The sequence below is a fragment of the Saccharicrinis fermentans DSM 9555 = JCM 21142 genome (assembly GCF_000517085.1).
Classification (GTDB): Bacteria; Bacteroidota; Bacteroidia; order Bacteroidales; family Marinilabiliaceae; genus Saccharicrinis; species Saccharicrinis fermentans.
In genome coordinates this window covers 4,549,577-4,607,247 of sequence record NZ_KI912107.1, presented here as the reverse complement: position 1 = coordinate 4,607,247, position 57,671 = coordinate 4,549,577, and the positions used below count along the sequence as shown (strand labels likewise).

48 protein-coding genes and 1 tRNA gene (2 of these 49 running past the window's edge) are annotated in these 57,671 nt (G+C 37.5%); 21 read left to right on the top strand and 28 right to left on the bottom strand.

Annotation, left to right across the window (positions count from 1 at the left end):
• The 5 genes from CYTFE_RS0118805 to CYTFE_RS28990 form a co-directional block, all read left to right on the top strand.
• A protein-coding gene (locus CYTFE_RS0118805) for an alkaline phosphatase family protein (protein WP_027473087.1) crosses the window boundary here: on the top strand, positions 1-564 show its final stretch. 1,044 nt of this gene lie to the left of the window's left edge; 564 of the gene's 1,608 nt are visible here — the last part of the coding sequence; the start codon falls outside the window, past its left edge; the stop codon is at positions 562-564.
• A 290-nt stretch (positions 565-854) separates the two neighbouring features.
• Positions 855-1,340, top strand: coding sequence for an RNA polymerase sigma factor (locus CYTFE_RS0118800; protein WP_027473086.1), 486 nt, complete (start codon positions 855-857; stop codon positions 1,338-1,340).
• A gap of 29 nt (positions 1,341-1,369) precedes the next feature.
• Positions 1,370-2,416, top strand: a complete 1,047-nt coding sequence (locus tag CYTFE_RS0118795) for a hypothetical protein (protein WP_027473085.1) — start codon at positions 1,370-1,372, stop codon at positions 2,414-2,416.
• Positions 2,417-2,499: 83 nt separating this feature from the next.
• A complete protein-coding gene (locus tag CYTFE_RS0118790; protein ID WP_052343300.1) occupies positions 2,500-3,372 on the top strand; it encodes a porin family protein in 873 nt (290 codons plus the stop codon).
• 10 nt (positions 3,373-3,382) lie between these two features.
• On the top strand, positions 3,383-4,930 hold the full coding sequence (locus CYTFE_RS28990; protein ID WP_052343299.1) for a WG repeat-containing protein: 1,548 nt from the start codon (positions 3,383-3,385) through the stop codon (positions 4,928-4,930).
• Positions 4,931-4,961: 31 nt separating this feature from the next.
• Here the strand turns inward: CYTFE_RS28990 and CYTFE_RS0118775 are convergent, their stop codons facing one another.
• On the bottom strand, positions 4,962-6,251 hold the full coding sequence (locus tag CYTFE_RS0118775) for an MFS transporter (protein ID WP_027473083.1): 1,290 nt from the start codon (positions 6,249-6,251) through the stop codon (positions 4,962-4,964).
• A gap of 406 nt (positions 6,252-6,657) precedes the next feature.
• On the opposite strand from CYTFE_RS0118775, the gene CYTFE_RS0118770 reads away from it, so the two are divergent.
• Together CYTFE_RS0118770 and polA are read left to right on the top strand one after the other, a co-directional pair.
• A complete protein-coding gene (locus CYTFE_RS0118770; protein ID WP_027473082.1) occupies positions 6,658-7,632 on the top strand; it encodes a polyprenyl synthetase family protein in 975 nt (324 codons plus the stop codon).
• 61 nt (positions 7,633-7,693) lie between these two features.
• Positions 7,694-10,465: a DNA polymerase I gene (polA, locus tag CYTFE_RS0118765; RefSeq protein WP_027473081.1), complete on the top strand. Its 2,772-nt coding sequence runs from the start codon at positions 7,694-7,696 to the stop codon at positions 10,463-10,465.
• 222 nt (positions 10,466-10,687) lie between these two features.
• On the opposite strand, the gene CYTFE_RS31270 is transcribed toward polA, so the two are convergent.
• The gene (locus CYTFE_RS31270) at positions 10,688-10,870 is read right to left on the bottom strand and encodes a transposase (protein ID WP_027473080.1); all 183 of its coding nucleotides are present in this window, start codon (positions 10,868-10,870) and stop codon (positions 10,688-10,690) included.
• Between the two features lie 71 nt (positions 10,871-10,941).
• Positions 10,942-12,960 (bottom strand): sensor histidine kinase, encoded by a 2,019-nt coding sequence (locus tag CYTFE_RS28985; protein ID WP_052343298.1) that lies wholly within the window; start codon positions 12,958-12,960, stop codon positions 10,942-10,944.
• Positions 12,961-13,235: 275 nt separating this feature from the next.
• Between CYTFE_RS28985 and CYTFE_RS0118750 the strand changes: the two genes are divergently transcribed.
• Positions 13,236-13,307 (top strand) — tRNA-Arg (locus CYTFE_RS0118750).
• A gap of 113 nt (positions 13,308-13,420) precedes the next feature.
• On the opposite strand, the gene CYTFE_RS28980 is transcribed toward CYTFE_RS0118750, so the two are convergent.
• From CYTFE_RS28980 to CYTFE_RS0118730, 4 genes are all read right to left on the bottom strand, one after another.
• On the bottom strand, positions 13,421-14,233 hold the full coding sequence (locus tag CYTFE_RS28980; protein ID WP_027473079.1) for a BT1926 family outer membrane beta-barrel protein: 813 nt from the start codon (positions 14,231-14,233) through the stop codon (positions 13,421-13,423).
• 82 nt (positions 14,234-14,315) lie between these two features.
• Positions 14,316-16,031, bottom strand: a complete 1,716-nt coding sequence (locus CYTFE_RS0118740) for a coiled-coil domain-containing protein (protein WP_027473078.1) — start codon at positions 16,029-16,031, stop codon at positions 14,316-14,318.
• A 1,465-nt stretch (positions 16,032-17,496) separates the two neighbouring features.
• Complete coding sequence (locus CYTFE_RS0118735; RefSeq protein ID WP_027473077.1) at positions 17,497-19,047, bottom strand: Rne/Rng family ribonuclease; 1,551 nt, start codon at positions 19,045-19,047, stop codon at positions 17,497-17,499.
• Between the two features lie 273 nt (positions 19,048-19,320).
• Positions 19,321-19,605, bottom strand: a complete 285-nt coding sequence (locus tag CYTFE_RS0118730) for an HU family DNA-binding protein (RefSeq protein WP_027473076.1) — start codon at positions 19,603-19,605, stop codon at positions 19,321-19,323.
• A 105-nt stretch (positions 19,606-19,710) separates the two neighbouring features.
• On the opposite strand from CYTFE_RS0118730, the gene mutY reads away from it, so the two are divergent.
• The 6 genes from mutY to CYTFE_RS0118695 all read left to right on the top strand — a co-directional run bounded on the left by mutY (position 19,711) and on the right by CYTFE_RS0118695 (position 24,928).
• Positions 19,711-20,793, top strand: coding sequence for an A/G-specific adenine glycosylase (gene mutY / locus CYTFE_RS27205; protein WP_200871404.1), 1,083 nt, complete (start codon positions 19,711-19,713; stop codon positions 20,791-20,793).
• A gap of 37 nt (positions 20,794-20,830) precedes the next feature.
• Positions 20,831-21,340, top strand: a complete 510-nt coding sequence (locus CYTFE_RS0118720) for a single-stranded DNA-binding protein (protein ID WP_235208294.1) — start codon at positions 20,831-20,833, stop codon at positions 21,338-21,340.
• Between the two features lie 22 nt (positions 21,341-21,362).
• On the top strand, positions 21,363-22,718 hold the full coding sequence (gldE, locus tag CYTFE_RS0118715) for a gliding motility-associated protein GldE (RefSeq protein WP_044213894.1): 1,356 nt from the start codon (positions 21,363-21,365) through the stop codon (positions 22,716-22,718).
• A 220-nt stretch (positions 22,719-22,938) separates the two neighbouring features.
• Positions 22,939-23,529, top strand: coding sequence for a gliding motility lipoprotein GldD (gene gldD / locus CYTFE_RS0118705; protein ID WP_027473073.1), 591 nt, complete (start codon positions 22,939-22,941; stop codon positions 23,527-23,529).
• Positions 23,530-23,532: 3 nt separating this feature from the next.
• Entirely contained in the window at positions 23,533-24,159 is a 627-nt protein-coding gene (locus CYTFE_RS27200) for a 4'-phosphopantetheinyl transferase family protein (protein ID WP_052343296.1), read from the top strand.
• 37 nt (positions 24,160-24,196) lie between these two features.
• Positions 24,197-24,928: a phosphoglycerol geranylgeranyltransferase gene (locus tag CYTFE_RS0118695; protein WP_027473072.1), complete on the top strand. Its 732-nt coding sequence runs from the start codon at positions 24,197-24,199 to the stop codon at positions 24,926-24,928.
• Positions 24,929-25,635: 707 nt separating this feature from the next.
• On the opposite strand, the gene CYTFE_RS0118690 is transcribed toward CYTFE_RS0118695, so the two are convergent.
• From CYTFE_RS0118690 to CYTFE_RS0118665, 7 genes are all read right to left on the bottom strand, one after another.
• Positions 25,636-26,010, bottom strand: coding sequence for a transposase (locus CYTFE_RS0118690; protein WP_027473071.1), 375 nt, complete (start codon positions 26,008-26,010; stop codon positions 25,636-25,638).
• A 120-nt stretch (positions 26,011-26,130) separates the two neighbouring features.
• Positions 26,131-26,367: an ISAon1 family transposase N-terminal region protein gene (locus CYTFE_RS30890; protein ID WP_456153872.1), complete on the bottom strand. Its 237-nt coding sequence runs from the start codon at positions 26,365-26,367 to the stop codon at positions 26,131-26,133.
• Positions 26,368-26,512: 145 nt separating this feature from the next.
• Complete coding sequence (tsaA, locus tag CYTFE_RS27195) at positions 26,513-27,001, bottom strand: tRNA (N6-threonylcarbamoyladenosine(37)-N6)-methyltransferase TrmO (protein ID WP_052343295.1); 489 nt, start codon at positions 26,999-27,001, stop codon at positions 26,513-26,515.
• A gap of 94 nt (positions 27,002-27,095) precedes the next feature.
• Complete coding sequence (gene pyrH / locus CYTFE_RS0118680) at positions 27,096-27,800, bottom strand: UMP kinase (RefSeq protein WP_044214372.1); 705 nt, start codon at positions 27,798-27,800, stop codon at positions 27,096-27,098.
• 56 nt (positions 27,801-27,856) lie between these two features.
• Positions 27,857-29,011 carry a diaminopimelate decarboxylase gene (gene lysA, locus CYTFE_RS0118675; protein WP_044214373.1) on the bottom strand — a complete coding sequence of 385 codons (1,155 nt, stop codon included), beginning with the start codon at positions 29,009-29,011 and terminating at the stop codon, positions 27,857-27,859.
• Positions 29,012-29,024: 13 nt separating this feature from the next.
• The gene (locus CYTFE_RS0118670; protein WP_027473068.1) at positions 29,025-30,335 is read right to left on the bottom strand and encodes an aspartate kinase; all 1,311 of its coding nucleotides are present in this window, start codon (positions 30,333-30,335) and stop codon (positions 29,025-29,027) included.
• A 297-nt stretch (positions 30,336-30,632) separates the two neighbouring features.
• Positions 30,633-31,619 (bottom strand): type I phosphomannose isomerase catalytic subunit, encoded by a 987-nt coding sequence (locus tag CYTFE_RS0118665; RefSeq protein ID WP_027473067.1) that lies wholly within the window; start codon positions 31,617-31,619, stop codon positions 30,633-30,635.
• A gap of 388 nt (positions 31,620-32,007) precedes the next feature.
• Here CYTFE_RS0118665 and CYTFE_RS0118660 point away from each other — a divergent pair, with 388 nt between their 5' ends.
• On the top strand, positions 32,008-33,396 hold the full coding sequence (locus CYTFE_RS0118660) for an IS701 family transposase (protein ID WP_027473066.1): 1,389 nt from the start codon (positions 32,008-32,010) through the stop codon (positions 33,394-33,396).
• 513 nt (positions 33,397-33,909) lie between these two features.
• Here the strand turns inward: CYTFE_RS0118660 and CYTFE_RS0118655 are convergent.
• From CYTFE_RS0118655 to CYTFE_RS0118635, 5 genes are all read right to left on the bottom strand, one after another.
• Positions 33,910-34,338 (bottom strand): hypothetical protein, encoded by a 429-nt coding sequence (locus tag CYTFE_RS0118655; protein ID WP_027473065.1) that lies wholly within the window; start codon positions 34,336-34,338, stop codon positions 33,910-33,912.
• A 53-nt stretch (positions 34,339-34,391) separates the two neighbouring features.
• Positions 34,392-34,793 (bottom strand): GFA family protein, encoded by a 402-nt coding sequence (locus CYTFE_RS0118650; RefSeq protein ID WP_027473064.1) that lies wholly within the window; start codon positions 34,791-34,793, stop codon positions 34,392-34,394.
• Positions 34,794-35,269: 476 nt separating this feature from the next.
• The gene (locus tag CYTFE_RS0118645; protein ID WP_161636260.1) at positions 35,270-38,086 is read right to left on the bottom strand and encodes a M16 family metallopeptidase; all 2,817 of its coding nucleotides are present in this window, start codon (positions 38,084-38,086) and stop codon (positions 35,270-35,272) included.
• A 119-nt stretch (positions 38,087-38,205) separates the two neighbouring features.
• A complete protein-coding gene (locus tag CYTFE_RS0118640) occupies positions 38,206-40,212 on the bottom strand; it encodes a protein-disulfide reductase DsbD family protein (protein ID WP_027473062.1) in 2,007 nt (668 codons plus the stop codon).
• A gap of 511 nt (positions 40,213-40,723) precedes the next feature.
• A complete protein-coding gene (locus CYTFE_RS0118635; RefSeq protein WP_027473061.1) occupies positions 40,724-40,915 on the bottom strand; it encodes a cold-shock protein in 192 nt (63 codons plus the stop codon).
• A gap of 486 nt (positions 40,916-41,401) precedes the next feature.
• On the opposite strand from CYTFE_RS0118635, the gene CYTFE_RS27190 reads away from it, so the two are divergent.
• Positions 41,402-41,644: a Nif11-like leader peptide family natural product precursor gene (locus tag CYTFE_RS27190; protein WP_044213090.1), complete on the top strand. Its 243-nt coding sequence runs from the start codon at positions 41,402-41,404 to the stop codon at positions 41,642-41,644.
• 56 nt (positions 41,645-41,700) lie between these two features.
• The gene (locus CYTFE_RS0118625; RefSeq protein ID WP_027473060.1) at positions 41,701-42,015 is read left to right on the top strand and encodes a hypothetical protein; all 315 of its coding nucleotides are present in this window, start codon (positions 41,701-41,703) and stop codon (positions 42,013-42,015) included.
• A gap of 33 nt (positions 42,016-42,048) precedes the next feature.
• Here the strand turns inward: CYTFE_RS0118625 and CYTFE_RS0118620 are convergent, their stop codons facing one another.
• Positions 42,049-43,389, bottom strand: a complete 1,341-nt coding sequence (locus tag CYTFE_RS0118620; RefSeq protein WP_027473059.1) for a deoxyguanosinetriphosphate triphosphohydrolase — start codon at positions 43,387-43,389, stop codon at positions 42,049-42,051.
• Position 43,390: 1 nt separating this feature from the next.
• Positions 43,391-44,107 (bottom strand): M48 family metallopeptidase, encoded by a 717-nt coding sequence (locus tag CYTFE_RS0118615; protein ID WP_044213088.1) that lies wholly within the window; start codon positions 44,105-44,107, stop codon positions 43,391-43,393.
• 282 nt (positions 44,108-44,389) lie between these two features.
• On the opposite strand from CYTFE_RS0118615, the gene CYTFE_RS0118610 reads away from it, so the two are divergent.
• A complete protein-coding gene (locus tag CYTFE_RS0118610; RefSeq protein ID WP_027473057.1) occupies positions 44,390-46,846 on the top strand; it encodes an FAD-dependent oxidoreductase in 2,457 nt (818 codons plus the stop codon).
• A gap of 162 nt (positions 46,847-47,008) precedes the next feature.
• Here the strand turns inward: CYTFE_RS0118610 and CYTFE_RS0118605 are convergent, their stop codons facing one another.
• On the bottom strand, positions 47,009-47,824 hold the full coding sequence (locus CYTFE_RS0118605; protein ID WP_235208170.1) for an alpha/beta fold hydrolase: 816 nt from the start codon (positions 47,822-47,824) through the stop codon (positions 47,009-47,011).
• Positions 47,825-47,904: 80 nt separating this feature from the next.
• The gene (locus CYTFE_RS0118600) at positions 47,905-48,624 is read right to left on the bottom strand and encodes a pyridoxine 5'-phosphate synthase (RefSeq protein WP_027473055.1); all 720 of its coding nucleotides are present in this window, start codon (positions 48,622-48,624) and stop codon (positions 47,905-47,907) included.
• A 177-nt stretch (positions 48,625-48,801) separates the two neighbouring features.
• On the opposite strand from CYTFE_RS0118600, the gene CYTFE_RS0118595 reads away from it, so the two are divergent.
• The 3 genes from CYTFE_RS0118595 to CYTFE_RS0118585 all read left to right on the top strand — a co-directional run bounded on the left by CYTFE_RS0118595 (position 48,802) and on the right by CYTFE_RS0118585 (position 51,771).
• The gene (locus tag CYTFE_RS0118595; protein ID WP_027473054.1) at positions 48,802-49,467 is read left to right on the top strand and encodes a CBS domain-containing protein; all 666 of its coding nucleotides are present in this window, start codon (positions 48,802-48,804) and stop codon (positions 49,465-49,467) included.
• A 214-nt stretch (positions 49,468-49,681) separates the two neighbouring features.
• Entirely contained in the window at positions 49,682-50,410 is a 729-nt protein-coding gene (gene recO / locus CYTFE_RS0118590; protein ID WP_081736032.1) for a DNA repair protein RecO, read from the top strand.
• Positions 50,411-50,637: 227 nt separating this feature from the next.
• The gene (locus tag CYTFE_RS0118585; RefSeq protein WP_027473052.1) at positions 50,638-51,771 is read left to right on the top strand and encodes an aminotransferase class I/II-fold pyridoxal phosphate-dependent enzyme; all 1,134 of its coding nucleotides are present in this window, start codon (positions 50,638-50,640) and stop codon (positions 51,769-51,771) included.
• A gap of 412 nt (positions 51,772-52,183) precedes the next feature.
• On the opposite strand, the gene CYTFE_RS0118580 is transcribed toward CYTFE_RS0118585, so the two are convergent.
• The 5 genes from CYTFE_RS0118580 to CYTFE_RS0118560 all read right to left on the bottom strand — a co-directional run.
• Positions 52,184-53,563 (bottom strand): TlpA family protein disulfide reductase, encoded by a 1,380-nt coding sequence (locus tag CYTFE_RS0118580; RefSeq protein ID WP_027473051.1) that lies wholly within the window; start codon positions 53,561-53,563, stop codon positions 52,184-52,186.
• 110 nt (positions 53,564-53,673) lie between these two features.
• Entirely contained in the window at positions 53,674-54,576 is a 903-nt protein-coding gene (locus CYTFE_RS0118575; protein WP_027473050.1) for a S1 family peptidase, read from the bottom strand.
• A gap of 97 nt (positions 54,577-54,673) precedes the next feature.
• A complete protein-coding gene (locus CYTFE_RS0118570; RefSeq protein WP_027473049.1) occupies positions 54,674-56,278 on the bottom strand; it encodes a hypothetical protein in 1,605 nt (534 codons plus the stop codon).
• Between the two features lie 11 nt (positions 56,279-56,289).
• Positions 56,290-57,054, bottom strand: coding sequence for a DUF4843 domain-containing protein (locus tag CYTFE_RS0118565; RefSeq protein WP_044262909.1), 765 nt, complete (start codon positions 57,052-57,054; stop codon positions 56,290-56,292).
• Positions 57,055-57,245: 191 nt separating this feature from the next.
• A protein-coding gene (locus CYTFE_RS0118560) for a RagB/SusD family nutrient uptake outer membrane protein (protein ID WP_081736031.1) crosses the window boundary here: on the bottom strand, positions 57,246-57,671 show its 3' portion. Its footprint extends 1,005 nt past the window's final position; only the last 426 of its 1,431 coding nucleotides appear in the window; the start codon falls outside the window, past its right edge — the gene reads right to left on this strand; its stop codon occupies positions 57,246-57,248.

Here is a 57,671-nt window from a genome sequence, read left to right as displayed (position 1 = left end):
CTGAAAATAAATAAGCTAAACACTGGTGTTTTTAACGGAAAAAAAACTGCGGCCTTACTTAATCTATACCTGATGGCTATTTACGGCCAAGGAAAATGGGTCAAAGGATATCATGACAAACAATTTTATTTTAACCATCCCTTACTAGAGAAGGAATCCATAGACCTAAATGAGATTCAAAAAAAGTCGGCTAAATTTCTTCTGGAAGTATCTGGCATCAGCAAAACAATTACCGCTCAGCACTTAAGAGTCAATGAATATACCACTGGCATCTATCATCAGCTTCAACAAAACTACTTTTACGGAAGATCAGGAGATCTGTTTATATCGCTAAAACCGGGGTGGATAGAAGAAATAAATGGAGGACAAACCATTAAATATGAACACAACTGCTATGCTCCATTAATCTTTTTTGGCTGGAACACAAAAACAGAACAAATTTTCGAAAGTGTAAATATGATAGACGTGGCTCCTACTATTTCAACACTTCTTCAAATAACAGAACCCAATGGTTGCATAGGAGAACCCCTCAAAGAGGTAGTTCAGCAGAGCCTTCTTCCATAAACTGATCAGCCAAGCCATGAGAATTATTTCACACACAGAAGTATGAATCATTTTGGTGAGCCCATATGACCATCGAGCCCTCAAAAATTTATTCCAAAATCTAATCCAAAGATTAAATGCATCATTCTGACGAAACGCATCCACATAAAACTTTACTTTTTTTTATTACACCTGTAACTTTACTGTAACTTAGCCGTCACACCCACATACCGGAAGTGATTTTCTGGAAGTAAAAAATACAATCAAAAAAGAAAATCCATAACCGCATCCATGCTGGCTGCTTATTTTATATGACAGTAAAAGAATATAACCAGAGTGTAGAAGAGTATTCTGACAATATATACCGCTTTGTTCTAAAAAACCTTAAGGACACAGAGAAGGCGAAAGATATTGTTCAGGACACATTTGAAAAGGTATGGAAAAACCACAAGGATATCTCACCTACCAAAGTGAAAAGCTACCTTTTTTCCACGGCCTATCACACACTCATTGATTCTATTCGACGAGAAAAATACAAAGCCGAATGGGACAAGGCAGATGACAATAAGTACTTCACTACCCAGTCCTATTCTGATCTAAACGAAGTTTTACACCAAGCCTTAGATATGCTCCCGCCCGACCAAAAAAATGTAATACTATTACGCGATTATGAGGGCTATTCATACAAAGAAATTGCCGACATAACACAACTCAGCGAAGCCCAAGTGAAAGTATATATTTATAGAGGCAGGCAGTTTTTAAAAAATTACATCGGTAAAATAGAAGTATTAGTATAATACTTTGATCTTTACAAACATCAGAAGTTATGATAACATCAGCAAATTACGAAATATGGATGATTGATTATTTGGATGGGAACCTATCTGATTCTGATCAGGTTTTGCTATTTCAATTTTTAGAAAACAACCCCCATTTAAAAGAAGAACTAGTAGGCATAGATAAAATGGTTCTAAAAGCCGACGAAGTCACTTTTGATGGCGCATCCGACTTATTAAAGGCTCCAGAGGCGTATCAAGAAATGACCTACCCTGATTACATAGCCACCAAAGAACTTGAATCCGAACTAAGTAATGACGAGAAAGAATGGAAAACAACATTCCTCCAAAAAGATAAAAACCACGCTAAACTATTTTCGCTGTATGGTAAAACCATACTAAAACCAGACCACTCCATCCGGTTTCTTTTTAAAGGAAATATAAAACGCGTTGTATTGCTTCCTTCGTTCAAGCTAAACACATTTCGTAAGATGAGTGCAGCTGCAGTTATAGCTATTTTACTTTCGGTAGGAGCTTTACCATTTATCCAAAAATCAACAAATAACCTACACACCATCGTTGTAAACGACACCCCATCATTAATTTCAATGCCTAAAAACACAAAAAAAACAAGCTCTCCCCCAAAAGCTATTCATAACCCCACCAGCAAAACAGAGCTACACCATAGGCAAAAGGACACAAGCTCTGACCTGACAAATGTGGTAAAGCAACAGCCCCTAACAAAGGAAGAATATGAATTTATCCCTAAAAAAGAGATTCAGCCCTTAAAAACAAAAAGAGTAAATGCCTATGAACTTGGTTTAAATGCCATGATGCCCTTGATGATAGCCAATAATATATCCGAACGCCAAAAAGAATATTTGAACATGCAGTCGCAAGTGGAAGAAGAAAGCATACGCCTATCTAGGAGTGCCAAAGCAATAGCCGGTGGTGTCAAGGTCATCAATTTTTTATCCGGCAACGAAACATCTATGAAAAAAGTTATCAATCAGGATGGAGTTATGATCGCTTACGAAGTGCAATCAGATAATATCTCCATACGACAAAAAATAAAAAATAAACCTGTAACAAATTAGATACTGGGTCGTCATACTTTCGAAACATCCGGAAGTTTCAAAAAATAAACACTCAGTAGTTTCTTACTATAAAAATACGAATTATGTCAAAATTACATACAATACTCATTATTTTTGCGTTCCTCATTCCTATTGGAATTTTGGCACAAACAAAAGAAAAAAAGAAATCGACTAACATCATAGTTATTGATGATATAAATAACAATGCCATGATTGGTTTTCCTAATGCTAAACTGGAACTCAATGAACATAACGACACCATAGCTAAAATTACCATTGGCCGAAGAAGATGGGAATTTATAGAAAACCACGACGATACTAAAGTAAGAATGGTAAAAGTACTACGCAATAAATTTAAAGGTCATTGGGCTGGGGTTCAGCTGGGATTCAATAATTATCACGAAAGTGACCAGGTAGATTTTATGAATTTGAATTCAGGAAAATCTATGACTGTGGGTATTAATTTTTTACAATACAACATTGATTTAAGAAAAGACAAAACTAATTTTGGACTTGTAACAGGACTTGGTTGGGCGGTGTACAATTATCGTTTCGACAATGATTACTTAATTGTGCAACAAGATGGACTAACCATAGGCCAACCCACCGAAGACAGACATGTAAAAAAGAGTAAGATTGTGACTTCTTATCTGAACATACCCTTATTATTGGAGCTGCAAACACCAGAAAACTCAAATGTGCATGCATTTGTTTCGGCAGGTCTTTACGGAGGATTTCGGCTAGGATCACACACAAAAACAGTTTATTTTGGTGACGACAAAAAGAAATCAAGACAAGACATTAATATTAATCCATTTCAATATGGAGCTATGTTTCAAGTAGGTTTCAATATAATAAAGTTATACGGCACCTATAACTTTTCCTCTCTATTCGAATCCAACAAAGGGCCCGAAGTAACACCTTATACGGTTGGCTTAACACTGATAAATTTTTAATTTAGTAAGAATGAAATATCTTGTAATCATACTACTTATTACTACTTCTTCCATCATCGTCCATGCGCAGGATAAGCCTTTTTTGAAAGCGTACGACAAATATTGGGAAATAAGCGATGGCTTTTATCGGGTCATGGAAAACAGTAAGATAGGACTGGTAAATCAATACGGTGATTTAATCATCCCCTGTGAAAATGATCAGGTTTGGAATTTACAAGATAATGGAAATATAAAGGTACTAAAAGGAGGCAAGTTGGGTATCTATAACACCAACGGTGATTTAATTGTCCCAACTATCTATGAAATGATATGGGGTTTTGAAGATGGCAAAGCTCGTGTGCTTCGAAATGGAAAGATTGGTTATGTCAACCAAAACGGCAACGAATTTATTCCGTGCATATACGATCAAATCAGAGCTTTTGAAGATGGCAAAGCCATGGTACTTAAAAATGGAAAAACAGGATATGTCAACTCATCCGGACTGGAATTCATACCCGCTGTTTACCAAAAAATATGGGAATTTAAAGATGGTAAAGCCAAAGTACTGCGAAACGGGAAAATGGGTTACATCAATTCACAAGGGCTTGAAATTATACCCTGTGAATATCAACGGATAAGTGACTTTAAAAATGGCATAGCGCAAGTTGTTCAAAACGGAAAAATCTCTTATATCGACACCAATGGCAATGCTACTACCATACAAGAGGTGGATGAAGACCAAAGAGATACCGTTTTTTATAATAACAAGCAATTTAAAGAGGATGGTAAAATCATCACATCAAAAATAAAAATAGTAGATGGAGATACCACCACCTTTCATTTTTTTGGTTCAGAAGTAGATATCGTAGAACAAGAAGGCACAAAAGAATTCAGCTTTAATAAAGACGAAAGTAATTGGAACGATCAAAAAAAACGGAAATCACACAAATTCAAGGGCCATTTTTGGGGTATTGATTTGGGTTTAAATAACTTTGTAAATAACCAAAAGGAGTTTTCTCTACCGGATGGTTATCAGTACCTATCTCTTCACACTGGCAAATCCATAGAACTAAACATCAATGCCTTACAACAAAACATAGGTTTAAGTCAAGGTGTGGGATTTGTGACAGGTGTGGGATTGAACTATAATAACTACCGTTTTGACAACCCCAATATCCCAATTATAGACGAGGATGGAAATCTCAGCTCTGCCGCCATCACCGACCCTCTGGAGAAAAACAAATTAACAACCCTATACTTAAACGTACCCGTTATGTTTGAACTTCAATTTAGCAAAAGAAGGCACAGCGCCTTTTACATTTCAACGGGCGTAATAGGTGGATACCGATTAAAATCATATACCAAAATAGTAACCAAGGTAGATGGAGAAAAAGACAAAGAAAAAAACAAAGATAGCTTTGCTTTAAATGATTTTAGATACGGTGCACATGTGCGCATCGGATTTAAAGCCATTAACTTGTACGGCACCTATTACCTAAGCCAGATGTTTGAAAACGGCAAAGGTCCTGAGCTCTACCCTATCTCCTTTGGTATCTCTATATACCCCGGATCGTGGTGATGCCTACGAAAAACCAGCACTTACCTCAATGCTATTGAGGGTTATCTGCTTTAACAGAAAAAACAGCAATAATAGCCAATCCTATTAACCCGGACAAGGCTACCACAGAATATGAACCAAAAAACTTAAGTGAGCTACTAAATAAAAATGGCCCCAATGCACTGGAAAAAACAATCATCTGCATACTCACTCCCGAAATAGCACCCAAATTTTTTCTGCCGTAAAAACGAGGCCACACCACCGATGAAAGTACAGCAAACATACCACCCATAATTCCCGAACCGGCCACTAGCATATAATAACCCCACGAATGGGACAAAAATGCCAATCCCAACGAATCAATAATACCCCCCAGAATCATCACATACAAAAGTTTTTTAAGTTTAATGAAATCACTCATGGCGTTAAAAACAAAAGAAGTGATGACCGATATGATGGACATGGGTACAAAGATGGATATGGCATCTGCCTTGGTTAAGCCAACACTATCAAAAACCGATACAATATTAAATGTTAATCCAGTTACAAAATAACCATTAAAAGCCAACATCAGTCCATACATCCAGAAAGCCCTGGTGCTCAACGCTTCACCTCTTGTAAACTGTCTCCTTTCACTGTCACTCTTTTCTTTGTTATTTTTTTTCAACAAATTACCATCCGGTTTCAATCCCATCACTTCAGGCGAATCTCTGTACAACAAATAAATAACAATAGACACCAAAACCAATACCAAAGCCATTATTTGCCAAGCCTTCTGCCATCCATTACCTTCTATCAAATAATTGATCATCAGCGGAGAAATAGAAAAACCTAAAGACACGGCGATGGAACTAAAAGCATTCACCGTTCCTCTAAATTTGTCAAACCAAAGCATGATCATATTACGAGAGGCAAGCGTAAGCACCCCCTGGCCAGCAAAACGAATAAAAAAGAAACAGATGATCATCACCACAAAGGGAACCACCCAAGATTGGATGCCCAATATATTTAAAATAAATGCTGAAATAACCTGCGACTGGGAACTGATGGCCAAGGCCAGAGCCAGTCCTAAAGCCGCAAAAGTGGCCACTTTACGCGCGCCATAAATATCAAACCATCGACCAGCTATACCTAAAAGTAAAGAACTTGCAATAGTTCCAAATGCATACGCCAAACTAAATTCATTTCTATCTAAGCCCAAAGCATCTTTCACCGGGTCGGTAAAAGTACTAATGCCCATGGTTTGCCCCGGAACACTGGCCCAAACACCAAGCGTTCCAATGACAACAATAACAAATCCATAAAAGAAAAGGGGCTGTTTGGACGTTTCAGTTTTTTGCATAACACATGATCATTTAAAAACTCCAAAAATACAGAATGCGACCATGCCAAAAGGTTAAACAACATTAAATATGCTGGAAATCCATAAATAACCCCTTCCGGTGCCCACGAATACATAAAAAAAGATGCATAATTTGCAATATACTACATCACTCTTTTAATCATCCTCAATTACGTTTACACATGTTCAATATCTGTATGATTGGATATTTCACTATGGGTGGTACACAAATCTTTTATGATTAACTGATGAACATTGTTATAACCTGTTAAACGAGCAAAAGGTACAAAAAAGATCACGCATTCGAATAAATTCAATATAAAGTTGAGACATATAAACGTGTCTCCTTAAATTAATTCATTAAATTTGGACGTTTTAATCAATTAAGTTAGCGCAATACCAACATATGGCATCATCAAGTAGCATTAAACGCCCCATAAAGACTGAGATGGAGCGATTTGAGCCTTTTTTTAACAAACAGCTTAAATCCAAAATCCCTTTATTGAGCATCATCACCAATTATATACTTCGCAGAAAAGGTAAACAAATGCGTCCCATGTTGGTATTTCTTTCGGCCAAACTAACCGGTACCATTTCAGAATCTACCTACGTAGCGGCTACATTGATAGAACTGTTACACACAGCTACTCTTATTCACGATGATGTGGTAGACGAAACCTATCAACGCCGTGGCTTTTTTTCAATTAATGCTCTTTGGAAATCGAAAATAGCAGTACTGGTAGGCGATTACTTTCTATCAAAGGGTCTAATGCTGGCATTGGACACCAATCAGATTGGCACCTTAAAAGTGGTATCTACCGCTGTAAAAGAAATGGCAGAAGGAGAGTTGCTTCAAATTGAAAAAAGCCGTAAATTAGATATCACAGAAGAAGTATATTACCAAATCATCACCAAAAAAACAGCCACGCTCATAGCTGCTTGCACAACAGCCGGAGCCTATTCTGTAGACGCAGCTGATGACAAAAGGGAAATGATGAATCAATTTGGTACCTATCTGGGAATCGCCTTTCAGATAAAAGACGACCTTTTTGATTATGAAAAAAATGACCTGATCGGAAAACCTACAGGAAACGATATCCGAGAAAAAAAGATGACACTTCCTTTGATTTATGTACTCAACAACTGTGAAGTCAAAGAACGTAAAAGAATACTATCTATCATTCGCCGCTATCATAAAAACGATAAGAAAGTGGCCGAGGTCATCGAGTTTGTACGCCAAAACGGAGGGATAGAATATACCCATCGCAAAATGATTGAATATAAAAATAAGGCATTGGAAATATTAGAAAAATTTGAAGACTCTGAAGCCAAACAATCCTTAAAAGAACTGGTCGTTTTTACCACCGAAAGAAAAAAATAATAAAACCATATATTTAACCCCAATCATCGTACTTATATCTTAATTCCTTACACTTAATAAGATGGAAGAAAATAAAAAGTTATTCCTGCTGGATGCATACGCATTGATATATAGAGCCTATTATGCATTTATACGTGCACCACGTATCAACTCCAAAAAGCTCAACACCTCTGCTATCTATGGTTTTACCAATTCTTTGCTGGAGGTCATACAAAAAGAAAAACCCTCCCATCTAGCTGTTGCCTTTGATCCTGCAGGTCCAACTTTTCGTCACGAAATGTATAAACCCTACAAAGCACAACGTGAAGCAACTCCTGAAGACATTAAATTGGCCGTTCCATATATCAAAAGACTGTTGGAGGCCCTGAATATTCCAATATTGGAGGTATATGGTTATGAGGCCGACGATGTGATTGGCACCATCTCACACAAGGCAGACAAAGCTGGCTTTGAAGTGTTTATGATGACACCCGACAAAGACTATGCTCAACTGGTAACAGCTAATGTGAAGATGTTCAAGCCCCGCAGTAAAGGAGGTGGTATGGATATATTGGGTATACCTGAAGTACAAGAAAAATTTGCCATTGAAGAACCTATTCAAGTAATAGATATATTAGCTTTGATGGGTGATGCCTCCGACAATATTCCGGGCTGTCCTGGTATTGGTGAAAAAGGTGCCAAAGATATCATTGCCAAATACAAAAGTATCACTGGAATCTATGATCACATAGATGAATTCAAAGGAAAAAGAAAAGAAAACCTGATCAATTTTAAAGAACAGGTGGAGCTTTCTTATACACTAGCAACCATCAAACTAGATGTACCCATTGAACTGAATGAAAAAAACTTAGAAATATCAGAACCGAATCCGGAAAAACTGATGCCTCTACTGGAGGAATTGGAATTTAAAAGTATGATGCCTCGTTTTGGTTTAGCTTCGGCACCCGCTGCTATGCCAGCCCAAGGCGACCTATTTGGTCAGCCCCAAGTGGCAGAAACAACTGCCTTTTCCTCCTCACTAAAGACCATTGAAGACCTACCCCATCAATATTACCTTGTTGACAATGATCAAGCCTACGCCTCATTGGCCGCTGAACTAAGTATTCAAAAAGAATTCTGCTTTGATACCGAAACCACTAGCTTAAATACGGGTATTGCAGAATTGGTTGGCATTTCCTTTTCCTGGAAGAAGGGAGAAGCCTATTATGTTCCGTTTCCTGAAGAACAACAACAAGCAATATCTTTGGCGCAACGTTTTAAAAAAGTACTGGAAGATGAAAACATCGTTAAAATAGGCCAGAATCTGAAATATGACATCCTCGTTTTAAGAAACTACGGCATTCATGTAAAGGGAAAAATATTCGATACCATGGTCGCACACCACTTGGCATTTCCCGGACAGAAAAATAATATGGACTTTATGGCTGAGACCTATTTGGGATACACGCCAGTTAAGATAGAATCACTAATAGGCAAAAAAGGAAAAGGTCAGTTAAATTTTCGCCATGTAGAACTAAACAAAGCCAAAGAATATGCTGCCGAAGATGCAGATATCACCCTACAGCTAAAAGAATACCTGGAACCCAAAATAAAAGAAGCCGGTCTGGATGAACTTTTTTACCAAACTGAAATGCCTTTGGTTTTGGTACTCGCCCAAATGGAAGCCACAGGAGTTCAGCTAGATGTAGATGAATTAAATCAATTTGCTACAAAACTAAACGTACGAATAACAACGCTCGAAAAAGATATTATAGAAATGGCCGGGATGGAATTTAATGTAGGCAGTCCCAAACAAGTAGGCGAGGTGTTATTTGAACATATGAAAATTGATGCCAAAGCCAAGAAAACGAAATCAGGACAATTCAGCACCAGTGAAGAAACCCTGACCAAACTAAAAGGCAAACACAATATTATTGATAAGATTCTTGAGTTTAGAGGCTTAAAAAAACTACTAAATACCTACGTTGAGGCCTTGCCTCAATTGGTAAATCCGAAAACAGGTAAAATACATACCACCTATAATCAGGCAGTGGTGGTAACAGGAAGACTTAATTCAACAAACCCAAACTTGCAAAACATACCCATTCGCGACGAAGATGGAAGAGAAATACGCAAGGCATTTATACCCAGCAACAATGACCATGTTTTTCTGTCTGCCGACTACTCCCAGGTAGAACTTCGTTTGATGGCCCATTTAAGCCAGGACAAGCAATTGGTAGAAGCCTTTAATAATGGTGAAGATATTCATGCAGCTACCGCCGCTAAAATATTCAAAGTATCCTTAGATGAGGTTACCTCGGATATGAGACGAAAAGCCAAAACAGCTAACTTTGGTATTATTTACGGAATATCAGCCTTTGGATTAGCGGAGCGTTTAACCATTTCACGCAGCGAAGCCAAACAACTAATTGATGGATATTTTGAGAACTTCCCTGATGTAAAAGCCTACATGGACAAAAGTATAGAAATAGCCCGTGAAAATGGATACGTAGAGACTGTCTTTGGTAGAAAAAGGAACTTACCTGATATCAATTCGCGAAATGGTGTGGTACGTGGAATGGCCGAACGCAATGCCATCAATGCGCCTATACAAGGAACAGCTGCCGATATCATCAAGATGGCTATGGTGAACATACAAGCCGAGTTGGATATACGAAAGCTCCAATCACAGATGATTTTACAGGTACACGATGAATTGAACTTCGATGTTTTAAAAAGTGAACTGGAAGAAGTCAAGGAAATTGTGAAAACAAAAATGGAGAATGCTTGTAAGCTATCGGTGCCACTATCAGTAGATATGGGCGTGGGAGCCAACTGGCACGAAGCACACTAGGGCGACCATACAATAGGTTTTCCGCGTATCAAGTAAATATGCTGTGTCTAATACATAAGTAACTTATCGGGCATAAATTTTTGTTGACCTGCAAGGGGAGAACTTTACATCATCAACTCCCCTCAACAGTTTGCTAAATCCTTTACTTTTGTATTGCACCTGGATGATGTATTAGAACTACATGATGGGAATGGTTATGGATAAATTGTCACCCTCCATGTTTTAATTGAAGATACCCCCAAGCTCACACAGGTATTGCTTTCCTTCCTTTTTGGCCTGTTTGTAGTCTTTGTTGTCCTGATCAATAGCTTCCCATCGGTGTTGAATTCGTTTCTCCGGCACTACATCACAGGCTAATTTCTGAACATGAAAACGGTCGATTACCCTGCTAGCCTTTGAAAACATTTTTCATAAGATCCAACTGTTTAAACCTACACATTTTTAGGATTTAATTCTGTTCGTGTTAACACCACTGTTTAATGCGATACATCAGGTTGCACTTCACTAAGTGGCAGACGTACAATAAAAGTACTTCCTTTTCCCTGTTCTGACGCAAGCAGGATGGATCCACCAAGCATTTCAACAAAGGATTTAGTGATGGCCAAACCAAGTCCCGACCCTTCGTACTTTTTAGAAGTGGTAGTATCGGCTTGAACAAAGCGATCAAAAATTGTTGTTTGTCTCTCCTTATGAATACCAATACCGGTATCAATTACGGCCAATTCTACTTCCCTTTCATATTTTCTGCAGCGCAAAATAATACTTCCCTTTTCAGTGAACTTAATGGCATTGCGAAGTAGATTGGTCAAGATAGAGTTTATTTTATCAATATCAGTAAACATTTCCAACACACAATTTTCAGATTGCTTCACTATCAAATCAAGTCCTTTACTGGTTGCTTGCGGTAAAAAAAACTGATACAGATCACTAACCAAGGCATTCAGGTTCACTTTTCTTAAAGTCACCTTCATGGAACCCGTCTCTATCTTAGAGATGTCAATAATATCATTGATGGTATTCAGCATCCGTTCTCCACTTTTACAAATAACCTCCACAAATTTACGTTGATCATCCCCTTCCAATTCAGGATCCTTTAATAATTCGGCAAATCCTAATATACCATTCACAGGGGTCCTGATCTCATGGCTCATATTGGCCAGAAAAGCCGATTTTAAGCGATCATTTTCCTCTGCCATATCTTTGGCCTTTATCAATTGCTCTTCGGCTCTTTTTTTGACTGTAATATCCAAAAAACTCTCTAGAACATACCTCTTGCCATCTATTTCAAGAATCTGAGCATTCTTTAATACTGGTGTTTCACAACCATCCTTACATTTAATGGTCGTATCCATTCCGGTAAATTGAACTTGTCCATTTTCCCATACTGGGCAGTCCTTTGATTGCGATCCCTTAGGACAGATCACATCACAATATTGACCTACCAGTTCTTCCATGGCAAAGCCAGTAACATCACTGGTACGTTTATTAATACGGTATATTTTATAATCGTCTCCTATTAAAACAAATCCGCTGGGCATACTCTGTATTAAAGTATTCACCAATCGTTCAGAATCAGACAACTTTTTAGTCTTTTCAATATATGCAGATATATCACGCAGAATAACCTGCTGAGCTGCTCTTCCTTCAAACTCAATCGCTGTCACATTCACCTCAATAGGAACATTTACGCCATCCTTGGAGATTCCTACAGTCTCATAGACAGCATCCATCTTTTCTCCGAGTAATCTTTTGCGGTGAATTTCAATGATTCTTTCCCGCTCTTGACCAGGAGAAAACAGAAAGTAATCCTTCCCTACAACCTCCTCTTCAGCATATCCAAAAACTTTACTCAAAGCAGGGTTCATATACTTAATAATACCATCCTGAATGATAAAAAGAGAATCACTTAAAGAATCAACCAGCGACTTGTATTTCAACTCGCTCTTTTTTATCAAATAACGCTCCTCTTTTGATGTTTTCTGATCCTTTATATTAGCCAAAGCCAGACTAACGGAGCTGGCCATATTTCTGTATGTCTCCTTTTCTAATAAAACAGGTATGTCCTCATTGGAAATAGCCGAAAATAATAAGCCATAAGTTGTATGGTTGATCTGAAGTGGAGCAATAAAACAAGTCCAGTTTTTTTTACCGGGAACACACAACGGACAATCCATCATTGAATTCTCAAAGCTAATAAGCTTTCTTTTTTCAATGGCTACTTGAAAATACATAGGAAGCTTCCCCTTTACAACATCTGCTTTCAATAAATCAAGCCCATTAACACATCCGGCACTATACATATGTGTCATCCTATGGCCTTCATCCAACAAAATCATCCAAGAACAAAGATACCCCTTCGAACGAACCATAAGTTCGCAGACTTTACCAGCCAACTCACTAGGGTTCTTCTCTTCAGCCAGCAGTTGATTCATCTTACGCACCGTATCGAGCGTTACACGTAGGTAATGAACATTGGAATTATCACTTTTCCTCATAAACTCTGCTAGTAAATTGAATGATCATTTACATATAAAGATACAAATTCAAGCAAGCAATACTAATTATTCTTATAAACAATCGTAATTTAGTTCGAATCAAAAATAAAAATGAGACATCATCGGCATCTATTATTCGAACCAGCCAGCTCCACCACAAAAAAGAATAGATAGAAATCGCTCTTACGAGCCATTCAATATTTTATTAGTGAGATATACCAATAGGGTTGTTAAAATTGCGTTAATATTATATATTTGCATCGCCTAAAAAAGAAGGCCCCATAGTTCAAGGGATAGAACAAGTGTTTCCTAAACACTAGATACTGGTTCGAGTCCAGTTGGGGCTACAGCGACGCCGCAATCATTTTAATAAAATGACTGCGGCGTTTTTTTTACTGTATTAAACCAAAAAAGGCAGCCTATATAGGCTGCCTTAAGATTATATATTATCCTTTTTTATCTAAAATTTGAACCCAAGTTTAATAACTGGTTGAGATAAAAAGGAGAAGTTATGTGCATCGGCTTCCTGTGCATCTAGCCCAGGTTGCGGAAAAATAGTTTTCACTGCATACATATAAGATGCAACTTTCACTTCCATTCCGATAAATAAACCTGGAGCGATATAGTAATCTACACCACCATTTATACCCCCTCCGAAGGCATATGCTTCGCCTCTGCGGGTATCATAGGTGTCAATCACTTCATCATTAGAGTCCACTCCTCTAAAACCGTCAAAGATTTCCATTTGACTATAAACCCCATTTACTTCACCACCTAGATAAGGAAAAAGACGATTCACTTTAGTAGAGAAATAATAATCTGCACCAAGATCACCATACATTTCCATCGTTGTTTTCCCCTCCAACATAGAGTAAGAAGGAATAGAATAAGGCGAACTACTTCCGTCTACACTAACTCCGGGAACATAGTCTCTTGAAGGAACACCCGCCAAGGCACCACCTCCTCCAAATCTTAATGCTATATTGGGCGAAAGGAAATACTTCACTTCCACCCCAATGATAGAGATTGTTGCAGAAGGATCGTCTGTGCTTAAAGTAGGATAATCAATAACTGAGGTAGAACTTCCGTTAGCAATACGATTAACGTAATACCCATTTATTTCTCCATAATCCTTCAACCTACCAAACTTAAGCGATACTATTTTATCACCTGATTGCGGAGTATACTCTCCGTTTTGTCCCTCCATATTGGTTGAAAACCAACAAAGCACAAACACACAAAAAAGAGAATAAATTATATTTTTATTTTTCATCTGTAGCTAAATTTAAAGTGAAGAGAAGAATTTTTACATAAGCAGGAGCATCTATAAAGCTCCTGCATACTTCTTCTCGGTATTATTTAGCTAATTCAGCATCGATTAACGCCTTAACACTATCAGCTTCTTGCTGCTTAACTGCAAGTTTTTCTTCTTTTTGAGACAACTCTAGTTCTTTAACAGCAATTAATCCAGTCCATTGTGTAGAATTGATATCAAGAACTGCAAGTGCTTCCTCAATAGAAATGATCGCTTCTTTAGCATCGCTAATAGCCTCTTCAATCATTTCCTTGTTACCATCTTGAATAGTTGTAATATAATCTTCAAGATTGTCAATATCAGCCTGAGCTTCGGCTTTAGTGGCTTCAATGACAGCTTTGGCTTCAACCGCAGCATCATAAGCATCTGAGGCATTATCAAAAGCAAGTTCTTTAGCTATATACACATCTTTAGCAGCAAAATAAGCATTTCTTAAAGCTTCCACACCGGCTTCAGTAGTAGTTCCACCAATTTCTTCTTCGTAACCAGTCACTACTAGTTTAAGGAAGTCGATGATTAATTGTGCATCTTCTTTATCATCTGCATCAGAAGTAGAGCTTACAATATCTTCGTAAAAATCAATTTCTCTAAATAAATAAGATGTACTTCCACCTTCTGCTTTCAATCGAGCATTGGCAGCTACCATGTGTGACTCTTCCAATTCATAATCATAAGTAGTAAACAATTCTGCATCTACTTCATGTTCAACCGGATCGTTTCCTTCAAAGTCATCCACAACATCTTTAAGATCGGATGCGTAGTTATAAGCGTCAAATGCCTCATCCATTAAATACTCAGCGTCCATTTCATAACCTGATTTGGTAGTTAGGGCACCAATTGTTCCGTTCACATTGATGACATAATATTGTCCATCATAAGCTAAACGAGCATCAGACATGTTTTGAGCAGCAAGACGAACTTTATCTTCTTCATCTTCTAATAGTACATCTGTTTCTACGATACTTGCTTCTAATGCAGCAACTTCATCTTTTGCAGAAACAATTTCGGCGTCAATAGAAGATAAATCAGTAAGAACAGCTTCATAACGAGCCTGTAAAGCTTCTTGGTCGGCTTTATCAGCATTTTTTTCAGCGATTACTTTAGCCAATTCATCAATTAATTTTTCAGAATCACCGCCAATTGCATACAATTTATCCAATGCAATCTCTGCTGTAAGTCCTACAATTTCTTCCTGAAGATTAGTGATCTCTACAGTAAGCACATCGTAACGATCTACATAAGTTTCTAATACAGAGTTTTCAATTTCTTCTGCAGCCACTCTATCTTTAAGATCTTGCAAAGCCTCTGCTAAATCTTGTTGAGCTTCTGCTAAAACTTGCTCATTCACTAAGGCAGCTAATTCAATAGCGTTTTCAGCATCAGCCAAAGCCTTTTTTTGCTCAGCCAAGGTTACCTCTAATTGCGCTTCTAAAATAGCTATTTCTGCAGCATCACGCTCTGCTTGAATACTATTCTCAAGCTGTTTTGCCTCGTTTTGTAACACTTGATAATCTGCTTCTGCCTCAATAACTTTAGCCTCAGCAAGTTCAACTTGCGCTCTGGCATTATCATAGGCAGCTTGTGCAGTTGCAAGGATGGTTTCTGCTTCTGCCTTCGCATTAATCAATGCAGCCTGTGCTTGCCTCATGGCATATACACCATCAGACTCCTCATTATCAATACAACCTGTAAAGGTTAAACTTAAAGCTAATGCCGCGCTAGCAAAAGACACTAAATTACGTTTCTTCAGTCTCATAATTTTTTACTGTTAAAATTTAATTATCGTTAAACGGCTGCAAAAATAGTTTTTTAAGTTTTGACTTAAAGAGAACGAATTTAGTTCTGACAAAACCTAGAGTTATTATGGTTAACGTGCATTTTTACATGACTAGCGATATATATTCAATGACCAATGAAATTTGATTTCGAATACATTAGGTTAAACAGAATTTTACATGAATAAAGTAACAACTAGAAGATAATTATCAATAATTAATTTTTTTGAGGGATAAGCAGTTACAGGGTCAGTTCATAAATTTCTATCCTTATCACCACAAAGAATAATTTGACAAGTCCATAATTCTTATGATAACCACAATATGAGTAATATGCTTAATATGAGTATTGTAAAAACATGCGTCAATAACGCGTAGGCTGTTATTCACAGTGCTATTTTTAACAAATATTTAACAACTAAAAACTATTACGAACATTAGCATATAAGAGGTTATAAGAATGATTAGTATTCTTCATAAAACAAAACATTAGCTAAATAAAACCAGGTGAAGTATAAATTACAGCACTAAACTTAAAAAGCATAACTTTTTAATCGTGTTATCCACTCTTAATCAAAGACAAAAAAGGCTACCGGTGTCGTAATGTAAAAAACAGATTGCTTGGGGTCAGTGCCAAAAGTTGGGTGTAAATATTGGGTATAGTTGTCGTGCAAATATTTTTGTTAATCTGAATAAAAAGAACTTTACATCAACAACACCTCTGAATTGCCTTCTGAAATCCTTTATTTTGCAGTGAAAGATTCTGCTGCAGCATTGGTACTTCCGTTATCTGTAACTACTTGTATTTTGCTTGAAGTCATTTCAAGGTTGAAAATATTGTTACTGTATAGAGAGGATAACTTGATTCTTTTGATACATACCCTGCTTTTGCTGCTTATCGATATGTCCTTTTTACTCAGGAAAGTATATATTAAAAGGCCCTCATGAATAAGCTTCGCTAATTTATCATTGCCATAAAAAGGACCAAAAAGGTCTAGAACAATAGATCACTTCCTTCCCTACATCAGCTTTCCTTTCCGTCCGGCGCATACTTCCTTCCCTTCAAAACCAGCCGCACTACCACCTCAAGTGCGCCCAGATAAACTTCAAGACTCTGACAGCTTATGGCATTAGAATCGACTAATTTCTTTAAAAAAAGCAGCATACTCTTCGCTTATTCGAGTACCCTGCGCTATTACTTCCCAATTACGGCTTACCTTTTTCTTTTTACTATCTATCGTAATCTCTCAACCTCGTCGCCTTACCTTTAGCTTTACTAGCATATTACGAATAGGATAATCATCAATATAACGAGCTTCCATAAAGCCACTCGACCTATAGAGATAAGATTGGTATGATGATGGTATGATGTCTTTTTCTTCAGGTGTTAATTCCAACTGTTTATCGTAGATATGCTAGTTTGTCTTTAATAAAAAAAGGGTTGACCTAATGGTCAACCCTTTTTTCTTTATCTTCGGTGATCTTGAACTCTAAAAAACTTAATGAGGCGGAAGGAATCATCTTCAGTCCAAAACCGTATTTGAACTTCCATTTTAGAAAAACGGATGGGAAGCCTTTCGTTAGATACGCTCCCAGATAAGGATGAACCTTCAGGGTCAACTTTTTACTCTTTTGTCCTTCGACAGCTTTTTTTATACTGTCTTCCAACTTCTCTTCGAGTAGGATGGCGGGTGCAATTTTTCCTGTTCCATAGCAGGAAGGGCATGTCTCATCGGTTTCGATTGACAATTCCGGTCGTACACGTTGGCGGGTAATCTGCATGAGTCCGAATTTACTCAGCGGAAGGATGTTATGCTTAGTTCTGTCAGAAGTCATCGCTTCCTTCATTTTATCATACACTCTTTGCCTGTGTTCCGACTTTTGCATATCAATAAAATCGACCACTATAATTCCACCCATATCTCTCAATCTCAACTGCCTTGCAATTTCATCGGCAGCGGCAAGGTTTACATCCAAGGCATTATTTTCCTGGGTACTTGCATTTTTTGATCGATTTCCGCTATTCACATCAATAACATGAAGCGCTTCGGTGTGTTCGATAATAAGATATGCACCGCTTTTGAAGGAAACTGTTTTTCCAAAAAGCGATTTAATCTGTTTTTCAATTCCAAATTGATCAAATAAAGGGACGTCCCCTTTAAATTCTTTCACAATTTTTTCTCGATCGGGCGCAATCAAGCCCACATACTCTCTAACCTCTTTACACATTTCCTGATCAGAAATGTAGATGCTGTTAAATGAAGGACTCATAATATCCCTAAGAATGGCTGAGGTACGGCCAATTTCACCAACAACTAATGCCCGTGGCTTAAGATTAAATAATTTGGCAGTGGGCTCGTCCCAGCGACGGGTAAGGGTTTTCAACTCCTTATCCAGCTCGGCTACTCGTTTGCCTTCTGCCACAGTTCGGACAATAACCCCAAAATTCTTGGGTTTAATGCTAATCAACAGCTTTTTCAAGCGGTTTCGTTCTTCGGCAGATTTAATTTTCTGACTCACTGAAACCTTATCTGAAAAAGGCATCAACACTAAATTGCGTCCTGCAATGGATAATTCGGAAGTTAGCCTCGGCCCTTTCGTTGAAATGGGTTCCTTAGCTATTTGCACCATCACTTCCTGACCTACGGAGAGAACTTCTGAAATGGTACCGTTTTTATCGATATCCAGCTCAGCTTTCATTTTGTGTAAGGCAACGCCTCCCTTTTTAGTAGTCTTGGCTATATTAAGAAATTTCTTTAGGGTACGAAACTGGGGTCCAAGATCCAAGTAATGCAAAAAAGCATCCTTTTCGTATCCTACGTCAACAAAAGCAGCATTCAGTCCTGGCATAATTTTTTTCACCTTTCCCAGGTAAATATCGCCTACGGTAAACTGTACGTCGCCTTTTTCCTTTCTTAACTCTACCAATCTTCTATCTTCGAGCAATGCAATAGAAAGCTCGTCGGGAGATACATCAACAAATAGTTCTGCACTCACAATAGTAGGTATTTCAATAATAATAAGAACTTTTGTCCCGGCTTGTTTCCGAGAACTTTTTTTTATGCCCACATAAAACAAAGAACAAACAACGAAGAATACTCTTCTAATGTTTGTTCTCTATTATGTGTTCACAATAAGATGGGGAAGATTATTTCTTCTTCTTGTGCCTATTTTTTCTAAGCCTCTTTTTACGCTTATGCGTAGCCATCTTATGCCTTTTTCTTTTTTTTCCGCTTGGCATACTACAAAAATTTAACTATTAATAACCAATTACTTCACATTATTCTTCACCTTAGTAACGAAGCTTTTCGAAGGCTTAAACGCCGGAATAAAGTGTTTAGGAATAATGATAGTAGTGTTTTTAGAAATATTGCGAGCTGTTTTTTCAGCTCTTTCTTTTACAATAAAACTTCCAAACCCACGTAAATATACATTTTTTCCCTTAACTAACGAACCTTTTATCGTCTCCATAAAAGCTTCAATAGCCTTTTGAACTGTAACCTTCTCAATTCCGGTATCTTTTGAAATCTCGTTTACAATATCAGCCTTTGTCATCTCTCTTTAAAATTATTTAATTATCAACTAATTACATTAATTTTCTAAAATTCAGAATGCAAAGATATAACGAATTAGAAAAATAAAAAAACAAAAACTCTATTTTTGATAAAAATAATTGAGATGGGTAAATTCAGTAGTGACTTGATTTTGTGGTATAAAGAGAATAAACGCGATCTACCATGGCGCCGTACCAGTGAGGTATATAGGGTTTGGGTATCAGAAATTATACTCCAACAAACACGTGTAAATCAAGGTATAAACTATTATTTAACCCTTACCGAGGCTTTCCCAACCGTTCATCACCTGGCGCGGGCCAGCGAAGACGAGGTATTAAAACTATGGCAAGGATTGGGATATTATTCTCGCGCCAGAAACATGCATGCAGCGGCTAAATATGTATCACAGGAATTAAACGGCGTATTTCCTGACACCTTTGATGGCTTATTAAAGCTAAAAGGCATAGGACCGTATACGGCCGCAGCCATCAGCTCCATATGCTATAACCAGCCACATACGGTGGTTGACGGAAATGTATTTAGGGTGCTCACACGAATTTACGGTGTCGAAACCGCTATCAACACCTCCCAAGGAAAAAAACAAATCGAAGAACTGGCACAAAGCCTCAATGACGGTAAGGCGTATGGAGACTTTAATCAGGCCATCATGGAATTTGGGGCCTTGCATTGCACACCTCAACTACCTGCATGCCAATGCTGTATCTTCAGTGATACATGTTGGGCATTACAGCACAATAAAGTCCACCTTCTTCCCGTCAAAGAAAAGAAGTTACAGGTTAAAAAACGATACCTCAATTTTATAGTACTCTTCAACAAGGAAGAACAAACGGTCATTCAGCGTCGTAACCACAACGATATTTGGCGAGGTCTTTACCAGTATCCACTCATAGAAACCACGCAAGTCATCTCACCACAAAACCTACTGAACACCGACGAGCTCAGGGAGTTAACTGCACAACAGGACATACATCTCATTTCGGAATATTCATTCAAACACCAACTGACCCATCGTCGGTTAATCATTAATATACTAAACATTCAGATTCCTTCACTGGCACATTTAACAAGCCCCCAATACCAACTTATTAAAACAGATCAAGTAAACAAATACGCCTTTCCCAAGCCTTTAAGCAGAATATTTAACGAAACACCTAAACATCGTTTGTAATCGATAGGAACTTTTGTATTTTTATCCATCCAAAATAATGAATAAAATTATGTCTGTAAATAAGGTTATTTTAGTAGGAAATGTAGGAAAGGATCCTGATATAAGATATTTCGAAAACGACAGGGCGGTAGCTAACTTTCCCTTGGCAACAACCGAACGCGGATTTACAACCAGTTCGGGACAACAAATACCAGAACGTACCGAATGGCATAACATAGTTATATGGGGTGGTTTGGCAAAAGTAGCCGAAAGCTACGTAAAAAAAGGAACCCAGTTATATATTGAAGGCAAGCTCCGCACGCGTTCATGGGACGATAAGGACGGCAATAAAAGATATACTACTGAAGTATATGTAGATAACCTTCAATTGCTGGGTCGCAAATCAGATAACCCGGGCAGTCAGGCTCAAGCTGGTAATTACGGAGCTCCGGCACAAACGCAAAACCAACAGCCTATTTCTTCACCACCTCAAGCTCAGGCAGGTAGCAGCTCGGGTAACGATGATATTTTGGGAGAATCTTCCGAACAGGACGATCTACCATTCTAGTATTCACTTAATTTCTAAGTTCTTGGAAACAGACCTGATTAACTTATCCGTACTTCCATATTTTTCTATCGTAGAATTGCAGCCCTTAACCATAGGGACTTCAATTTCTATATTTGTATTAATAATTTTACTTGTCTTCTCGGCCTTGCTATCTGGTTCCGAAGTAGCATTCTTTTCTCTTTCTCCAACAGATCTGAATGATATCGAAGAATTGAACAACAAAAACGGACGACTGATCCTCAAACATCTGAAGTCACCGGAGCAACTTTTAGCTACCATACTCATTGGAAATAACTTTGTGAATGTTGGCATTGTGATTCTTTCGGCATTCATTAACAATTCCATCCTGAACTTTGGAGAACTGGAATGGCTAAAATTTGTGGTCGAAGTAATTGGCATTACAGCTATCATACTTTTTTTTGGTGAAATATTACCCAAAGTATATGCATCTCGATTCTCACGAAGTTTTGCAGAAACAATGGCCTATCCCATCTATCTACTAAAAGGCATTTTTAGTCCGCTAAGTGCCATATTGGTAAGCAGTTCCAACTTTGTTAACAAACGCATCGCCCGAAAAACAGGTTCTATTTCGCTGGATGATTTATCGCAAGCATTAGAAATTACAGGCGATGAGATTACCGAAGAAATAGAATTACTGGAAGGCATAGTAAAATTTGGCAATATTAGTGCAGCTGAAATCATGACCGCTCGTGTTGATGTGGTAGATATTGATATCGCTTCTGATTACAACAAAGTACTCTCGGTCATCGTTGAATCAGGCTATAGTCGAATACCCATTTTTGAAAATACACCTGATAATGTAAAAGGGGTACTGTATGTGAAAGACCTGCTTTCACATATCAATGAAGACAAAGATTTTGAGTGGCAAAAATTGATTCGTCCACCTTATTTCATTCCTGAAACTAAAAAAATTGATGACCTGCTGGAAGAATTCCAGCTCAGTAAAATACACATGGCCATAGTGGTTGATGAGTATGGAGGCACCTCTGGCATAGTTACACTGGAAGATATATTAGAGGAGATTGTTGGTGAAATTGCTGACGAAAACGATGATGAAGAATCGTTTTATGCGCGACAACCCGACGGTAGTATCCTTTTTGAAGGCAAAACACTGCTTAACGATTTTCACAAAGTAACAGAAATAGATGAAGATGAATTTGAAAAAATAAGAGGAGAAGCAGAAACACTTGCCGGCCTCATGCTGGAAATAAAAGGAGAAATACCGGATAAAAATGAACAGATCAAATACAAAAAATATGTATTTACCATCGTTTCTGTAGATTCAAGAAGAATACGAAAACTAAAATTTGAGGTTAAACCTTCAAAAGAAAAAAACAAATACCCAAAACACAACTAAACATTGCGTCAGGCATCCTTCATTCAATAATTTAAATGCATAAGACAAACCATGGAAATTATTTTACACACAGAGGGATGATTGGTTTCAGCGATTTCCATATGGCTATAAAGATAAATTATAAACAGATGAAACTGGCAAGGCCAGCACAAATAATTGAATACCTAGGCGAATGATTAAAAATTGTACTGGTTAGTAAGTTTCGTTAATTTTTAAAAAAATGAAAAATGTAATTATTATATTCGGATTAACATTCATGCTTTTCTTACTTTCGTGCAAACACCACGGAACACCAAAGCCAAGAGCTTACTACCGAATAACATTTCCGGCGCACGAATATCAGCCCCTGAATGAGGAATGCCCCTATCGCTTTGATGTTCCTGTTTATGCCAACATACTTAAAGACACCCGTTCGCATAATGCCGAAAAATATTGGTATAACATGGACTATCCCACATTAAATGGAACTGTTCACATCAGTTATAAGACAGTCAACAATAATATCAATGAATTACTAGAAGACAGTCGCAAACTGGCTTATAAACACTCCGTAAAAGCAGATGCCATTGGCGAGCGCCTCTTTGTTTCTGAAGAAAAGCGAGTATATGGTACCCTGTACGATATAAAAGGCAATGCTGCATCTTCGGTTCAGTTTTATTTAACAGATAGTACACAACACTTTGTTCGGGGATCACTGTATTTTGATGCCATTCCTAACAAAGATTCCCTAGCGCCTGTAATTAACTTTGTTAAAGAAGATATCTCTCATTTAATGGAAACCTTTGAATGGAAGGAAATGCCCAATTTTTGAAGAATGGCTCAAATATTTAAAAGAAATACAGAAAAGAAAGGTCTCGTGGTAGTTTGGAAGATAGAAGAAAGCGCTGACGAACTATTACAATACCTAAAGCTCAGAAGGCAAGATCTGGAAAGAGTTAAGTCATTCAAGCTCGAAGCCCGAAAGCAAGAATTTTTAGCTGCCCGCTGTTTAATTAAACAAGTATTAGGAGCAGAACCGGAGATAGATTATCTTGACTCAGGTAAACCCATTCTTAAAAACTCCCCATACAAAATCAGCATTAGTCATACCAAAGGCTATGTGGTAGTGGCATTTTCAGAAAATAACTTAACAGGCGTTGACATAGAACATCCATCTGACAGGGTAGCACGGGTATCCAAGCGTTTTGTTAGCTCACAGGAAGAAAGATTTATTCCCGACAACAAAAAAGTGGAGTATTATACGATAATGTGGTGTCTTAAAGAAAGCATGTATAAAATGTACGACAGACAAAATAGCATCTTTAATATCAACTTCATATGTCATCCCTTTAAACTGCAGAGAGAAGGAAAAATAAGCGCTACCTTTGATTTTGAAGAACGCCGAACCATGGACTTTGAATACCTCACAACAGAAGACTTTTATTTGGTTTATCATTGCTGAAATAACATACAGCAATACACAAATTTGACGCATTATTATGATACTATCTACCATACACGAAAAAATAAAAACTGGCCAGAAACTTTTTGCTGTCCTGATTGATCCGGATAAATTTCCACAGAAGAATCTATTAAAGATTATTACTGCCATGGAAACAGCCAGTCCGGACTTGATTCTGGTTGGAGGTAGTTTGGTAAACGACCGTGTTGAGATGGTAGTAGATGTGTTAAAGAACAACCTAAATATTCCAGTTGTCTTATTTCCTGGTAACCTCATGCAGCTTACCCCCCATGCTGATGGTATATTATTCATTTCTTTGATCTCAGGGCGAAATCCAGAACTTCTAATTGGTAACCACGTGGCTTCCGCTCCTTTTCTGAAAAAAACGGGCATGGAAATATTATCTACTGGTTATATTCTCATTGATGGTGGAACTATCACTTCGGTTGAGTACATGAGTCAAACACGCCCCATACCGGCTAATAAACCAGAAATAGCGGTAGCCACCGCAATAGCAGGAGAAATGTTAGGCCAACAACTTATCTATCTGGAAGGCGGCAGCGGCGCACAGAATCCAGTATCTGGAGAAATAATACAGGCCGTCAAAAAAAATATTTCGATTCCTTTAATCGTCGGAGGAGGACTAAATACCGTTGAAAAAGTAAAAACAGCATGCCAATCGGGTGCTGATATCATAGTGGTGGGAAATGCCTTCGAAAAAGATTTATCCCTATTAAAGAAATTTAAAGAGCTTATCCATACATTCTAATCTTCACACAAAGCACACATCACTTTACGCTTAACACGTCAGTCCCTTCTGATTTTAAGAGTCGGCCGTCCCGCTAATCCAGGGTCAGTGCCAAAAGTTGGGTATAAATGTTATTTATAGTTATCATGCAAATATTTTTGTTAATACGAACAAGAAGAACTTTACATCAACAACACCTTTGTATTGTCTTCTCAGGTCCTATACTTTTGTATTGAAAGATTCTGTTGAAGCATTGGTACTTTCGTTATCTAATTGAGAGCAATGTTTCTAACTTATATGATAATTTTCTTTGCTTTTGAAACTTCCGTTAATGTCCTTTTTATCATTGCCATAAAAAGGACCAAAAAGGTCTAGAACAATAGATCACTATCTGCCCTGCATCAACTTCCCTTTCCGTCCGGCGCACACTTCCTTCGCGCTAGGCCAACAGCACTACCTCCTCAAGTGCGCCCAGGGAAGCTTCTCGCCAACGCCGGCCCCGGGGCTATTGTTCTGGCCAACACTGCGGTCTTTTTACTGATTGTTGTGTGTTTAAAATGGGAATTATTCATTCATTGAGAGTTATTGAATATGGTTATGGATAAGTTGTAAAGACTTTCGTTATACTTGAAATTATTATTGAAATCGAATATCAACATATTTAATTACAAACTATTAGCTTCAAAGTATCAGTGCCAAAAGTTGGGTGTAAATGTTGTTTGTAGTTGTCATGCAAATATTTTTATTAATCTGAATAAGAAGAATTTTACATCAACAACTCCTCTGAATTGCCTTCTGAAATCCTTTACTTTTGCATTGAAAGATTCTGCTGCAGCATTGGTACTTCTGTTATCGAAGAAATTAATGATGTTCTGAACATGAAAACGGTCGATTATCCTGGTAGCCTTTGAAAAACATTTTTTAACAATTTGGTTCATGCTATATGCCATATCTAACGTCACTTCCTTAACTATACGCCGTTGCTCGTCAGTGAAATTTTCTTTAATCAATTTGATAATATCCACGGCATGCTCCAGTTGGTTCCAATCAGTATAACCACTCAGCTTATTCTTGTACTGGCGCTGAAAGTTACGACCATTCACGCCCAGATAAACTTCAAGACTCCGACAGCTTATAGCATTAGAATCGACTAATTTCTTTCAAAAAAGCAGCATACTCTTCGCTCATTCGAGTACCCTGCGCTATTACTTCCCAATTACGGCTTACTTGTTTCTTTTTTTACTATTAATCGTAATCTCCCAACGTCGTCGCCTTACCTTTAGCTTTACTAGCATATTACGAATAGGGTAATTATCAATATAACGAGCTTCCATAAAGCCACTCGACCTATAGGGATAAGATTGGTATTCTGATGGTATAATGTCTTTTTCTTCAAGTGTTAATTCCAACTGTTTATCGCAAATATGCTTTCCGCTTGAAGATTTTCTATAGGATACGATCTGGAAATAATCTAATATCCCTTCTGGTAAGAATAGAGCCAGTAGCTCCGATGATAGTTCTTCTTTCTCAATTTATTAAATCCGTTTCTATTTAACAGCTAAACAGATACTTTTTTTTAACAGACCCAACTTTTTTGCGTGATCCCTAATCCACAAAGCGATCATCAGATTTTGTTTTAAAAACAATACTTTGATCTTTCTTCTCTAGCCAGCCAGATGTAGCATCCATACGATTGTCTGCCTGCCTAAAAAAAGGCTTTATATCCAGCAAAGGCGTTTCATTGAGCATATCCACTTCTCTTACAAATAATTTATTGCCCTCTACCCTTTCCAATTTAACGGTTGATAAACCTATCGCATTAGGACGTTTGGGAGAACGTGTTGCAAATACACCGTGCGCTTTGTCATCCATATAAGGCACTACAGATAATTGATGACCAGTGACTTTATTCAGGTGATAAATTAATGTAATATGAGAAAAACCATCCATATCCTTCAAACCCTCAACAAATTCATCATTAATCAAGATATATCCTTGTGCATCTTTAGCACCTGAAGGTTGAATAGGCATATTATCCAAAGATTGATACGGAGTATAAATAGTACCAATGTATTCAAAAGTAACATGATTCATGCGTTTATAATTTATATTTGTCGCATTAAACTCATCGAAAATAACCCTACACCTTGCGTGTAAGGCAATTTTCATGGCTCATTTCATCCCCCTTTTAATTCTTAACCAATGTACCTATTTTCTCACCTTTAATCACCTTAATCAAGTTACCTGGTGTATCCATATCAAAAACCACAATAGACAAGTTATTTTCCTTGCACATAGTAGTAGCAGTCAAATCCATCACTTTAAGTCCCCGGTCATAGATTTCGTCGAAGGTGATTTCATCAAACTTGGTAGCATTAGGATCTTTTTCCGGATCAGCGGTGTAAATACCATCCACGCGTGTACCTTTCAGCATTACATCGGCTTTAATTTCAATCCCTCTCAACGACGATCCTGTATCAGTTGTAAAATAAGGATTTCCCGTTCCTCCGGAAAGGATTACCACCTCACCATTTTCCAATGCCTCAATAGCTTTCGGCTGCGAATAAAACTCTCCCACGGGCTCCATCTTAATGGCAGTGAGCACTCTTGCCTTTACCCCTACATTGTTCAATGATGATTTTAAAGCCAGACTATTAATGACAGTAGCTAACATCCCCATTTGGTCACCCTGATAACGATCAAAACCCTTGGCTGCACCACTTAATCCACGAAAGATATTTCCACCACCAATCACGATTCCCACCTGTACTCCCAAATCTGAAATCTCCTTTATTTGTAGCGCATACTCTTCGAGTCTGTTATTATCAATACCGTAATTTTGCTCCCCCATTAGCGACTCACCACTTAGCTTCAGTAATACTCTTTTATACATATTTTGAATCTTAAAAAAATTTGAACGGCCTAAAGCTACACAAAGAATTTATCATTTTAAATCAAATCTGAATATACCGCTTTAGGTAATTCTCTCAAATTATATTGATTGGCCATGACCTCACCATATGCTCCCGCCGAACGAATAGCGATAAGATCTCCCCTCTCTGTTTTTGGTAATGTTACAGCCTTACCAAAGCAATCTGACGATTCGCAGATAGGTCCAACCACGTCATATTTATACTCTTCTTTATGAGATGTCTGGTTTTCAATTTTATGATAAGCCTGGTATAATGCGGGCCGTATTAAATCGCTCATTCCTGCATCCACAATGGCAAACTGAGTATGCACACCATCCTTCACATACAATACCTTACTCAGTAAGGTTCCACACTGACAAACCACCGAACGGCCCAATTCAAAGTGCACCTCTTGTCCTTCTTGCAAATCCAAAAAATCATCAAATATTCCAAAGAACTTTTCAAAGTCAGGCATCGGATTCTCATCAGGATTTTCATAATCCACACCAAGTCCACCACCCACATTAACTATTCTGGGAATATTACGACGCTTCACAAAGCGCTCCTGTAATTCATTCACTCGGGTACATAACTGCTTAAATGAATCTAAGTCATTTATCTGTGAACCAATATGAAAGTGGATACCTACAAACTCAATGTTATTCAGCTGATCTACCTTATCCAACACTTTTTCAAGATCCCATATATATATACCGAATTTATTTTCTTCGAGACCAGTGGTAATATATTTATGTGTATTGGCCTGAACATTTGGGTTGATGCGTAAAGCAACTTTAGCCGTTTTATTCATTCGTTTTGCTATTTCATCTATCACCTCCAATTCAGGGATAGACTCCACATTAAAACAACCAATATTATTTTCCAAGCCGACAATGATCTCCTTATCGGCTTTACCAACTCCTGCAAAAACAATTTTATCACTGGGAAAACCTGCTGCCAACGACGCTATCACTTCGTTACCACTCACACAGTCTGCCCCAAAACCATAGGAATGGACTCGTTCTAGAATACGTTGATTTGCATTGGCTTTAACGGCATAATGAATATGATAACCATACTTGTCGGCTTCTCGCTTGATCGTTTCAAGTGTAGTGTCCAACAGCTGCATATTATAATAATAAAAAGGTGTTTCCACCTCATTCAATGTCTGAAAAGGAAATGGATTGCTCATCTGCACAATCTGATTAAAACAGGTTATCACTCAAGGCAGCTAGTGCCTCTTTTTTATAATTCTCGCTAATTAATATAGATACATTGTGGTCACTTCCTCCGTATGAGATCATATGGATCGGAATTCCCTGAAGCGCATAAAATATTTTATTAGCATACCCCACATTATCGGCCACTAAATCTCCTACCACACATACTATCACCTGATTAGTATCCACCTCTACGGTACCATACTTTTTCAGGTCGCTCACAATATCATCCAAGTGTTTATTTTCATCGATGGTAACTGATACACCTACCTCCGAAGTAGTAATCATATCGATAGGTGTTTTATAAGTTTCAAAAATCTCAAAGACCTTACGCAAAAAACCATAAGCCAACAGCATACGTCCTGACTTAATTTTGATAGCCGTAATATTATCCTTAGCAGCCACTGCAGTAATCCTGTTTTTTTCCTGTCTGGAAGAAATCAGGGTACCATGCGCCTCTGGTGCCAGTGTATTCAATAATCTAACAGGAATATTACTAAGCTTAGCTGGTAATACACTGGTAGGATGTAAAATTTTGGCGCCAAAATAAGCCAGCTCTGCAGCCTCGTCAAAGGATAAATTGGCAATGGAATGCGTATTCTCCACAAAACGAGGATCGTTATTGTGCATGCCATCTATATCAGTCCAAATTTGTATTTCTTCGGCGCCAATAGCAGCCCCAATCAAACTGGCTGTATAATCACTTCCCCCACGCTGAAGATTATCTATCTCACCAAAAGCATTACGACAAATATACCCTTGCGTTATATATATATCTTTACCCGCATTATTCTTGAGAGCCTTACTACAATGCTCCTTGATATACAACATATCCGGTTCATGCTGCTTATCAATACGCATAAAGTCTAAGGCACCTAGCAACATAGCGCTTTCACCTTTCTCTTCAAGATAGTAATGAAACAATGCCGTGGAAATCAATTCTCCTTGCGCTAATATGGCTTTTTCTTCAAAAGAAGTAAACATATCAATGGTGAATGATTTAATATAATCGAAATGAAACTCTATTAATTCTTTACCCTTTTGCTTGAACTCCTGGGTAGTGTAGAGCTCTTCTACTACGGAATAATATTTTTGTTCCAAACCATTGATTAACTCATTAGCTCCTTCTATATTACTCTTATACAAGTAATTGGTTATTTCTACCAAACTATTGGTGGTGCCCGACATCGCAGAAAGAACAACAATCTTCTGTTGTCCATTACAAATTAAGTCAGCAACTTCTTTCATTCTGGTAGCAGAACCCACCGATGTTCCCCCAAATTTTAATACTTTCATTTTAAAATTAAATAAGAGACTAAAAGACAAGATACGATTGTGAAAAACTTTATCTGATAGACTAGTTGATAGTTGACAAAATTAGAACTTTCTTTTTACAAAACGACAGAAGTAATATTTTAAAACAACAAAATAACAAGATGTTAAATTCTTAACAAACAACTATTTTTTTACACAAATAATCTATCATCTAACTCACACCAAAGCGTACTGCATTTACATACCCACAAAACTCAATAAAAACGCCCGGCATGCACATACCAGGCGTTTAAATAAACCAATAACAAGATCAGTAACTTATACTTCTTTGATGTATACTTCCAGGAGTTTAGCATCCCCGTCCGGTTCAATAGTAACACCATCGATGGCAGCAGGGATTAACACTGTTTCTCCTTTGGTAATTGTTTCTTTTTCTCCGTTTGTACACATTATTTTTGCACTACCACTAACGCACATATATACTACAAAAGAGTTTAACAAATAAACATCTCGTTCAAACGCTTCGTTAATATGCAATAAATTGGTCACAAAATATTGACATGAAGCCAGATTCACCGCTTCATTTTTCTTGGCACTATATGACACTTTTTCATTGGTATCTTTATAGTCAATGGCATCTAAAGCCAGATCGGTATGCAACTCACGGGTATTACCTGCACTATCCTTGCGATCATAGTCATAAATACGATAGGTTACATCAGAAGTCTGTTGTATCTCGGCCAACAGTACTCCAGCACCAATGGCGTGAACATTACCGGCTCTAATAAAGAAAGTATCCCCCTCACTAACTTCATGAGATTTTAACAAAGACATCAACTTACCATCGCTTAATGCTTTGAGATATTCTTCTTTGGTAGATTCTTTTACGAAACCAGAAACCAACTGACTTTTGGGTTCTGCTTGCAATACATACCACATTTCCGTTTTCCCAAAAGCATTATGGCGCTCCTTTGAAAGCTTATCATCTGGATGCACTTGAATAGACAAGTCGTCATTGGCATCAATAAATTTGAACAACAAGGGAAATTCATTGCCAAACTTGCTATAAATAGACTCCCCTACCAGGTCTCCCATATATATTTCTATGATTTCCTGAAGGTTGTTACCTGCCAAAAAGCCATTTGAAACCACCGAAATATCACCTTCTACTCCAGAAAGCTCCCATGATTCGCCCAGTTTTTCAAGCTCGCTTTTTTTATCTAATGTTAATTTTAATTTATCGCCTCCCCATATTTTATCTTTTAAGATAGGCGTAAACTTAATAGGATACAATTTTGTGTTCATAATCGTTTTTTGTTTAGAGACTACAAATTAACAAAAAACTAACCACGCACGCATAACAAAATCATGCCCAATAATGGTATTTTAGTCCACTAAACCGTTATTTCCTGAGATCATATAACTAGTAATTCTCTAAAGAGCATAATAATTTCTATTCGTTAATTATGTTTTTTTCTCTTTAAGAGCATCAAATGATAAAATAATGAAGCACTTGCAGCTAAGATTAACACAACAGCTAACCATCCCGGAATAGTCACAAAAAAACGATCAACTAATTCTACTTTAACAGATTAAAATGATCACTGAAAAAACGATAATTTAGTATTGTTTTTCTTTCGTAATAAACAGTAAATTAGTATATTGCAATTGAAACAAAGAACAAAACTCAAGTTTGCAATGGGTAACGGGCGAAAAACTTAAAAAATATACGAATAATGGTAAAACACTGCTAGCGGTCAACAACCGACTTGAAGTGTATTTATCTGAATTTCAGCACCATTTTAAAAATAGAACAAAATCCAACTTCGACAAAGCTACTCAATACGTCGAAGGTCTAGCTTTAAGCGATTTGAAAAACATCGAACGCATCACTGAGACATTAAACGCAGACTACCATAAGATGCAGCATTTTATCACCGAATCCAATTGGGATGCAAGAGCTGTCATCGACCAAATAGCAAATCAGGTAGACCAATCACTCCCAAACCAAAAATTAAAAGGATTACTCATAGACGAAAGCGGATGGGTGAAAAAAGGTGACAAAAGCATTGGTGTTGATCACCAGTATTGCGGGAACGTTGGGAAGACTGCAAACTCGCAGGTTGCAGTTTTTGGTTGCTTGTGCACGGACAAATATGCAGCGTTGGTCGACACGAGACTGTACCTTCCAAGGTCATGGTGTACTAACAACGCCAAGTGTGAAACTGCTGGCATCCCCAAAGAGGACAGGGTTTTCAAGACAAAACCGGAGCTGGCTACAGATATTGTGAAGCACCAACTGGAAATGGGTATCGAGTTCGATTACGTTGGGGGGGATGGACTTTATGGCAATGACCTTGCGTTTACCCGTTCGGTTGAGGATATGGGTTTGGTGTACATGCTTGACATTCATAGCGATCAAAAAATCCACCTTGAAAAACCAGAACTACATATTCCAGAGCGAAAGAGCAATCGTGGGCGCCCACCCAAAAGGCCGAAGGCAAGCACCCCATCGGTAAACGCTAACGAATATATAGAAACGCTTACAAACAAGGACTGGAAAAAGCTTGACATTCGTGATTCTGCCAAGGGAAAGCTGAAGGGATTGTTCCATTTTAAGACAGTTTACATTTGGGATAAGGTTCAGAACATTGTTGAGAAACGGTTGCTGGTCATTTCGAAAAGAAAGACAAAGCAGGGAGTAGAAATAAAATATTCGTTCACTAACGCAGAACTTGCTCAATACACGCATCAGGCGCTGGCATACATGCAGGCACAACGCTTTTTCATTGAGCATAGCTTCAAAGAGCAAAAACAGATAGTGGGCTTGGATCAGTTCCAAACCCGCAAATGGCTGTCATGGCATCACCAAGTAGCCCTCAACTTAATGGTGGGCAGCTTTATGCTGAAAGAAAAACTATTGAATCAAGACGAAGTCCCATTGTTGTCGGCAAGAGACATTATGGATTTTATGGTATACAAATTTTATCGTGAAATGACCGATGAACGGATGCTGGAAAAACTGCAGCAGCGACATGAAAAGCGACAGCGTGACATAGACCTCTGTTATTCAAAGCAATAAATCTGTTAAAGTAGAACTAATAATGTTCCGGAAGAAATTCCAAGTGCTAATATTAAAAATAATAAATTCTGTGTATTCATATCACTATATTAAAAATTATTTTTTCTAATTTATTTTCGTACTATTACCTAAGATAGAACCACATACCTTGCTTACGTCTAATTAATCACAAAAATAATAATTTTTAGATAAACTACCTACACACCCTTCATCAAGCCGTACATGAAGGTTTAGTGACGGGAAACAAATATCATAAGTGCTCATGATTTTTCAATTCCCTCATACGGCTTACCAATAGAGTTCTTCATATATTTATAGTAATCCCTCAGTGGAAATATGGAGCTCGTCAAAACAATTCATCTCCCTATGTATAAAACAATTATCATTACTCGTTTCATATAAACCTACCCAACATATGTATAATTCATTGGCTTAATGAATCACAAGTGCTTTCTCTTCATATTTGAACAAAGATATAGCGATATTTTGAATCAGCTACTTGATAAGTTATACCTAATAGGCCAAAGCCAGAACTAATATTAACGTTATATTCACTTCTTTAAAGTAGAACCCCTTTCTTATGCAGCATTTTGTTGTCAAGTTACTCAAAAGTTGAAGCAGGATACAACCTATAATTAACCAATTCGTCAATGTTTCAGCTATAACCGTAAGCATAAAAGCACCCAGATAAAAAATCGTCAAGCCATTTGGACTCTCTTTATTTGAAAGTGTAATCTCATTGCTATTTACCCAAGGAAACCAAACAACAAAATACCAACCACTATTTAAAATCATTGAAATCGCCATTCCAACAATTCCACTGATAACATTAGTTAATGCACTTACTCCATAGATTTTCTTGTTAAACCAAACCTGATTAAACAACTTAGTCAAGATTAAGCACGCTATCAAAATGACAAATGCCATAAAAAGCACTCCCATCGGTATATCAATTTATACAAAAAAAAGAGCACAAATTTCTTGACATCTATTTCTTATTCAGGGAAACGTTCAAATTTCTTTATTTCTTCCAACGAAACATCCCAACTTGCTTTGTTTGAGATAAAAATATGTGCAGAAGGTCGTTTTTCCAATTTTGTATCTAAACATCCTGCCGGAACTACTAAAAGTTCGCCATTCATTTGTAAATTAGGCAGGGCTGAACCACAATTTGTACAAAAGGCTTTCACATGGTTACTTTTATGTGGTTGAAATATTTTAATTTCAGTTTCCGTTTTTATCCATTCTAGTTTAGCAGTTGTAGAAAACAAATTTGCAGCATGAGCAGTCCCCGTGTCTTTCCTACAATATCTACAATGGCACAAATAAAAACTCTCAAAGTCGCCTATAACTCTAAATTTAATCCCTTTGCATAAACAAGAACCCAAGTATTCCATTTAATAAGTCTCTTTTCAAAATTATGATTTTAGTCGAAATCCTTTTCTCTGTATTTTCCTTTTTTTGGTTTACACATTCCAGCTCGATAGCTTACGACTATCTTTACTTCCAAAAATAACAATAAAAAATAAATGATCAGCACCCCCTTCGTCTAACCTCACCCGGAGCTTTACTCGCTGTATTTAAAAATCTTAAACTCATAACTTTCAAGTCGAAAGGTTTTTCAGGCATCAAGCTTACCCACCAACGTAAGCCCCATGACAATAGTTCTGGTCAACCCTACGGCCTTTTAAACTACGAATAATTGTAAGCTATTTTAATACCACCCTACAACAAAAAACACCACAACCAACAACATAAACCTTGGTAACCAAAAAGAAAAAATCCCCCCCACGTTTGTCGGGGATTTTCTTGTCTAATTAATAAATACACAATTCATAAAGAATAAACCTTTATCAATATTATCTTTCCCATTTTAGTTCGATGAAGCAGGAAGCATCACGGCCTCTACCGAATCATATCCCTTAAACAGCTTTTTGGCAAATTTCTGTACACCTTTGGCCGTGATATCATTTACAATTTTGTTATACTCTTCTGTATTCGTAATAGGCTCTTCATTCATTAAAGATAACTGAATAGCACTCAACCAAAAATTATTTTTAGCCACTGACTCTTCACGGCTTTTCACATAATTCTTTTTGATCTCATTCAGCTCATCAACCTGAATACCTTTTTTAACCATCGTCGTAATTTCATGCTTCATGATCCCGCTTAGCTTTTCACGTTTTAGCGGATCGCAATCAAAGTTCATTGTAATGGAAGCATGCTCATAATTACGTTTAGAAATAGATGGCCGAACACTAACACCATAACTACCACCTTCTTCCTCACGAATCGTCTCCAGATATCTCTTACTTAACAACTCCGCAATAACTCTTACGTACGTTCTAGTATGAAGGTTATACTTAACATCCTTATACATGGAAAAATAAACCGTGGCCTTAGGTACTTCCATCTCTCTTTTCACCTCTCTAAAACTTGCTCCTTTAGCAGGTTTCATATGATGATCCACCCAACTCTCTGTTCGTTTGGTAGATGAAAGATTTCCCACATATTTACATATCAAAGGCAAATCTTTATCCTTATCAATATTACCCACAAATATGAAAGTAAAATCACTGGCATCCTGGAAACGATCCTTATAAACATCCACAGCCGTATCGAAATCTATATTCTTTACAAACCTTTCTCCAAACAAAATACTTCGTGGATGATAGTTACTCGTAATCATCGCAATGGTATCTTTAAAAGCTTTACCATTATCTGTTTTTATATAGGCAAGTTTATTTTTCATACTCCCCAACATAGTCTCAAAGGATTCCTTTTCAAAGCGAGGATGTTCAAATTTAAGATAAAGCAATTGTAGCATAGTTTCAAAATCCTTGGGCGAAGCAGAACCATTAAATCCTTCCGTATTAGTACCCAGCGAAGCGCTAACCCGAGCTTTCTTACCTGTCAATTTTTTTTGCAACTGAATCGCATTAAAATTACCAAGGCCTGACATAGCAGCTACACTGGTAGCTATATTAGCTGATTCCAATTGATCTCGATCTAAAACAGACATTCCACCAAAACTATAAGCACTCAAGAGTATCTGATCTTTATTCAACTCAGTGGATAACACAAGCACCTTGGCACCATTCTCGAGGGTATACTGCATGATATTTCGTCCATCAACACTGGCCATACGTGAAGTATCCACTATTTTTTTCTCCTCCAGGTCATACGCTACCAAAGGACTATCATCGGTATCATCTTCATAAGCTATTAAATCCAATTGTTTAACCCTTTCTACTAGAGCTAACAATTCTTCTTTACCAGGATAAATAATTGTTTCTTTATCTGGGCCAGCAATAGAAATAACACTATTATTAACGTTCTCAAAATCATTAAACGAAGCGTACACCTCTTTCAGGCTAATAGCTGGTATGGTCTGATGCGCAAAATTCATTTCCCAATCCAGGGAAGGAAAAGGTGCTGCTTCCAAAAAGTGATCGCCCAATTGCTGTGCCCAGGTCTCGTTATCCACCTTCACATATTCATCTTTATAAGATTCATAGCTGCGCATCAACTGCGTCTTAACTCTTTTCAGCTCTGATGTATTAAATCCGAACCTACGTGCTCTCTCCAGTTCAGTTAAAACGAGCGAGAATGCTTCCTTGGCCTTATTTTCTTTAGGACTCACACTCAAGTATGAAGCTTCTTTGGTACGTGCCAGACTAAAATTACCCACACCCATATTTAAAGCAGGGCAATCCGGCTTTCGTGTCAGTTCCCGCAGGCGATTATTGAGCATCATACTAAACATACTCTGAGCAAGCTCCTTACGCATATAGCTTTCATCCCTTAACAGCACCGGATCTTTCCGAAAAATCCAATTCATACTTACCCCTTGCGCCTCCTTATCCTTGGCCACTACAAAACCCAATTCATCCGAATCCGGCACTGGATAATACAACCGTTCCGCTGCATTTTTCTTAGCAGGTATCTTTGAAAAAAGAGCAATTACTTTCTGCTCAATCTTCTCTGCATCCACATCACCAACCACAACCACCGCCTGCAAATCAGGACGATACCACTTGTGATAATAGTCCCTTAACTCCTGATGTTTAAAATGATCGATAATATCCAACGAACCAATCACATCACGTTTGGCATATTGAGAGTGATTATACAGGAAAGGAGAACTTTGTTTCATAAGCCTGAAACGTGAATTTCGTCGGGTTCTCCACTCTTCATGGATGACACCACGCTCTGCTTCAATTTCTTCTCCTTCGAGCAATAAACCTCCCGACCAATCGTGAAGTACTAAGAGAGCAGAATCGAGCAGACTTTCACGTGTAGCAGGAATATTACTCAAATTATAAACTGTTTCGTCTTGTGCTGTATACGCATTAATATCACGTCCAAACTTAATGCCATTGGCTTCCAGGTAATTAAGCATCGACTTACCTGGGTAATGCTCCAAACCTTGAAATGCCATATGTTCCAAAAAGTGAGCCAGCCCATTTTGCGAATCTTTTTCCAGAATACCACCCACATTTTGAACAAAATATAAACTGACTCTGTCCTTCGGCTCCTCATTATGCATGATATAATAGGTCATCCCATTGGAAAGCTTACCATATTTAACTCTTGCATCCAGCGGAATAGTCGTTGTATTTTGTGCTTCCACCGATATAGTAACAAGCTGCATCACAGCTATCAGACATAATATTATTACGCTTCTCATTTTCATTTTTTTAGTAAATCCTCTATTCAAACTCTCTCAGGAATGCATATGACCTATACAAACAAAAGAAGACCTGTACTAGGACTTATAGAAGGCCTATCCATATAGGTCAATATAAATTATCTGTTCTTAAAATTCTTTTTCCCTTCCTCAAGGAATTGCACAAAACTGCTTACATCCAAATCATAAGCTCTGGGTGTAACCAAATCCTTTCCATCCGTATCTAACAAACAATAATAAGGTTGCGCATTCACCTGATAACGGGTGATCTGAAAATCGGCATTTTGTTTTCCCAGTGTTTTCTTCACCTTACCGTCATATTCAGAGGTATACCAAGCGTCTTCGGGAAGTTCAGTCTTATCGTCCACATACAAAGCCAGTATAATATAATCCTCACGCAAAATTTTCAACACGGCAGGATCAGCCCATACATTGGCCTCCATCTCACGACAATTAACACAACCATGGCCGGTAAAATCCACAAAAACAGGTTTATTTAGTTTTTTAGCGGCTGCCATCCCTTCCTCATAATCAAAGTAACCCTTCAATCCATGGGGCAAATGTAAAAGATCGGAATATTTTGCCGTATGCGAATCGGTTGTCATGTGGCCACCAGAACCTGCATTATCACGGATAATTTGATTTAAATCAAAATCATGGGTCGACTGTGGAGGTATATATCCAGAAAGAGCTTTTAATGGAGCCCCGAACATACCTGGTATCATATAAACCACAAAAGAGAAGGTTACCAATGCCAACATCAAACGAGGAACACTAATAAAAGGAAGATCACTATCGTGCGAGAATTTCAATTTTCCTAAGAAGTAAAAACCCAAAAGAGTAAAGGTGACAATCCATATGGCCAGGTACACCTCTCTATCTAGAATACCCCAATGATAAGTCTGGTCAGCGATACTCAAAAACTTAAGTCCCAATGCCACTTCTATAAATCCCAACACCACCTTAACAGAATTGAGCCAACCACCCGACTTAGGCATATTACTTAACCATGAAGGAAAAATAGCAAAGAGAGTAAAAGGCAAGGCAAAAGCTATGGAAAAACCTAGCATACCTACAATAGGCATTAACACTTCACCACCAGCCGAAGCCACCAATATAGCCCCAACAATAGGGCCTGTACATGAAAAGGACACCAACACCAAAGTAAAGGCCATAAAGAAAGCGCCCGCTAAACCTCCTTTATCTTCGTTGGCAACACTCTTATTCACAATCCAATTAGGCATTGTGATTTCGAACATACCAAAGAAAGAAGCAGCAAAGATCATGAAAATCAAGAAGAACATGATATTTGGAAACCAGTGCGTACTTAAAAAGTTAGCAAAGTTAGCACCCAAAGTGATAGCAACAACAGTACCTATAACAGTATAAATACCAATGATTGAAAATCCATAGAAGAAAGCATTAAATTTTGCTTTTGCTTTATTTTCGTCGCTATGCATAAAGAAACTAACGGTCATGGGAATCATTGGAAAAACACAGGGGGTAAATATAGCCGCCAAACCACTCAAAAAGGATATAAAAAACAATCCCCATAAAGAATCTTTGGTAGCACCAGAGGCCGACGAAGAGGAGCTGGCTCCCTTTTCTAGAGCAGTTGTATCTTGCTTTGGATTGGCTGAAACAACATCCGCCGACTCACCGATACTCAAGTCAAACTCATCATCACCCATCACGCACATTCCTGTTTCATCAGAACAGCTCTGGAACTCAAAAGTACCAGTTACCTTCAAAGGCAGCTTTTTGATTAGAATAGTCTGCCTCATTTCTGCATGATCCTGAAAATAGCTCACTTCGCCTTCCCATATTTCATCATACTCCTTGTGGGCATTCATGGGTTTTACCTCACCAATACGCTCATAAGACTCATTCTCTTCGAACGCAAACGAAATTAGAAGAGGCCCCAATTCCGGATCGAAATCATTAGAGTAGGTATGCCATGTTTTCTCAATCTCGGCCTTAAAAACCACATCAATTTCATCTCCTACTTTGACATCCTTTTCAGATAATTCTACGGTCCATTTGGCCGGTTCCTGAATCTGTCCAAAGGAGACCATCTGGAAAATCATTACCAACATTATGGCAATCAGTGCAAATTTATTTCTCATCACATTATCTTTTTTTACAGTTCACCCCATCATAATTCATTATAAGGACAACTAAATTATCATATTACATTTTCAAACAATTATTCAACGAATTGCTAATTTAATATTAAAAATAAAATTCTGATATAAGACTCTTTATATATAAGACAACTAAAAGTGCAAGTAGGGTGAATAAACGCAATTAAAATCACAACAAATCAATCATTTTATTTATGATACCCTATCATTTACACCCCCAATTACACTTATAGCCACATTAAACTAGTCATAATAACCGTTTTTTTATTTTGCTAAGTAATAAAATACTATGGGTATAATAGGTTAACGCCAAGTTAAATAATAAAACACACGGTCTGAATGAAGGATAATACACTATGAAGCCATTACAATTTAGCACTGATAGCATACCCATTTAAGTGTTTAAACCCTAAAAAAAAAGCCCCACTAAATTAGCGGGGCTTGGATACTGCGTTCATTACATTTAAATATTAACTCTATATTTTCTATATCGTTATGCCAATTTAACGTCTACCGCATTTAATCCTTTTTTACCTTCTTTAAGCTCGAAAGTTACTTCGTCGTCTTCTTTGATATCGTCAATAAGACCTGTTACATGAACGAAATATTCGTTGTCTGATTCGTTGTCTTTAATAAACCCAAAACCTTTAGATTCATTGAAAAATTTTACTTTTCCTTCTTTCATAATAAATTGTAAATAAATAAACTAATATTACAAATGTATCATTTAATGTTGGATATCAACAAATAATTTCGAAAAAATAGGACTTCCTTATATTAAATTTAAGTAAACTTCGAACCTTCTATATATCAGTTTAGTAAAACAGCATTCATTTTACCCATACTACTTTCTATGATGGAGCATTACTGTTTAAAAATACCGGACTGTTTGATTCAGAATTTTATTTCCGCATTGAAAATTAGGGAATAGTTATTGCTTCATATATGACAAAGCAATCTAAATCTAGCTACAAACGAGGCATAACAAGCGTTATGCTTCAATAAAAGAAATACAAAATGGTAATATCAACAGTTAAAAATTACATTTATGTAGCAATTCACCTGCTTCATTCATGAAGCAGGTGAATAAAAATCTAAAAAGCAAAGCGAAAAGCCATTTAAATTCGTAATAAATCGTTGATAAAGAGGTCAGATAAAAATAGGAGGTACTATGTCAATTCAGAACGCAAAAAAATTCATTGAACTCGTTAAGGACAACACAGCCTTTCGAAAAGAGATGTATAAAGTGAATGGTCTTGAAGGACTGAACAAATTTTTAAGAGAAAAAGAACTTACCTTTTCCGAAGATGAATTTGAGGAGGCCTACAGTTTGATGATGTTTAAATGTCAATTGGCTGAAGAACATGATGAACTAGAAAACACGGTCAACCTCATCAAGTTGGTAGTGGTGTAAGATAACTTATGCAAGGTTAAAAACAATACATGAATAAAATATTAAAAAGATAAATTATGAAATTACAATACAGACCTTTAGGATACGTAATGGAAATATTAGAATCCATTGGATTCGCAGTATCATACAGTTATGATGATCTTGTTTTTGTAGAAAACAATTCCATTTTGGTTAAATTTAACGACGAAGATGAAAAAATGCTTTACTTGTATTTCAACAAAGATATAGATGCCGATGCGGCCTACGAAATAGAAAAAACAATCATGGAAGCCGGATTAGATAAAGGCTATTCTTTTATTAATTCAGGGAAATATTGGGTACGTGAAAAAGAAGCCGGCAAAGAAGAATTGGAAATAATATTTTTGAATTAAAAAAACAAAAACACAACTATCTCACACCCAACATTAAAATCGTTTATCAGCCAAGCCTATTCCATTTATTTTTCGGTACAAATCAAGTGCGTACACATCGGTCATCCCGCTAATATAGTCGAGCACAGACTGCAATTTAAGGTATGCACTGGCAGATTCGTCCACGTGGTACTGCTCAGGAATAAAGCGCAATAACATTTTTGAATACTTATCATCGGGGTTCAAAACTGCCTTGGAAAATTCGTGCAATAAGGATCCCAATATTTTAAACCCAGACAACTCTATCTCAACAACAGATTGATGTCCATATATATCACTAAAAGATATCTTTGAACAGCGCTCCGCAGCTTCCTTTGTTTTACCTTCTAAATGATCAATTAAGCTACCTTGAAAAGCACCTTTCATGATAGCGTCATAATGCGTTTTAAAAATCCTGGTACAATATCCCACCAGCTTACCAATAACAGAGGCTCTGATCAAAGAAATCTGCTCATTGATATCCGTCACCTCGGCACATACTTCGTTAATTCTCTTTCGTGTATCATTATCCTCCTCTTCGCTCAAATATGCCATCAAAATATTTTTCGTTTCCTGGGTATCAAGTATCCTAAGCTTATGGGCATCCTCCACATCCATTACTTGATAACAAATATCATCAGCCGCTTCCACCAAATATACCAATGGGTGGCGACAATAAATACCAGGCTCCATCTCCTTTAACCCAAGTTCCTTTACCACCCTCATAAACATCTCTTTCTCCGACTGAAAAAAGCCATACTTCTTTTTATTTTTCAACCCTGACGCATAAGGATATTTTAATATGGAAGCCACTGAAGAATATGTGAGTCCAAAACCACCATTACGCCTGCCTTTAAAAGAATGAGTGAGGATGCGGAAAGCATTGGCATTTCCCTCAAACTCAATCAAATCATTCCACTCCGCATCAGAAATACAATACATATCCTTCAGTTTTCGACCTGCCCCCATGACAAAATATTGAGAAAGAGCAGATTCACCCGAATGTCCAAATGGAGGATTACCCATATCATGCGCCAAGCAAGCAGTGCCTACTATACTTCCTATTTCATGGATCAGACTATTATGGAGCTTTTTCTCACCCAACAGAAACTCAGCAATATTATGTCCCAGCGATCGACCTACACTGGCCACTTCTAAACTATGCGTCAACCGGTTATGTACAAAAACGCTTCCAGGCAAAGGAAATACCTGTGTTTTATCCTGTAACCTACGAAACGGAGATGAAAAAATTAAACGATCATAATCTCTTTGAAATTGAGTACGTTGATGCTGAATAGTATATACACGATCTTCTTGCCCCGTGCGTTTTGTTGATAATAATTGATTCCAGTTCATGTTAATAAATTACGGTACGATATTCCTTCATCTCCTTATCTAGCATTTTGGCACGGCCGCCTGTTACCTTATCCATTAAAGCCCAAAAGCCTTTACCATGATTTTTTTCAACGGTGTGACAAAGCTCATGCAACAACACACTATCAATTAAGTGATGCGGTAAACGCATCAAGTGAAGATTCAGGTTAATGTTATTTACGTGAGAACAACTCCCCCAACGACTCTTTAAATTTTTAATAAAAACCCTATTATACAAAAAACCGTGCTGTTGCGCCAATTGATAAAGTCGTTTAGGTAAATAATTCTTGGCCGACAAACGCAAGGCTTCCTCTATTGCATAACGTATACTATCCTGTATCGAAGCCGACTTAACATTCATTGTCTCAGGATATTCCACCAACAAAATACCATTCTTCAACTGCATTCTCACCCGCGACAACTTGGATTTACGAATACATAAAGTAAATGAATGGGTCACAAAATGGGTGCTCTCATCAAATATGGTCAAGTCATTTTCCTTTTCCTTTACTTTGACCAAATTTTTCAAAATCCACGATTTATTGGCCTCCACAAAACCAAGAGCCTCCTTAGGATGCATATCAACTGGTACAACAACCTTAACGGGTTCAAATGGTTTTAGTTTAATAGACAGTCGCTTTGCCCTTTTGCTTGCCTGAAACAGAACCGGCCCTACACCTTTTATGTCTATTAATTCCATGCACACAAAATAAGCGAAATATCAACGAATTCCCAATTAAAACAATGAGGTATTGATTTACGAAACAAAACATGTTCAAGAACATACATATACATATTTTTAGATATTCCAATATCCATATATTTGCATTCGTAAAGAGCAATACACAGACACCAGATCAAACGGATGAGAATGTTTGATCTTATCTTAAAAAACAAAACAAATTTGAAACAACCATGTAACTTCAATCAGTGATTTTATTTGGAAGTTCTATCTGACCATTGAAAAAATAAATATAAACAGATGAAATACTTAATTGTAGGAGGAGTTGCCGGAGGCGCCACCACGGCAGCCCGCTTAAGAAGAGTTGACGAACATGCCGAAATCATAATGTTTGAAAAAGGACCACATATTTCATATGCAAATTGTGGTTTACCATACTATATCGGCGGCGTCATAAAAGAACGCGAAAAACTACTCGTTCAAACTCCTGAATCATTTGGTACTCGTTTTAACATTGACATTAGAATACATTCTTTAGTAAGCGCTATTCACCCAGACAAAAAAGAGATAATAGTTCAGTCCTTAAAAACAGGAGAAACATATACCGAAAGCTATGACAAACTAGTGTTATCTCCGGGAGCACTCCCAGTTAAACCACCCATACCAGGTATTAATCTACCCAATATTTTTACCTTACGCAACGTACCGGATACAGATAAAATAAAAGCATTCGTAGACGATAAAGCACCACGATCTGCCGTAGTGGTAGGAGCAGGCTTTATAGGTCTGGAAATGGCAGAAAACCTGCACCATCGCGGCGTAAACGTTTCGGTGGTAGAGGCTTCTGAACAGGTGATGAACATGATGGACAGCGAGGTCGCTGCCCCTTTGCATCATCATTTTAAAGAAAAAGAAGTGGCTCTGTTTCTGAAGGACGCCGTTAAAGAATTTAAACAACAAGCTAACAGCATTGAAGTAATTCTTTCCAGCGGACGCATTATTCGAGCTGACTTCATTATCCTTTCTATAGGCGTTAAACCAGACACATCGTTAGCCAAAGCGGCCGGATTAAAAATAGGAGAAACGGGAGGTGTTTGGGTAGATGAATACCTACAGACCTCAGTTCAAGATATTTATGCCGTAGGCGATAGCATTGAATTCCCCCACCCCATCACGCACAAACCAGCCATTGCATTTTTGGCAGGACCAGCAAACCGCCAAGGGAGAATTTTGGCAGACAACATAGTATATGGACACCATAGAAAATACAAAGGTTCTATTGGAACTGCCATTGCAAAGGTTTTTGATATGACAGCCGGAATCACCGGAATGACTCACCGAGGACTAAAAGCACTGGGCATCAAACATGATTGTACCATTGTACATGCGGGCTCCCATGCAGGCTATTACCCAGGCTCCACTCAAATGATGCTTAAAATTAGTTTTGACCCTGAATCAGGCAAGCTGTATGGTGGGCAGGTAATCGGTTACAAAGGCGTGGACAAAAGGCTCGACTTATTAGCAACTGTAATTAAAAACAACGGAACCATATACGATTTACAAGAAATAGAACATGCCTATGCACCACCGTTTAGTTCTGCAAAAGACCCTGTTAACCAAGCCGGCTACAATGCTGAAAATATTATAAAAGGTTTATTTAAACCCCTTTCACCATTTCACTTCCACAAAAGAGTCAAACAGGATGTTTTTGTGTTGGATGTTCGCACATCAGAAGAATATGTCATTGATGCCATCGAAGATGCTGTTAACATTGAGCTAGATAAGCTACGTGCTAATCTGGATTCAATTCCTCGCGACAAGAAGATTATGATTTATTGTGGTGTAGGACTCCGTGGTTATGTGGCAGCCAGAATCCTAAAGCAAAATGGATTTGATGAAGTATACAATCTTTCGGGAGGACTAAAAGTATACAATCAAACCATGGCAGAACAATCAAACCCCATCTATTTCACCTCCCATGAAGAAACGAACGACGCTGCAAAGACAGTGATACCCCCTATCAACATCAAGGCTATGGCCGTTGATGCTTGTGGTTTACAATGTCCGGGTCCTGTGTTAAAATTAAAAGAAAGCATCGACTCCATAGCATATGGAGAGCGTTTAGAAGTAAAAGCCACCGATCCAGGCTTTTACAATGATGTTGCCTCATGGTGTAAAGTCACCGGCCACCAACTGGTAAAGAGGGAAAATAACGCAGGTGAAATCACAGCCGTTATAGAAAAAACCAAGGAAGACCCCAAAAAGAGTGCCCATTCAACAAAGCGGAACGACCACAAAACCATGGTTGTGTTCAGCGACGATATGGACAGGGCGCTGGCTTCTTTTGTTATTGCGAATGGTGCTGCCAGCATGGGTAAGAAAGTAACTATGTTTTTTACCTTCTGGGGCCTTAACGTTATAAAAGACGCCCATAGACCCAGAGTAAAAAAAGATATGATGGGCAGTATGTTTGATAAGATGATGCCAGGTCACGCCGGCAAACTTAAGCTCTCCAATATGAACATGGCTGGGATGGGGCGTCGCATGATGAAACTGCGCATGAAAGACAAGAATGTGGATGCACTTGAAACCATGATACAACAAGCCCAAAAAAGTGGCATTCAAATGATAGCTTGCCAGATGAGTATGGATATCATGGGGGTTCAAAAAGAAGAGCTCATTGAAGGTGTCACCATAGGAGGCGTGGCCAATTATCTGGAAGAAGCAGAGCAATCAAATTTGAATCTATTTATTTAATTAACCCTACCAGTTGCAAAGAATACCTTTGCACAATAAAATAGCAAAGTAAAAAACAATATGAAACCCGAAAAATGCATTAAAGGATAATCCTGCTGCATTTTTCGGATTCAATACGTAATAAATACGCAAATTTTAATATGAAGCAATAGTAGCAACCCGCTAACTATCCAAAAAGTACTTTACTGTTTTTATAAATATATCAGGTTGTTCAGCATGAAGCCAATGCCCTGCATCAGGAATATCAGCCAATTGGGCCGAAGGGAAATATTTACGTACTTGCTGCATATCCTCATCTTGAACATAAGGCGATTGAGCACCACGAATCAATATAACCGCCTTTTCAGCAGGAAACTCCTCTGCTGCATCAAATTCATCCAGTCCATCCATTATCTTAGTCAGATTATCAGAAATAGCTTTTATATTCAGCTTCCAATACAATTGTTTATCGTCTGCTCTCCCAATATTTTTAAGCAAAAAAGAACGAACCATATTATTGGGAATCTTATCTTTTAAGGCCTTATCCACCGAACTACGCGAATGGTGTTGTGATGGATCAATGGAGAGCAGAGCGTCCACAATTGCTCTGTGGTCATTGGTAATTTGCGCATAATTACTAAAGCCTCCGTACGACTTAGGTGCAATATCTAAGATCACCAACTTCTCCACCAAATTCGGATTCTGCAAGGCAAAAGCCATGGCGGTTTTTCCTCCCATGGAATGCCCCATAACAATTGCTTTATCCAGATTTTGCTGTAGCATAAAATGCTTGATATCATCCGCCATCAAGGTATAACTCATTTCATCACAATGAGGTGATTGTCCGTGATTACGTTGATCAATAATAAATATCCGGAACTCATCTCCCAACAACCTGGCTATGGTAAGCCAGTTATCAGATGATCCATAAAGTCCATGGATAATAATAAGGTTTCTACTTCCCTGTCCTAACTCCCTAAAGAATAATTGCATCATCATATCATTCAAAAAAAACGGTTACTTTTTTGCATCACACAAACAAACAACCGTTTCTATATATTTTACAACTAAAGTAAGATCTACATCCTTACTAACTGCTGTTTGTAAAGTTTAATCGTTTTCTCGAATCCCATGTACAACGCATCACAAATAAGTGCATGCCCTATGGAAACCTCAGCCAGGAAAGGAATCCTCTCAGAGAAAAATCTCAAGTTTTCTAGGCTTAAGTCGTGACCTGCGTTAATTTTCAGACCAGCCTTTTTAGCCATTTCAGCAGCAGCAACAAAAGGAGCAATAGCAGCCTCTCTGTCTTTGGCATACATAGCCGCATAAGGCTCGGTATATAACTCTACCCGATCGGCATTTGTTTTAGCAGCATTGTTTATATTATCCAAATCAGTATCTATGAATATGGAAGTACGAATACCTACTTCACTAAATTCAGCAATCACATCCTGCAAAAAAGAACGATGCTTAATCGTATCCCAACCCGAATTAGAGGTTAGCGCTTCAGGAGGATCAGGTACCAAAGTAACTTGATTAGGCTTCACTTTTTTTACCAAATCAATAAACTCAGTAGAAGGATATCCTTCGATATTAAATTCCGTCTTTATAATAGGTTTAATATCAATCACATCCTGATAACGAATATGTCTTTCATCGGGACGTGGATGAACAGTAACACCCTCTGCACCATAATCCTGAACATCAATAGCCGCTTTCAGCACATTGGGTTGATCACCACCTCTTGAGTTCCGTAAGGTGGCTACCTTGTTAATATTTACACTTAACTTTGTCATCTCTATTTTGTTTTGTCATCATCCACAGGGCATTAGTCTAAAAATCATAAATAAACTAATCATTCACTTGATTGTTTCAATATATGCGACTAAATTTAGTCCTGAGTCTTATAAAAAAAGGAGAAATCAACTATCTCTCCTTGGGACAAAGTTAAGAGTATTTCTTGAAAGTATTGTATGTTAGCAAAAGATTTGATATCAGATATAGTTCCCGCATTACGAACCTCAGATTCCGGCCTGAATGCCTTGAACTGGATGGAGGTTTTTAGGGTATCGCACCTTCCCATCGTCAATAACAAAGAGCTACTGGGCCTAGTGACAGATACAGATATCTATGACATCAACAAGCCTGAAGAACCGCTGGGAAACCTCCCTTTATCTTTGACGGCTCCCTTTGTTACGCAAGACCAACACATATACGCTGTTATCGAAGTAGCTTCTAGACTTCAGCTAACTGTGGTTCCTGTATTATCCGACAAAAATGAATACCTCGGCTTGATTACACAAACCGACTTATTGAAAAATTTTGCCGATTTAATTGCAGTTCATACCCCTGGTGGAATTGTAGAAATAGATGTGCCCTCCTACGATTATTCAATATCAGAAATAGCCAGAATCATCGAAGATTCCGATACCAAAGTGCTAAGTTTCTACTTGAACCAAAACAAGGCAAGCGACACATTAAAGATTACAATTAAACTAAACAGAGAAGATATAACTCCAGTACTTAGAGCCTTCGACCGATATGACTACACCGTAAGTGCCTCTTACTCGGAACACAATACTGTAGATGAAGTAACGAAGAAAAATTACGATGCCCTAATTAGATACCTAAACATTTAATTACCGCTTGCTTTTGGCTCAATGAATGAGCCACGTCTACTATCTGCCCAGTCATGGTGATTGCTATTGGGAAGTGGAGCTAGATAACGAAGCAACCACAGATTAAAACAAAATTTTGATAAATGATACACTACATTCACCTAACAAAAGTCTGCAGGCAAAAAGCAACATTAACTGACAATAAAATTTGTACTTTTGCACAAAACAAGCATCCATGATTGAGTCAACTAGAGGAATCGTTCTAAACTACACTAGATATGCCGAATCGAGCATTATATCACACATCTACACCCAGAAATTAGGACTTCAGTCATACATGATTAATCAAGTTAGAAGTCGAAAAAAAAAAGACAAACATGTTTTTTTACAAGCGCTCTCCCTGTTGGATTTAGAAGTATATCATTCCGAAAAAAAAACCATACACCGCATAAAAGATTTCAAAGTAAACACCCCATTTACCCAGATTCCATTTGAACCCGTCAGACGCAGTCTGGCTTTCTTCCTTGCAGAGGTTCTTAACAAAGCCTTAAAACAAGAGGACAAAAGAGATGCCAACTTATTTACCTTCCTACATCAATCCATATCTATGCTGGACAGTCATTTACCTGGTGTTCAAAATTTTCACTTATTTTTATTGTTTCGCTTAACACGGCCTTTGGGTTTTTTTCCTTCCATGGACAGTAACGAAGCGCTTCCATACTTTAACCTAAAAACAGGCACATTTCAACAAAGCGAACCTGCACACCCCCATTACATGAACCATTCAGAGACATCGATTCTACGCCAGCTTAGTGAAATTAGAATTGAAGAATTAGATTCACTACAAATAAGCCAGGATGATAGAACAAAGTTTATCGAAAAAATGTTGGAATATTACCAACTTCACCTTTCCGGCTTTTCAAATATTAAATCACTCAAAGTACTCAAGGAATTGTACCGGTAATAGAATAAAATACGCAGTTGGCGGAATATTAAAGCTATTCTGCCCATTAGAAACTCTTTATAGCAAAAACTTTTGTAAATTGCTTTTTGCCATGATCATTATAAAAGCTATACTAACAGCATGATTTACGCGATAAAAATAAGGCTATCACCACATTAGGTCGTTAAAAAACATTTTAACACCCTAAAATCAACCACCAAACATATTACAGGAATGATTTAATTGCTATGACTATACACAATACAAATAACCTCACATCGCCTATGGCAATGGTGGAATATGCACGAGAAAATTCATTATTGAATCTGGCTGAGAGTCACTCCTTGGTCAAATGCAGTACAGAATTAGAACAATTACTACTTACCAAAATACTGCAGAATGCCAACATACCTTCCCCCAGATATGGCTTATTAGACTTGCGAGCCTCTATCGCAGCCAAGACTGCTAAGTTATACGACTATAGCTATGACCCAGAGACAGAGGTCACCATAACAAGCGGAGTTAAACAAAGTATTTTTGCCTCAGTAATGGCCTTATTAAAGGAGGGAGATGAGGTTTTGGTTTTTGAACCAGCCCACAGAAGCTACGAGCAAGCAATTGAGACAACAGGAGCACGTGCTATTTATGTTACACTACGCTCACCCGATTTTCATGTAGAATGGGAGGAAGTACAGAAATTAATATCTACTCAAACACGTATGATTATTATTAACTCTCCACATTTCCCTACCGGCTCCACCATGTCAGAACTGGACATGATTCGCCTTCAGAAAATACTCAACGGAACCAACATTGTTGTTTTAAGTGATGAATCCTTTGAACATATGGTATTTGATGGTGAGATGCACCAGAGCATAGCGCTTTATCCACTATTACGAGAGCGCAGCATTATTGTATCATCCTTTGATGAAACGCTCCATATTCCCAATTGGCATGTGGGCTATTGCATGGCTTCGGCCAAACTGACCAAAGAGATACGTAAGATGATTGATATCATTGGCGAAGGCATTCAATTACCATATCAGATGGCCATTGCAGAATGGATGAAGCAACAAAATAATTTCAGTCAGCTAGCTATTTTCCATCAAAGGAAAAGAGACCTGTTTCTCTCCTGCATCAAAGACTCTAAGATCAAAGCCATACCCAGCAAAGGAACCTATTTTCAATTGATAAGTTTTGAGCCTTCATTAGAAAAAAATGACATCGATATTGCCATCAAGTTAATTCACGAGCAGGATATTGCTACCATGCCCATCAGTTTCTATTACCACGAAAAAAGCAAAAAAAAGTTTTTACAAATAAACCTATCAGTGAGCGACGAACAAATATTAGATGCTGCAGCTAGGTTAAAAAGCATGTAAACCTTCCTTATGGCGTAACTCATATTTTTCGAGTTAAAAATAAAGGATGCAGCCTCAAGAGATAATTCATTTACAATAGTAAGCTTCGTAGGCAATAAAAAATCCCCAGCATAATACCACTGGGGAGTCCTTTTTAAAAATACACAATACTTATTTAAACCGAAATAATGCATTAGCACTTAGTAACAAGAGTTAAAAATGCAATCTTTCAAGTAGTCTTTTAAATAAGACATAGCAAGGCTATGATAAGTTAAAACAAGCCACAAAGATCGTTTTACACAGTGAAAGATGATTAATTTAGCCTAATTCCTTGTGAACTTTAAAAGAAAATTATAAACATATCAAACAAGATAGCTAGCAAGTTGGTAGGCAGCTATCTTGTCTCTTGCATTCTTCAGACTAAACCATAATTTTACAAATTCAACTCACTAAAAAGCTCCATCAACTTAGGGTTGGAAGGCCTTGGGGCATTTGAGGCTACAATATTACCATTGGGATCTATTAAAATAAACCTTGGAATACTATTTATTTCATAACTGGCAATAAATTCCGACCCCCAATCCTTATCAGCACGCAATTGAATACCGGCCAATTCTTTGTTTATCACTAACTTCCTCCAGGCCTCATTCTTTTTCTCTACGTCTATGGAAATACTTACAAATTCAATATTTCTACCATGGTATTGTTTTTCAACTTTTTTAAGAAAAGGAACCTCCGCCAGACATGGTCCACACCAGGTTGCCCAAACATCAATGTATACATATTTTCCTTTAAGATCACCTAACGATGTTGTTCCTCCAGCATGATTGATATAACCAGTGAAAACAGGTGAAGGCTGCCCTTTCGCAAGTTTTTTTAAGGCTTTATACTTTTCTGTTATACTTTCATTATTACGAGTTGATGTAGAAACAGAAACAAATGCCTTATAATACTGATCTAAACTATCCACACGTCCAATATCATATTTAGCTGCTGCCATTAATAAATCGTTTTTTATATAATCACTAGCAATATTTCCAAATATCTTCAATTTAGCGAAGTGTATATCAAGCCCCTCCTTTTCTGCTAATTCGTCGGCTTTCTTCCCGAAGTGTTCTGATATTAGTTTGCCATAAGACCCTCTTTGTTTATAGTCTTTTTCATTTGAATAATCCACTCCTTCAAACAGCTTATCAAAATCATTTGAAACTTTAAAACTAGCATCTTTAGTGTACAATCGGTGTCGACTTTCGTATTGAATAAGAGTTAAAAGATTGTAATAATACAACTCCTTACGTTCCATTTCCGAAAATTCTTTCGGAATATTCGGAAAACTATCCAAATAACTTTGATAACTCTCATTAAGCATGCTCTGTTTAGCAATAAATTCAGATTCTTTAAGAGACATAAATTCAGCATAATCGCCTCTCATACGAATGATACGGGCAATTTTTGTCAATAAATAATTAGAAGCATCAGGATTAGTTCCTGTTAACTTTGCAGTGTTTCTAAAATCTTTAGCAACAGCTGTCAGGTTATACTCTTCTCCAGCAATCAGATAAAGCTCTGCACTATTTCTACCATCTGTAAAAACATACCGTCCCGTTCCAAAGGTAATGGTGTCACAGAAGAAAGAGCCATCCTCTTGTAAGCTAACAGAGATTCTTCCTGGACTTGATCTTTTTACCAGCCTAAATTCTTTTTCAGGCGCATCTTCAATAGATCCGGTAAGTAGGATATAGTCTTTTTTTGTGGACAACTGACAAGACGCTAGTATCAACGTCGAAAGCAATAGAATTACAATATTTTTCATTTTTTAAAAATTAGCGAAACTTCACTAACCAGCGCAAATCTCAATTATTCACTTGTGTGTCTAATTATTTGCACTGCCACCTCTGTTTCATGTGTATATATAATTTAATTTTAAAAACACTCATTGGCATATAACTTCTTTACACCCTCAATAGGTATGGCAATTTTCACAACCATCTGCAAGCTTTTCCCACTGCTATCATAGTTGGCCCTCGTTGCGGATACAACACCTACCACTTTTCCTTCTGAATTAAATATAGGAGCACCACTTGAGCCCACAGCAAATTCGGCCGAAATACTAAACCTTGGCGCATCATGGCTTTCGAAATGTCTTGTAACATATCCTTTTGTGTAAGTATAAAACTGTCTTTGGGGATGACTTACCACACTTACCTCCTCACCAGTCTTTATATCCGAACCCAATGACAAAGGGGTCAATTTTGTTTCACTTGTATTTACCCGAAAGATCGCTACGTCATTTTCTTTATTTGCAGCCATAACTTCCTCCACAGGAAAAACATTACCCTCGATATCCATCACAAAAACAGCCATATAAGAGTTCTTGTCCATTGATGACGGAGAAAATACATGATGATTCGTTACGCATAGTCCATCCTTACTGATAACGAATGCAGATGCAGTCATCAAATGAATATTTGGACAGGTAGCACATTTACAAAGCTTTCCAATAATTAATGTGCCTTTTCTTTGTGATTCATAACTAAGGGTTTCTCTGTTACTTTGCAATTTATCTAATTCTATCTTGCAGCGCACATTAGATATTTGCTCATTTAATACTGAAAAAGGAACACAATTTCCGCCATGATATAATTCTTCTGCTTTTTCATAAAAAAAAGATTGAATTTTTAAATCATCAACCAACTGTGAGACTGGAGCTATAGGTTCCTCTTCAACTTGAGACAAATCACTATTAATTCCCTGACTGTATATGAAACTGCAAAGTAAAGCTAAGACAAAACCAACACAGATTATTTTTTCAACATAAAATTTCATAAACTCCTTGTTTAAAATTATTTAAATCTGTCAAATCAAACACATCCTCCCACTATTCGTACACATAACTTCTATTAAAGCGCAATTAATAGCGCAATTAATAGCGCAATTCAATAGCTGTAATTTTTCCAAATCCTCCGTATGTATGCACATATTTATCTTCAGCTATACCACCAGCACCTCCATACTGAATTGGTAAAGTACGAATAAAGCCCTCTGTACCATTGTAGGATGCAACAGTAATAACATTTCCAATTGAACTGTTCCACTTCGGAACCATTTGGCCTTCATCATTCTCATACTCCGACCACGTTGTTATTCCAGGTACTTTAAGATGAATTTTGATATGAGTAATGCTTTCTCCTACAGGAAGAGAATAGCTCACTTTTGCAGTAGGAGCATCCACATTTAAAATGACTACGCGCAACTCATTATCTACGGCATAATAAAACTCATCATAACTTTCAGAGAAAGCAAAAGCAGTCGCTCGATCCAAGTCAGGACAATTAGACAGATCAAAAATATAATCACCCGAAATTTCACGTGACGTATTAGTTGCCAGTCGATAAATGGAAAATGCATTTGTGCTGCTTGACTTCATCAACATTAACACATTATAAGAATCCCTCAAACCTCCTGCAACAAATACTAAATCTTCGGGTAATTCTCTAGGGTTAAAAGCCCAATCATCTGTTTCTAAAGGTGCTGTACATTCCTTTACAGTCCCAGTCGTTCCAACAAAAACAAACTGATTATTCATTACATCGTGGCATACCAAAGGTCCACCAAAATAATAAAGACTATTCCAGCGTGACATATATCCGTTATAAATTTCATATTTATAGGTTGCCTCATCTATATATTCAAATTTAGCTCCTGCAGATGCGGATTGAACATGAACAACTCCATTATTAATTATATAGCCATAGGCAGCATAATAGTTAAATATCTTTTGAGGATTAAAGACCGCTGGGGCATAGTAAAAATAGTCTGTATTTTTGCTATCTTCCATAGCAAGTGTAGTATTATTCATTCCGAACAACGTTTCTCCTTCAACAACAGCATAGAATGTTTTATGATTGGTACTATTACAGAATGATAGTTTACTAACCAAACCGTCTAGTTTCTGTCCGTTTACTTCACTAATAATATTTCGATGTATAATATCTTGGTCTGTTTCTTCAAATGAATCATTATAAGCTTTGGTCATCAAAAGATTTATATCAGAAGAAACACCCCCATCCTCAGTATGTGCTATTAACATACCTCGTCCCAATGCACTTAAGACATTTACCTCCCAATCAAAAGTTTGTGTAAATCCCACTTCTTTGTGGGTAACCCTTAAAACAATAGTATATGGATTTGAAGCAGGCAATACCATATCTAAAACCGTAGATAAAAGGCGCTCTGTTCCTATAACTGAAGTTACCGTATCATAACGGCCGGCCTGCAAAAGAATTCTCCACTCATACATATAATCATCATATGCCGATTCTTCCAAAAGGACCGTATCCTCACCCTGTACGGTTAAAAACTGAGGCTCATAATTAAATTGCTCATTAAAAACACTTGACTCAGAAGGCTCCTCATAAATAATAAGGTCAGGATACCTAACCTTGGCATATTCACTTAGATCTTCGTTACAGGATACAACTACAAAAGCAAGAAGTACGATAATCAAATATATATTATTATTTCTCATTGTGTCTTTGTTTAATCAAATTGATAATATGTACCTACAATTACTGGCAAGCCTACTGCTGGTCCATCATCATGCAGCAAAACATCAGGAGCGATGGACTCATTATATTTTCTTAATTCGGCGGTAATCTTTGTTTTAAAAGCTGCCGATTCAGCAGAGCTCCATTTCTCATTATTATTATACCCTGGAACAGCCCACGGATATGGGATTTCCGTTTCTCCGGTCACATCAATAATAAATTGATAATAGGCAGTACTATAAGTACCTAGATAATATTTTGTCTTCCAGAGTCCACGACCTGTCAATAAATTCCAATCAATAGGAGGCGTTAAATTATTAGTTAACAATAAGTCGTGATCTGTTTCCGTGGCAACACCAACGGTAAAATAATCATTATCGCGAACTCTAAAATAAACACGAACATCATCATCAGGTTTGTTTACTTTCACTTTTAAATACCCCGTAAATTCATTAGGTAACACTTCAGATGAAACAATCGTGTAATCTGCCCCATCCCCTTCAATGGCTGTTGTACTATCCTGCACAACTTCAAAGGCAACCGTTCTAACATAATCGACATCCATCCCATTTATATAGAACGGGATATTCACGGTATCACTCTCATTTCCTGTCTTTGCAAAGGAATGCTGAGTTAGAGTACCACTAAAATTAACCATGGCTCTTTCTTCTTCATACATTTGTGTACTTATCTTTTCACAGGCTGCAATCAGCATTATTGCGAAAAAAAGAAGTAATAAATATTTTATCTTTTTCATATGTTTATAATTTGTTTCTTAATGGTCATATGGAACTCGCCGTGATAATCATTCACCTGTGTGAGAGATCACTCTCATGACTCGTTGCATATGTTTAAAAATTAGCGAAACTTGATTAATCGGTACAAATTTTAATTACAGTTGTGTATATCCAGTTCGAAAAATAAAAAGGTATATACACCTACCCCAGTCTATATCTCCTGGATCCTTCCAAATTCAAACTCGATATCTGGGTAAGGAAGCACATACTTTACATCATCCATCTCGTATACAGGTTGTCCCGCCTGTCTTGGAAAATATGGCAATCCCTTTCGCTTATAAAAATAGAAGAGTTGTCCTTCCTGTATAAATTCTTTACGATATTCATTCAGAATAGCAGTTTCTACCTCTTCTTGAGTACCAGTTTCTGAGATATAATACGCAGGCATAATATTCCTTTTCTCTTTCAAAAAATTCAGATACTCAATGGCTTTCGTCAAATCCTGTGTTTCACCATTGGATACATAACACTCAATAGCAATCAGATAAACCTCAGCAATCTTAAGCATTGGAATCATATATTCAGAAGGACTGTCATTATCTACATCAATTTGAAGCTTTGTGGTAAGCCACTCCTC

Bases quoted from the DNA above. Each gene is read 5' to 3' on its own strand.
- CYTFE_RS27190 (WP_044213090.1), top strand. From the start codon at position 41,402: ATGTCAATTCAGAACGCAAAAAAATTCATTGAACTCGTTAAGGACAAC.
- CYTFE_RS0118645 (WP_161636260.1), bottom strand. From the start codon at position 38,086: ATGAGAAGCGTAATAATATTATGTCTGATAGCTGTGATGCAGCTTGTT.
- CYTFE_RS0118800 (WP_027473086.1), top strand. From the start codon at position 855: ATGACAGTAAAAGAATATAACCAGAGTGTAGAAGAGTATTCTGACAAT.
- CYTFE_RS0118580 (WP_027473051.1), bottom strand. From the start codon at position 53,563: ATGAAAAATATTGTAATTCTATTGCTTTCGACGTTGATACTAGCGTCT.
- gldD (WP_027473073.1), top strand. From the start codon at position 22,939: ATGAAAAATGTAATTATTATATTCGGATTAACATTCATGCTTTTCTTA.
- recO (WP_081736032.1), top strand. From the start codon at position 49,682: ATGATTGAGTCAACTAGAGGAATCGTTCTAAACTACACTAGATATGCC.
- CYTFE_RS0118650 (WP_027473064.1), bottom strand. From the start codon at position 34,793: ATGGAATACTTGGGTTCTTGTTTATGCAAAGGGATTAAATTTAGAGTT.
- CYTFE_RS0118670 (WP_027473068.1), bottom strand. From the start codon at position 30,335: ATGAAAGTATTAAAATTTGGGGGAACATCGGTGGGTTCTGCTACCAGA.
- CYTFE_RS0118570 (WP_027473049.1), bottom strand. From the start codon at position 56,278: ATGAGAAATAATAATATATATTTGATTATCGTACTTCTTGCTTTTGTA.
- CYTFE_RS0118790 (WP_052343300.1), top strand. From the start codon at position 2,500: ATGTCAAAATTACATACAATACTCATTATTTTTGCGTTCCTCATTCCT.
- pyrH (WP_044214372.1), bottom strand. From the start codon at position 27,800: ATGTATAAAAGAGTATTACTGAAGCTAAGTGGTGAGTCGCTAATGGGG.
- CYTFE_RS0118565 (WP_044262909.1), bottom strand. From the start codon at position 57,054: ATGAAAAAGATAAAATATTTATTACTTCTTTTTTTCGCAATAATGCTG.
- CYTFE_RS0118620 (WP_027473059.1), bottom strand. From the start codon at position 43,389: ATGAACTGGAATCAATTATTATCAACAAAACGCACGGGGCAAGAAGAT.
- CYTFE_RS0118575 (WP_027473050.1), bottom strand. From the start codon at position 54,576: ATGAAATTTTATGTTGAAAAAATAATCTGTGTTGGTTTTGTCTTAGCT.
- CYTFE_RS0118600 (WP_027473055.1), bottom strand. From the start codon at position 48,624: ATGACAAAGTTAAGTGTAAATATTAACAAGGTAGCCACCTTACGGAAC.
- CYTFE_RS28985 (WP_052343298.1), bottom strand. From the start codon at position 12,960: ATGAGGAAAAGTGATAATTCCAATGTTCATTACCTACGTGTAACGCTC.
- CYTFE_RS28980 (WP_027473079.1), bottom strand. From the start codon at position 14,233: ATGAAAAATAAAAATATAATTTATTCTCTTTTTTGTGTGTTTGTGCTT.
- CYTFE_RS28990 (WP_052343299.1), top strand. From the start codon at position 3,383: ATGAAATATCTTGTAATCATACTACTTATTACTACTTCTTCCATCATC.
- CYTFE_RS27200 (WP_052343296.1), top strand. From the start codon at position 23,533: ATGGCTCAAATATTTAAAAGAAATACAGAAAAGAAAGGTCTCGTGGTA.
- CYTFE_RS0118625 (WP_027473060.1), top strand. From the start codon at position 41,701: ATGAAATTACAATACAGACCTTTAGGATACGTAATGGAAATATTAGAA.
- polA (WP_027473081.1), top strand. From the start codon at position 7,694: ATGGAAGAAAATAAAAAGTTATTCCTGCTGGATGCATACGCATTGATA.
- CYTFE_RS31270 (WP_027473080.1), bottom strand. From the start codon at position 10,870: ATGTTTTCAAAGGCTAGCAGGGTAATCGACCGTTTTCATGTTCAGAAA.
- CYTFE_RS0118720 (WP_235208294.1), top strand. From the start codon at position 20,831: ATGAATAAAATTATGTCTGTAAATAAGGTTATTTTAGTAGGAAATGTA.
- CYTFE_RS0118635 (WP_027473061.1), bottom strand. From the start codon at position 40,915: ATGAAAGAAGGAAAAGTAAAATTTTTCAATGAATCTAAAGGTTTTGGG.
- CYTFE_RS0118665 (WP_027473067.1), bottom strand. From the start codon at position 31,619: ATGAACACAAAATTGTATCCTATTAAGTTTACGCCTATCTTAAAAGAT.
- CYTFE_RS0118585 (WP_027473052.1), top strand. From the start codon at position 50,638: ATGACTATACACAATACAAATAACCTCACATCGCCTATGGCAATGGTG.
- CYTFE_RS0118740 (WP_027473078.1), bottom strand. From the start codon at position 16,031: ATGAGACTGAAGAAACGTAATTTAGTGTCTTTTGCTAGCGCGGCATTA.
- CYTFE_RS0118695 (WP_027473072.1), top strand. From the start codon at position 24,197: ATGATACTATCTACCATACACGAAAAAATAAAAACTGGCCAGAAACTT.
- tsaA (WP_052343295.1), bottom strand. From the start codon at position 27,001: ATGAATCATGTTACTTTTGAATACATTGGTACTATTTATACTCCGTAT.
- CYTFE_RS0118770 (WP_027473082.1), top strand. From the start codon at position 6,658: ATGGCATCATCAAGTAGCATTAAACGCCCCATAAAGACTGAGATGGAG.
- lysA (WP_044214373.1), bottom strand. From the start codon at position 29,011: ATGAGCAATCCATTTCCTTTTCAGACATTGAATGAGGTGGAAACACCT.
- CYTFE_RS0118605 (WP_235208170.1), bottom strand. From the start codon at position 47,824: ATGATGATGCAATTATTCTTTAGGGAGTTAGGACAGGGAAGTAGAAAC.
- CYTFE_RS0118775 (WP_027473083.1), bottom strand. From the start codon at position 6,251: ATGCAAAAAACTGAAACGTCCAAACAGCCCCTTTTCTTTTATGGATTT.
- CYTFE_RS0118795 (WP_027473085.1), top strand. From the start codon at position 1,370: ATGATAACATCAGCAAATTACGAAATATGGATGATTGATTATTTGGAT.
- CYTFE_RS0118640 (WP_027473062.1), bottom strand. From the start codon at position 40,212: ATGAGAAATAAATTTGCACTGATTGCCATAATGTTGGTAATGATTTTC.
- CYTFE_RS0118615 (WP_044213088.1), bottom strand. From the start codon at position 44,107: ATGGAATTAATAGACATAAAAGGTGTAGGGCCGGTTCTGTTTCAGGCA.
- CYTFE_RS0118655 (WP_027473065.1), bottom strand. From the start codon at position 34,338: ATGGGAGTGCTTTTTATGGCATTTGTCATTTTGATAGCGTGCTTAATC.
- CYTFE_RS0118610 (WP_027473057.1), top strand. From the start codon at position 44,390: ATGAAATACTTAATTGTAGGAGGAGTTGCCGGAGGCGCCACCACGGCA.
- CYTFE_RS0118595 (WP_027473054.1), top strand. From the start codon at position 48,802: ATGTTAGCAAAAGATTTGATATCAGATATAGTTCCCGCATTACGAACC.
- CYTFE_RS0118730 (WP_027473076.1), bottom strand. From the start codon at position 19,605: ATGACAAAGGCTGATATTGTAAACGAGATTTCAAAAGATACCGGAATT.